This is a genomic window from Litoreibacter roseus (genome assembly GCF_009811795.1).
Taxonomy (GTDB): domain Bacteria; phylum Pseudomonadota; class Alphaproteobacteria; order Rhodobacterales; family Rhodobacteraceae; genus Litoreibacter; species Litoreibacter roseus.
The window spans coordinates 394,232-434,629 of record NZ_BLJE01000003.1 but is presented as its reverse complement, the minus strand read 5'-3'; the positions used below and the strand labels follow the sequence as shown (position 1 = coordinate 434,629).

At 58.1% G+C, this 40,398-nt stretch carries 47 protein-coding genes (1 of these 47 running past the window's edge); 21 read left to right on the top strand and 26 right to left on the bottom strand.

Annotation, left to right across the window (positions count from 1 at the left end; translation table 11 throughout):
• The first annotated feature begins 307 nt into the window (after positions 1–307).
• The 4 genes from KIN_RS16030 (at position 308) to aat (ending at position 3,677) form a co-directional block, all read left to right on the top strand.
• Positions 308–988: a hypothetical protein gene (locus KIN_RS16030; RefSeq protein ID WP_159808890.1), complete on the top strand. Its 681-nt coding sequence runs from the start codon at positions 308–310 to the stop codon at positions 986–988.
• A gap of 153 nt (positions 989–1,141) precedes the next feature.
• A complete protein-coding gene (accB, locus tag KIN_RS16025; RefSeq protein ID WP_159808888.1) occupies positions 1,142–1,642 on the top strand; it encodes an acetyl-CoA carboxylase biotin carboxyl carrier protein in 501 nt (166 codons plus the stop codon).
• A gap of 4 nt (positions 1,643–1,646) precedes the next feature.
• Positions 1,647–2,990, top strand: coding sequence for an acetyl-CoA carboxylase biotin carboxylase subunit (accC, locus tag KIN_RS16020; RefSeq protein WP_159808886.1), 1,344 nt, complete (start codon positions 1,647–1,649; stop codon positions 2,988–2,990).
• Positions 2,991–3,050: 60 nt separating this feature from the next.
• Positions 3,051–3,677: a leucyl/phenylalanyl-tRNA--protein transferase gene (aat, locus tag KIN_RS16015; protein ID WP_159808884.1), complete on the top strand. Its 627-nt coding sequence runs from the start codon at positions 3,051–3,053 to the stop codon at positions 3,675–3,677.
• On the opposite strand, the gene KIN_RS16010 is transcribed toward aat, so the two are convergent.
• The 5 genes from KIN_RS16010 to KIN_RS15990 all read right to left on the bottom strand — a co-directional run bounded on the left by KIN_RS16010 (position 3,598) and on the right by KIN_RS15990 (position 7,135).
• Positions 3,598–4,134, bottom strand: coding sequence for a DUF2155 domain-containing protein (locus tag KIN_RS16010; protein ID WP_159808882.1), 537 nt, complete (start codon positions 4,132–4,134; stop codon positions 3,598–3,600). The genes aat and KIN_RS16010 overlap by 80 nt on opposite strands.
• Complete coding sequence (gene mlaD, locus KIN_RS16005; RefSeq protein WP_159808880.1) at positions 4,131–4,583, bottom strand: outer membrane lipid asymmetry maintenance protein MlaD; 453 nt, start codon at positions 4,581–4,583, stop codon at positions 4,131–4,133. The genes KIN_RS16010 and mlaD overlap by 4 nt, the downstream gene beginning before the upstream one ends.
• Positions 4,584–4,601: 18 nt before the next feature.
• Positions 4,602–4,985: an NADH:ubiquinone oxidoreductase subunit NDUFA12 gene (locus KIN_RS16000; RefSeq protein WP_159808877.1), complete on the bottom strand. Its 384-nt coding sequence runs from the start codon at positions 4,983–4,985 to the stop codon at positions 4,602–4,604.
• A gap of 78 nt (positions 4,986–5,063) precedes the next feature.
• Positions 5,064–6,326 carry an ATP-dependent Clp protease ATP-binding subunit ClpX gene (gene clpX / locus KIN_RS15995; protein ID WP_279285276.1) on the bottom strand — a complete coding sequence of 421 codons (1,263 nt, stop codon included), beginning with the start codon at positions 6,324–6,326 and terminating at the stop codon, positions 5,064–5,066.
• Between the two features lie 185 nt (positions 6,327–6,511).
• A complete protein-coding gene (locus KIN_RS15990; protein ID WP_159808960.1) occupies positions 6,512–7,135 on the bottom strand; it encodes an ATP-dependent Clp protease proteolytic subunit in 624 nt (207 codons plus the stop codon).
• Between the two features lie 153 nt (positions 7,136–7,288).
• On the opposite strand from KIN_RS15990, the gene KIN_RS15985 reads away from it, so the two are divergent.
• Together KIN_RS15985 and KIN_RS15980 are read left to right on the top strand one after the other, a co-directional pair.
• Positions 7,289–8,509, top strand: coding sequence for an FAD-binding domain-containing protein (locus tag KIN_RS15985; RefSeq protein WP_306439012.1), 1,221 nt, complete (start codon positions 7,289–7,291; stop codon positions 8,507–8,509).
• A gap of 54 nt (positions 8,510–8,563) precedes the next feature.
• Entirely contained in the window at positions 8,564–9,859 is a 1,296-nt protein-coding gene (locus KIN_RS15980; protein ID WP_159808871.1) for a cytochrome-c peroxidase, read from the top strand.
• Here the strand turns inward: KIN_RS15980 and KIN_RS15975 are convergent.
• Entirely contained in the window at positions 9,856–11,343 is a 1,488-nt protein-coding gene (locus tag KIN_RS15975) for a CRTAC1 family protein (RefSeq protein ID WP_159808869.1), read from the bottom strand. The genes KIN_RS15980 and KIN_RS15975 overlap by 4 nt on opposite strands.
• Positions 11,340–12,608, bottom strand: a complete 1,269-nt coding sequence (locus tag KIN_RS15970; RefSeq protein ID WP_159808867.1) for an ROK family transcriptional regulator — start codon at positions 12,606–12,608, stop codon at positions 11,340–11,342. Before KIN_RS15970 ends, KIN_RS15975 begins: the two co-directional genes overlap by 4 nt.
• 207 nt (positions 12,609–12,815) lie before the next feature.
• Between KIN_RS15970 and xylF the strand changes: the two genes are divergently transcribed.
• The 5 genes from xylF (at position 12,816) to xylA (ending at position 18,747) form a co-directional block, all read left to right on the top strand.
• Entirely contained in the window at positions 12,816–13,847 is a 1,032-nt protein-coding gene (gene xylF / locus KIN_RS15965; RefSeq protein WP_159808865.1) for a D-xylose ABC transporter substrate-binding protein, read from the top strand.
• 126 nt (positions 13,848–13,973) lie between these two features.
• The gene (locus tag KIN_RS15960) at positions 13,974–15,266 is read left to right on the top strand and encodes a sugar ABC transporter permease (protein WP_159808863.1); all 1,293 of its coding nucleotides are present in this window, start codon (positions 13,974–13,976) and stop codon (positions 15,264–15,266) included.
• Positions 15,266–16,015: an ATP-binding cassette domain-containing protein gene (locus KIN_RS15955; protein ID WP_159808861.1), complete on the top strand. Its 750-nt coding sequence runs from the start codon at positions 15,266–15,268 to the stop codon at positions 16,013–16,015. Before KIN_RS15960 ends, KIN_RS15955 begins: the two co-directional genes overlap by 1 nt.
• Positions 16,016–17,452 carry a xylulokinase gene (gene xylB, locus KIN_RS15950; RefSeq protein ID WP_159808859.1) on the top strand — a complete coding sequence of 479 codons (1,437 nt, stop codon included), beginning with the start codon at positions 16,016–16,018 and terminating at the stop codon, positions 17,450–17,452.
• Positions 17,449–18,747, top strand: a complete 1,299-nt coding sequence (xylA, locus tag KIN_RS15945; protein WP_159808857.1) for a xylose isomerase — start codon at positions 17,449–17,451, stop codon at positions 18,745–18,747. Before xylB ends, xylA begins: the two co-directional genes overlap by 4 nt.
• Here xylA and KIN_RS15940 read toward each other — a convergent pair.
• Positions 18,744–19,889 (bottom strand): alpha-D-ribose 1-methylphosphonate 5-triphosphate diphosphatase, encoded by a 1,146-nt coding sequence (locus KIN_RS15940; protein WP_159808855.1) that lies wholly within the window; start codon positions 19,887–19,889, stop codon positions 18,744–18,746. The two genes, xylA and KIN_RS15940, sit on opposite strands and share 4 nt — an antisense overlap.
• 50 nt (positions 19,890–19,939) lie before the next feature.
• On the opposite strand from KIN_RS15940, the gene KIN_RS15935 reads away from it, so the two are divergent.
• A complete protein-coding gene (locus tag KIN_RS15935; protein WP_159808853.1) occupies positions 19,940–20,626 on the top strand; it encodes a DUF1045 domain-containing protein in 687 nt (228 codons plus the stop codon).
• On the opposite strand, the gene phnN is transcribed toward KIN_RS15935, so the two are convergent.
• From phnN to phnG, 7 genes are read right to left on the bottom strand one after another with little or no spacing between them, the layout of a single operon-like run.
• Positions 20,602–21,147, bottom strand: a complete 546-nt coding sequence (gene phnN / locus KIN_RS15930; protein ID WP_159808851.1) for a phosphonate metabolism protein/1,5-bisphosphokinase (PRPP-forming) PhnN — start codon at positions 21,145–21,147, stop codon at positions 20,602–20,604. The genes KIN_RS15935 and phnN overlap by 25 nt on opposite strands.
• Positions 21,144–21,827 (bottom strand): phosphonate C-P lyase system protein PhnL, encoded by a 684-nt coding sequence (gene phnL, locus KIN_RS15925; protein ID WP_159808849.1) that lies wholly within the window; start codon positions 21,825–21,827, stop codon positions 21,144–21,146. Before phnL ends, phnN begins: the two co-directional genes overlap by 4 nt.
• A gap of 17 nt (positions 21,828–21,844) precedes the next feature.
• On the bottom strand, positions 21,845–22,615 hold the full coding sequence (phnK, locus tag KIN_RS15920; protein WP_159808847.1) for a phosphonate C-P lyase system protein PhnK: 771 nt from the start codon (positions 22,613–22,615) through the stop codon (positions 21,845–21,847).
• Positions 22,612–23,442 carry an alpha-D-ribose 1-methylphosphonate 5-phosphate C-P-lyase PhnJ gene (locus KIN_RS15915; protein WP_159808845.1) on the bottom strand — a complete coding sequence of 277 codons (831 nt, stop codon included), beginning with the start codon at positions 23,440–23,442 and terminating at the stop codon, positions 22,612–22,614. Before KIN_RS15915 ends, phnK begins: the two co-directional genes overlap by 4 nt.
• A complete protein-coding gene (locus KIN_RS15910; RefSeq protein ID WP_159808843.1) occupies positions 23,439–24,527 on the bottom strand; it encodes a carbon-phosphorus lyase complex subunit in 1,089 nt (362 codons plus the stop codon). The genes KIN_RS15915 and KIN_RS15910 overlap by 4 nt, the downstream gene beginning before the upstream one ends.
• Positions 24,527–25,099 carry a phosphonate C-P lyase system protein PhnH gene (gene phnH, locus KIN_RS15905; protein WP_159808841.1) on the bottom strand — a complete coding sequence of 191 codons (573 nt, stop codon included), beginning with the start codon at positions 25,097–25,099 and terminating at the stop codon, positions 24,527–24,529. Before phnH ends, KIN_RS15910 begins: the two co-directional genes overlap by 1 nt.
• Complete coding sequence (gene phnG / locus KIN_RS15900; protein WP_159808839.1) at positions 25,099–25,554, bottom strand: phosphonate C-P lyase system protein PhnG; 456 nt, start codon at positions 25,552–25,554, stop codon at positions 25,099–25,101. The genes phnH and phnG overlap by 1 nt, the downstream gene beginning before the upstream one ends.
• 94 nt (positions 25,555–25,648) lie before the next feature.
• Between phnG and phnF the strand changes: the two genes are divergently transcribed.
• The 3 genes from phnF (at position 25,649) to KIN_RS15885 (ending at position 28,538) form a co-directional block, all read left to right on the top strand.
• Positions 25,649–26,365 carry a phosphonate metabolism transcriptional regulator PhnF gene (gene phnF, locus KIN_RS15895; RefSeq protein WP_159808837.1) on the top strand — a complete coding sequence of 239 codons (717 nt, stop codon included), beginning with the start codon at positions 25,649–25,651 and terminating at the stop codon, positions 26,363–26,365.
• 81 nt (positions 26,366–26,446) lie between these two features.
• The gene (locus KIN_RS15890; protein WP_159808835.1) at positions 26,447–27,628 is read left to right on the top strand and encodes an alpha-D-ribose 1-methylphosphonate 5-triphosphate diphosphatase; all 1,182 of its coding nucleotides are present in this window, start codon (positions 26,447–26,449) and stop codon (positions 27,626–27,628) included.
• Between the two features lie 46 nt (positions 27,629–27,674).
• The gene (locus KIN_RS15885) at positions 27,675–28,538 is read left to right on the top strand and encodes a lysophospholipid acyltransferase family protein (RefSeq protein ID WP_243144945.1); all 864 of its coding nucleotides are present in this window, start codon (positions 27,675–27,677) and stop codon (positions 28,536–28,538) included.
• Here KIN_RS15885 and KIN_RS15880 read toward each other — a convergent pair.
• The 5 genes from KIN_RS15880 to phnC form a co-directional block, all read right to left on the bottom strand.
• Positions 28,535–29,152, bottom strand: a complete 618-nt coding sequence (locus KIN_RS15880) for an LbetaH domain-containing protein (protein WP_159808831.1) — start codon at positions 29,150–29,152, stop codon at positions 28,535–28,537. The genes KIN_RS15885 and KIN_RS15880 overlap by 4 nt on opposite strands.
• Positions 29,153–29,155: 3 nt before the next feature.
• Positions 29,156–30,457: a phosphonate ABC transporter, permease protein PhnE gene (gene phnE / locus KIN_RS15875; protein WP_159808829.1), complete on the bottom strand. Its 1,302-nt coding sequence runs from the start codon at positions 30,455–30,457 to the stop codon at positions 29,156–29,158.
• Positions 30,454–31,320: a phosphonate ABC transporter, permease protein PhnE gene (phnE, locus tag KIN_RS15870; RefSeq protein WP_159808827.1), complete on the bottom strand. Its 867-nt coding sequence runs from the start codon at positions 31,318–31,320 to the stop codon at positions 30,454–30,456. The genes phnE (KIN_RS15875) and phnE (KIN_RS15870) overlap by 4 nt, the downstream gene beginning before the upstream one ends.
• A 90-nt stretch (positions 31,321–31,410) precedes the next feature.
• The gene (phnD, locus tag KIN_RS15865) at positions 31,411–32,316 is read right to left on the bottom strand and encodes a phosphonate ABC transporter substrate-binding protein (RefSeq protein ID WP_159808825.1); all 906 of its coding nucleotides are present in this window, start codon (positions 32,314–32,316) and stop codon (positions 31,411–31,413) included.
• Between the two features lie 57 nt (positions 32,317–32,373).
• On the bottom strand, positions 32,374–33,198 hold the full coding sequence (gene phnC, locus KIN_RS15860; protein WP_159808823.1) for a phosphonate ABC transporter ATP-binding protein: 825 nt from the start codon (positions 33,196–33,198) through the stop codon (positions 32,374–32,376).
• A gap of 177 nt (positions 33,199–33,375) precedes the next feature.
• Between phnC and KIN_RS15855 the strand changes: the two genes are divergently transcribed.
• The gene (locus KIN_RS15855) at positions 33,376–33,579 is read left to right on the top strand and encodes a hypothetical protein (RefSeq protein ID WP_159808821.1); all 204 of its coding nucleotides are present in this window, start codon (positions 33,376–33,378) and stop codon (positions 33,577–33,579) included.
• Between the two features lie 85 nt (positions 33,580–33,664).
• Positions 33,665–34,744, top strand: coding sequence for an AI-2E family transporter (locus KIN_RS15850; RefSeq protein WP_159808819.1), 1,080 nt, complete (start codon positions 33,665–33,667; stop codon positions 34,742–34,744).
• On the opposite strand, the gene KIN_RS15845 is transcribed toward KIN_RS15850, so the two are convergent.
• The 3 genes from KIN_RS15845 to KIN_RS15835 are packed head-to-tail and all read right to left on the bottom strand — an operon-like array spanning position 34,684 to position 37,141.
• On the bottom strand, positions 34,684–36,411 hold the full coding sequence (locus KIN_RS15845) for a sensor histidine kinase (protein WP_159808817.1): 1,728 nt from the start codon (positions 36,409–36,411) through the stop codon (positions 34,684–34,686). The genes KIN_RS15850 and KIN_RS15845 overlap by 61 nt on opposite strands.
• Positions 36,411–36,968 (bottom strand): RNA polymerase sigma factor, encoded by a 558-nt coding sequence (locus tag KIN_RS15840; RefSeq protein ID WP_159808815.1) that lies wholly within the window; start codon positions 36,966–36,968, stop codon positions 36,411–36,413. Before KIN_RS15840 ends, KIN_RS15845 begins: the two co-directional genes overlap by 1 nt.
• Positions 36,965–37,141 (bottom strand): NepR family anti-sigma factor, encoded by a 177-nt coding sequence (locus KIN_RS15835; RefSeq protein ID WP_159808812.1) that lies wholly within the window; start codon positions 37,139–37,141, stop codon positions 36,965–36,967. The genes KIN_RS15840 and KIN_RS15835 overlap by 4 nt, the downstream gene beginning before the upstream one ends.
• Positions 37,142–37,262: 121 nt before the next feature.
• On the opposite strand from KIN_RS15835, the gene KIN_RS15830 reads away from it, so the two are divergent.
• A complete protein-coding gene (locus KIN_RS15830) occupies positions 37,263–38,075 on the top strand; it encodes a response regulator (RefSeq protein ID WP_159808810.1) in 813 nt (270 codons plus the stop codon).
• A 49-nt stretch (positions 38,076–38,124) separates the two neighbouring features.
• Here the strand turns inward: KIN_RS15830 and KIN_RS15825 are convergent, their stop codons facing one another.
• Both KIN_RS15825 and KIN_RS15820 read right to left on the bottom strand, forming a co-directional pair.
• Positions 38,125–38,622, bottom strand: a complete 498-nt coding sequence (locus KIN_RS15825; protein WP_159808808.1) for a Dps family protein — start codon at positions 38,620–38,622, stop codon at positions 38,125–38,127.
• Between the two features lie 22 nt (positions 38,623–38,644).
• Complete coding sequence (locus KIN_RS15820; protein WP_159808806.1) at positions 38,645–38,806, bottom strand: DUF1328 domain-containing protein; 162 nt, start codon at positions 38,804–38,806, stop codon at positions 38,645–38,647.
• A 178-nt stretch (positions 38,807–38,984) separates the two neighbouring features.
• Between KIN_RS15820 and KIN_RS15815 the strand changes: the two genes are divergently transcribed.
• Complete coding sequence (locus tag KIN_RS15815) at positions 38,985–39,317, top strand: ElaB/YgaM/YqjD family protein (protein WP_159808804.1); 333 nt, start codon at positions 38,985–38,987, stop codon at positions 39,315–39,317.
• Positions 39,318–39,324: 7 nt separating this feature from the next.
• Complete coding sequence (locus tag KIN_RS15810; protein WP_159808802.1) at positions 39,325–39,690, top strand: phage holin family protein; 366 nt, start codon at positions 39,325–39,327, stop codon at positions 39,688–39,690.
• Here KIN_RS15810 and KIN_RS15805 read toward each other — a convergent pair.
• Positions 39,662–40,042: a hypothetical protein gene (locus KIN_RS15805; protein WP_159808800.1), complete on the bottom strand. Its 381-nt coding sequence runs from the start codon at positions 40,040–40,042 to the stop codon at positions 39,662–39,664. The genes KIN_RS15810 and KIN_RS15805 overlap by 29 nt on opposite strands.
• 82 nt (positions 40,043–40,124) lie before the next feature.
• Between KIN_RS15805 and KIN_RS15800 the strand changes: the two genes are divergently transcribed.
• Positions 40,125–40,398: the 5' portion of a Crp/Fnr family transcriptional regulator gene (locus KIN_RS15800; protein ID WP_159808798.1), read on the top strand. 455 nt of this gene lie beyond the right edge of the window; only the first 274 of its 729 coding nucleotides appear in the window; its start codon is at positions 40,125–40,127; its stop codon lies beyond the right edge, outside the window.

The window sequence follows — 40,398 nt, the reverse complement described above, 5'->3', positions numbered from 1 at the left end:
TCCGGCAAAATCATGCGCCGCATCCTGCGCAAAGTCGCCGAAAACGACTACAAAGCACTCGGAGACACATCAACGCTCGCTGACCCAGACGTCGTCGACGACCTCATCAATAACAGAATGAATAGGGCCTGAGCGCCCGCCGCGGGGCGGGTGGGCGCGAGATGTCCACCTGCCCGCGCACACCAAACTTCCTTCAATTTGAGACAAAACCGCTGGAACAGGGGCGTATGCTTTAAGCCAGCGTTAAGGCCTTTAGCGCACTGATCAACGCAGGTGGGGGCTCCTAAATTGAAAGAAGGAGTCTGGGATGTCTTTAATAGGTGGAATACTTGGTGGCGGTGGAACGACCCAACCGCCCCCAGATACGTCCGGCGGGTCAGGTACGACCGGCGGGACCGATCAAGGCACCGGTAATACCGGTGGAACACCCGAAACTGGTGGCTCTGACGGTGCTGGCAACAACGGCAACGGAAATGCCAATGGCGCCGGCAACGGAAATGGGACGGGCGGCAACACCACAGGCAGTGGTGACAACACGTCCGAAACAGGTTCGACCGGCGGTACAGGATCAACGACAGGTGCCGGCACCACCGAAACATCCGGTGGTACGTCAGGCCAGACATCGGGTGATACCGGCACAACAGCAGGGTCCAACACCACAACATCGCCCTCTGTCGACAATCTGTCCAATGCAACCGCACAAAGCCGGGTCGAGGCAAATCTGACCGAAACCGATCGCCGTGTCGCGGCATTCAAAGCGGATGTCGCCCTGGAAGATCTGAAAGCCAGCATCCAGAGCGAAGCGGACAGTGAACTGTCCCAGGCCCGCGCGCAGGCTGAAAACTACCGCGAAAGCCAAGCGCTCAATCAGGTGTTGGACGGGATCACCGCATTGCAGCCGAAAGAGGCTTTGGGCGATGATCTGGACATCGTGGTTCCAGTACGTGACCGCATTCCGGACGAGATCCCACCGGGAAGCCCGTTCTGATGGCGCACTAGAAAAGCGGAGATGTCCCATGCGGGGCTGCACGTTGCAGCCTCCGCACGCAATTCCCCGCTTTTCACCCCCTCTCCCTTGACCTATAAGCGGCCAAAGAAAAATCTCCGACTTAAGTCGACAAACGGGGTGAGGACTTCACTAATGGCAAAGAACTCCCATGCGGGTGATGTTGCTTTCGTGCAGGCATTGGCCGAGCTGCTGCGCGACAACGATCTGACGGAACTGGAAGTTAAACGTGACTACGCAGAGGACGACAGCCTGACTGTCCGCGTGTCACGCCAAACAGCGCTGATGGTTTCAAGCGCGCCAGCACCACAAGCGGCGGCACCTCAGCCCGCACCTGCTGCGTCACCTGTGGCGCCGGCGCCGTCCACCCCTGCCGAAGCGCCAAGCGATCCATCGCAACTGCCGGGCGCAGTGACGTCGCCGATGGTTGGTACCTGCTATCTGCAGGCGGAACCCGGCGCGCCGTCCTTTGCGACCGTAGGCGACAAGGTTTCCGAAGGTCAGACGATCATGATCATCGAAGCGATGAAAACGATGAACCACATCCCCGCCCCCCATGGCGGCACCGTGAAGCGCATCCTTGTCGAAGACGGCTCACCGGTCGAATTCGGCGCACCTTTGATGATCATCGAATAAGCCCATGTTTAAAAAGATACTCGTTGCCAACCGGGGGGAAATCGCGCTGCGGGTGATCCGTGCTGCGCGGGAAATGGGCATTGCAAGCGTTGCCGTACACTCCACAGCGGATGCCGATGCGATGCATGTGCGCATGGCGGATGAAGCGGTCTGCATTGGACCACCGCCCGGAACTGACAGCTATCTGTCGATGCCCGCGATCATCTCTGCCTGTGAAATCACGGGCGCGGAGGCAATCCACCCGGGCTATGGCTTTCTGTCGGAAAACGCCAATTTTGTTCAGATCGTCGAGGATCATGATCTGAAATTCATCGGCCCGACCGCCGAGCATATTCGCGTCATGGGCGACAAGATCACTGCCAAGGAAACCATGAAGAAGCTGGACGTCCCGTGCGTGCCCGGCTCTGACGGGGGGGTGCCCGATCTTGACGCGGCCTACGAGGTGGGTGACGCCATCGGCTATCCAGTGATCATCAAGGCCACGGCAGGCGGCGGCGGACGCGGTATGAAGCTGGCCAAATCCCGGGACGAGATGGCAGACGCCTTCCGCACAGCGCGATCCGAAGGAAAATCCGTCTTCGGGAATGACGAAGTCTATATCGAAAAATATCTCGGCACGCCGCGCCATATCGAGATTCAGGTCTTTGGTGACGGCAAAGGCAATGCCGTTCATTTGGGAGAGCGGGACTGTTCCTTGCAGCGCCGCCACCAGAAAGTGTTTGAAGAGGCCCCCGGCCCCACCATTGACGCCGAAACCCGCGCGCAGATCGGCAAGGTCTGTTCCGATGCAGTGGCCTCCATCAATTACGCGGGTGCGGGCACGATTGAATTTCTCTATGAAAACGGGGAGTTCTACTTCATCGAGATGAACACCCGTCTTCAAGTGGAACATCCGGTGACGGAAGCCGTGTTCGGGGTCGATCTGGTCCGTGAGCAAATCCGGGTGGCTGCGGGCTACGAAATGTCGTTTCGGCAGGAGGATTTGCAGGTCAACGGCCACGCCATCGAAGTCCGGATCAATGCGGAGAAGCTGCCAGACTTTCGACCCTGCCCCGGCAAAATCACGCAGTACCACGCGCCCGGCGGGCTGGGTGTCCGAATGGATTCCGCGCTGTATGATGGCTACAGCATCCCCCCCTATTACGACAGTTTGATCGCGAAGCTGATCGTGCACGGCCCGGATCGTCCGGCTGCCCTCGCTCGCCTTGACCGTGCCCTGGGGGAGTTGATCGTAGACGGCATCGACACGACGACACCCCTTTTTGCGGCACTGCTTGCTGAAAAGGCTGTTCAGACGGGCGATTACAACATTCATTGGCTGGAGCATTGGCTGGACGCGCAGAACTAGATACGCTTCGTCTTTGATGTCTTGATCCAATTTTTCAGGCGCGCTGCCCAAATCTCTTTTATGTCGTATGACCTGACCCCATCGCTTGTCCTTAATGCCTATGCCCGGGGCATTTTCCCCATGGCCGAAAGCCGCGATGACGACGATATCTATTGGCTGGAGCCTGAGCAGCGCGGCATTCTCCCGCTGGATGGTTTTCATATCTCGCGGTCCTTGCGTAAGACGCTGCAACGCGAGCCCTACCAGATCAAGATCGACACGAACTTCGTTGGTGTGGTGGAGGGGTGCGCTGATCGCTCGGAAACATGGATCAATGACACCATCTTCGCGATCTACATGGATTTGTTCCGCGCGGGCCATGCCCATTGCATAGAGGTTTGGGACAAGGAAGATCTGGTGGGTGGGGTGTATGGTGTTTGTCTCAGAGCCGCGTTTTTCGGCGAAAGCATGTTTTCAAGACGTCGCGATGCGTCAAAAATCGCGCTTGCTTACTTGGTGTCTCGCCTGCGGTTTGGTGGTTTTCAGCTGTTCGACATGCAATTTCTGACAAGCCATCTTGCGTCTTTGGGGGGCATAGAGGTCAGCCGGGACGCATACCGCAAAAAGCTCAAGGCCGCATTACAGGCCGACGGGAACTTTCTTCGTCAGCCACAAGCGGTGTCTGCTCATCAAGTTTGCAACGAATAGCCCAGACGTCATAGCGAGGGTGATCCAGCGCCATCAACGCCGGGCTCGACGCAACCATCCATCCATCGAACACCGGTTCCTGAACGTCACGGGCGTAGATACGCATCTGAACATAAGCGTCACCGTTTGGATTGCCGATAGGATAGCGGCATTCGCCCATCTCAAGCGTCAGAGTTCCAAACCGTTGCGGTTCCTGTGAGACCAATTGCAGATCGCTGCTTTCGCCGGACATTTTATCGAGCCCGCGTAACAGCGCGACGGGTGCAGAAGACACGGACTCCTGAACCTCCCGACTGACCGAACGACCAAGACGCGGGTTGTTCACACCGCGTGCCGGTCCAATACGAAACGTCGAATTGTCGCCCTGAATGGTCTCGGGCGAGGTGTCACCCTCGATGACCTGCCCGGCAGCGCTTTGAGTGAGAAGAAGCGCTGCAGTAAAGGCAGCGCGGATCATTCCCCGTCATCCGATCCTGTGACAAATCTCAGAAGCAACGTGATCAGGCTGACCGAGCTTTGCGTGTCCTCGATCTCTCCACCGGCTTCGAGGTTGAAAGGTGAGCCGCCGGGGATCACCTCGACGAAATTGCCACCCAACAGGCCTTCGGAACTGATCGCAATTGCACTGTCGTCTGGGATTTCGATGTCATCCTGCATTGAGAATTCAGCAACCGCGCGGAACGTTGCCGGGTCGAGTTCAAGATTGGTCACGCTGCCGACCTTAACGCCCGCCATCCGAACATCGGTGCCAACGCTCACGCCTTCGATGGACCTAAAACTGGCGGTCAATGGGTAACTGCCCCCGCCCGTGCTGAGGTTTGCAAACCCCATTGCGTAAACAGCGAATGCCACAGCAATGGCCAGAACGCCTGTGCCAGTCAGAATTTCGGTTACATTTTCGCGCATGGTGATCTCTCAGATCGGTTATTCGGGGGACCAGGCTTCGTAATCCGCCCGTGGCTCAGGGTCGGCGCGGCGGATGGAGCCTGCGGGCGCATAAGCCTGCGGTGTGCCTGTCAGATTTTCTTGGTGCGGTTTTTCCCAGGTTTTCCGGGGCAACGGTTTTTTCGTAGGCGGCTCGTCCCATGTGTGATGCAACCATCCATGCCAATCCGGGCTCACGCGGGACGCTTCAGCCTCGCCATTATAAATCACCCAACGGCGAGTCTCATCCTTGTTGGTGTAGAATATGTTGCCAGCGTCATCTTCGCCAACCTTCACACCCCTGCGCCACGTAAACAACTGCGTGTTCAGCGTCTGGCCGTTCCACCATGTGACGGCGCGCAGCAAGGAATTCAGGATGCCCATCGGTGTCCCCCGGTGTTGTTTTGTGCTCTATGCCTCAGCGACTGCACAAGGTCCAGTCGCAAGGAGGCTCGGCAGGCGTTAGCTGGCCGACGCGCCTGCGCCCTTTGCTTCGGCGTAGATCATAAGCGGCTTTGCCTCACGGCTCACAGCTTCCACGTTCACAACAACTTCGTCGACATTTTCAAGTGCTGGAAGATCGAACATCGTATCCAACAAAATGTCTTCAAGGATAGACCGAAGTCCACGTGCACCTGTTTTCCGCTCGATCGCCCGTTTCGCAATGGCCGCGAGTGCGTCGTCGGTGAATGTCAGCTTGGCGTCTTCTAGTTCAAACAGCCGCTGATATTGCTTGACCAACGCGTTCTTCGGCTTGGTGAGGATCGTCACCAGCGCGTCCTCGTCCAGATCCTCAAGCGTCGCAATCACCGGCAAACGACCGACAAATTCCGGGATAAGACCGAATTTCAACAGATCTTCCGGCTCAAGTTCCTTGAAGAGATCACCGACACCCTTGTCATTTTCGTCGCGTACATCGGCGCCAAAGCCCATCGCGGACCCCTTGCCACGTTGCGCAATGATCTTGTCCAGACCGGCGAATGCACCGCCGCAGATGAAGAGAATATTTGTCGTGTCCACCTGCAGGAATTCCTGCTGCGGATGTTTGCGACCACCTTGCGGGGGAACGGAGGCCACCGTACCTTCCATAATTTTCAGCAGTGCCTGCTGAACGCCCTCACCCGATACGTCCCGCGTGATGGACGGATTGTCGGACTTGCGTGTGATCTTGTCGACCTCGTCGATGTACACGATGCCGCGCTGCGCGCGCTCAACGTTGTACTCGGATGCCTGAAGCAGCTTGAGAATGATATTCTCGACATCCTCGCCCACATAACCCGCTTCAGTCAGCGTCGTGGCATCAGCCATCGTAAATGGCACATCCAGAATGCGTGCGAGCGTCTGAGCCAGAAGCGTTTTACCACAGCCGGTCGGACCGATCAGCATGATATTGGATTTCGCCAGCTCAATATCACCGGACTTGGACGCGTGGTTGAGCCGCTTATAGTGGTTGTGCACGGCAACGGACAGCACCCGCTTGGCATGGGCCTGCCCGATCACGTAATCGTCCAGGACCTCGCAAATCTCCTGCGGGGTCGGAACACCGTCGGCAGCTTTCAGGCCAGCCGTCTTGGTTTCCTCGCGAATGATGTCCATGCAAAGCTCGACGCATTCGTCACAGATGAAAACGGTCGGGCCAGCAATAAGCTTCCGCACTTCATGCTGAGACTTGCCGCAGAACGAGCAATACAAGGTATTTTTACTGTCGCCGGAATTGCTTGCCATCACACGCCCTTTTTCAAATCCTTCAGCGGTGGCTTCCTGTCATCAGCTACCGCCCCGCGACTTCTGCCGCACTTTCCGTGTAGGTTAGGCCAGCCCCGCAAGAGGCACAACGCCAAAATAGTCTTATGTGGCAGGGGGTCGCTAAGTCAGCCACCTGCCACACAAAGCCTTAGAATGCCTAAATATTAAGCATCATCACCCTTTGGGCGGCTTTCCACGATCTCGTCAATGTGACCCCATTCCTTTGCCTCTTCCGGAGACATGAAGTTGTCACGATCCAAGGCCTTCTCGACCGACTTTTTGGTCTGCCCTGTGTGTTTGACGTAGATGTCGTAGAGCCTGTCTTTCAGCTTTTGCGTCTCAGCCGCATGGATCATGATATCGGAGGCTTGCCCCTGATATCCACCGGAGGGCTGGTGGACCATGATGCGGCTGTTGGGCAGTGAGAAGCGCATACCAGGCTCACCACCAGCCAGAAGAACTGACCCCATCGACGCCGCCTGCCCAATGCAAAGCGTCGATACCTTGGGCTTGATGTACTGCATGGTGTCGTAAATCGACAGACCGCTCGTCACCACGCCGCCGGGTGAGTTGATGTAAATGCTGATCTCTTTCGACGGGTTTTCCGCCTCAAGGTGCAAAAGCTGTGCCACAATCAGGTGAGACATGCCGTCGTGGATCGGGCCGTTGATGAAAATGATCCGCTCTTTCAAGAGGCGGGAGAAAATGTCGTAGGCGCGTTCGCCGCGGCTGGTCTGTTCGACCACCATCGGCACAAGGTTCATATAAGTTTCGACGGGGTCGTTCATGTAGCCTGCCTTTTCGGATTGTAGCGGTGCGTAGCGCTGAAATGTGAACATCAGGTTAGTGTTGGAAAAAAACGGGTGCAAGCGCATCCCGGGTCAGCCCTTGAAGTTGGGCGTCGGGGCCATACCGTCAACCCCCCGATAAGGATGACCTTGATGCTGTTTGATCCCACCCGCGCCGCTGGCCTGTCTCGGCTGAATGATTTTGCGCCCAAGGCAGGACGCGCCTATGCAGCGAACCGCAACGCAGATATTCCCGGCCACCCGCATGTCTCGATGTTGTCGCCATATCTGCGCCATCGGTTGATCACCGAAGACGAGGTGCTCGGCCATGTGCTGTCTGAACATACGCCGGATGCAGCTCAAAAATTCATTCAGGAGGTCTATTGGCGGACCTATTGGAAGGGCTGGCTGGAGATGCGCCCCAGTGTGTGGACGACCTACCGTGCGGGTGTCAATCAGGCTTGGAACAGGGTCCAGACCGAGTCCGGATTGCGGTCGGAGTTCGAGGCCGCCTGCCGTGGGGAAACAGAAATAGAGTGCTTCAACCATTGGGCGCAAGAGCTTGTATCTAAAGGGTATATTCACAATCACGCGCGTATGTGGTTTGCGTCTATCTGGATTTTCACCCTGCGGCTCCCGTGGGAGCTCGGGGCCGATTTTTTCCTCCGTCACCTCTTGGACGGCGACCCTGCCTCAAACACCCTGGGCTGGCGGTGGGTGGCGGGCCTGCAGACACCCGGCAAGACCTATCTCGCCCGGCACTCGAATATCGCGAAATTCACGGAAGGTCGGTTCCGACCGGATCCCTCCGATCTTGCAGCCCATGCGCCCCCAGTAGACGGCATGCCCAACCCGGATCGGACCGATCTGCCGGGTGGAGACGATTGGGACAAAAACGCCCGGTCCGGATTGCTTTTGACCGAGGATGATCTTGCGCCGGAATTTCTTTTCGACGATGGCTTCTCCCCCTTGGTGATGGCCGCGATGACATGTGCCAGCGCGCGATCTCAACTTGCCGTTGCCGACCCCGTGCTGTCCTTCACGGAGGGTGCCATCACGTCGACACTTGAGCGCCTGCAGGATCGTCTGGCTGATATTCGCGAGACACCCTTCACGCCAGAAGACACCGCGGGAATTGTTGACTGGGCTGTTGAACATGATCTGACGCATCTCGTCACGCCTTATGCGCCCGTTGGCCCTGCGGCAGAGGCGCTGGATGTGCTAGAATCCAAACTGAAGGATGTCGGGATTGCACTGAAACGCCCCCAACGTTCCTATGATCGGCGCGCATGGCCAAATGCAACCGCAGGCTTTTTCAAGTTTAAGGACAAAATTCCAAAATTTCTGAGGGATATCAATTCGGTAGAAACATAGCCTTACGCAATCTGCGGGTCTTGCGTCTTAGCGGACTGGCGCTACTCTGCGCCCATGAAATACGTTTTGACAGCCTTGGCCATCACGTCTGCAAGCATAGCGCATGCGATCGATCTACCCGCCCCCGTGACTGATGCGGACTACGCGCCTGTGCGCCTGGACGAGGCCAGATTGGGGCAGTTGCTGTTCTACGATCCCATCCTGTCGGGCAACCGCAACATCTCGTGCGGAACGTGCCACCATCCAAAGTTTTCCACGGGTGACGGGGTGTCGCTGTCCCTTGGTGAAGGCGGCATCGGCCTTGGCCCTGACCGCCGGGCGGACCCTGAGAATATGCCCGAACAGCGCATCCCCCGCCATGCGCAAGCGTTATTCAATCTTGGTGCTCAAGAATTTACGGTGCTCTTCCATGACGGGCGGATCGAGGACCAAGACGGCACGCTCCGCACGCCCTTGGGGGATGACATGACCGAAGGCTTCGCGTCGATCCTGTCAGCCCAAACTATGTTTCCGGTCCTCAGTCCCGACGAGATGGCGGGGCACTACAGCGAAAATGATGTATCGAAAGCGGTCAGAACCGGGCGGATCACCGGCCCCGGTGGGGCATGGGATGTGCTGTCGCGCCGCGTCTCGGACCTGCCGGACTATGTCAGCGCTTTTGAGGCGGTCTATCCACATATCGCGGCGGGGGCACCGATCGCGTTCACCGACATTTCCAACGCAATCGCTGCCTTTGTGTCCTATGAATGGCGGTCCGATGACAGCCTGTTCGATCAGGTTCTGCGGGGCGAAGCGACCCTTGACGGAGCAGCGATCCGCGGCGCAGAGCTCTTTTACGGCGAGGCCAAATGCGCTACCTGCCACAGTGGAGTGTTTCATACGGACCACGACTTTCACGTCATGGGCGAACCGCAATTCGGCCCCGGCAAGGCAGCGCGCTTCGAAGACCATGCAAACGATGTGGGGCGCATGAGGGTAACCGGGCAAGATATTGATAAATACGCGTTTCGCACGCCGTCCTTACGCAATGTGACAAGAACGGCACCCTACGGTCATACGGGATCCTACAGCGACCTTTCAGTGTTCCTGCGCGCCCATACCTCAAGCCAGCCCTACGACCGTGAGAACGCAATACTACCAGAGTTGGCGGTGTCGGACTGGCGCATTCTAGATGATCCGACAGCGCTTCGGGATATCGCAGAACGGCGTGTTGCCTTTGATGCCGAGTTGTCGGACGCAGCCATCGCCGACCTGATCGCGTTTCTCACCACGCTTGAGGACAAAACCGCCCTCGGCGGGCGCCTTGGCCTGCCCGACCGGGTGCCGAGCGGCCTTCCTATTGATCGTTAGCGCGCCACCTGTATCGCCTGGTTCGCATCCGTTTTCTGCCACGGCGACGCGGCGCCATCCGGCCAGAGAATGCGGAACTCGGCGGATTCGGCATTCCCAAGACCAAAGTGGATCGGACCGGATGCCCCGCTGACATGGCCACCGCCTGCAGTGATTTCTTTCGTCCAGCTTTTCCGCCCCGCGCGAACTTCGACCCACGCACCGATTGCATGCCGATTGGGACCTGACTGTTGAGGCAGAACCGCAATCCAATTCCCCGTGTCAGGTGTCACGTTCTGATACAACTCCAGCGGGGCACGTCGGTTCACAACCACCAGATCAAGCCGTCCATCCAAATTGAAATCGGTCAATCCTGCACCACGACTGCGGGCCACGCTTGCAATCCCGGCCACGCCACCCCGTTCGAAAAACCTTCCCGATGTGTCCTGCATCAACAGGTTGTTGGGATCGGCCATGGCATTGCCCGGCATCTGATCCACATTGCCTTTCGCGATGAAGAGATCCACCAGACCGTCATTGTTCACATCGCCAAATTCCGCGTGCCAGCCCGTGGACGGCCTGCCATCGTCGCCAATGTAGGGACGCTGCGCGAAAGTGCCGATCTCAAACGGGGCTGTCTGGTAGCCCTCAGGTGTTGCAAATTGCAGCAACTGATCCCCCATGGAGGTCAGCATCACCTCGGGGCGCCCATCGCCCGTTAGATCCTGACTGGCAATCCCCATACCCCAGATACTGATGGGCTCCCATCCTGCGCCATTTCTCAGGGTCAGATTGGGCATCGCCCACATCTGTTCAGACCCGCCGCGTACGTAGTAATGCCGGTCGTTGGAGATCCTGAGATCCGCGACCCCGCTGCGGTCCCAGTCAGAAAATAGCATCGACAACGCACAGAACCCCGGCGCCAGAACCTGCTTTTCAAAGGCACCTTCCACCGGGCGATGTAGTTCGTTCTCGTCACAGGCTTCGAATGGACCGTCCGGGTCACTGCGGTTAACGTAGTTGCCAATGGCCAAGGTCGGGCGGTCCCTACCCGCCTCCCACGTGGCGGAGAATGCCGTAGACCATGCGTCACCGCCCTCAAAGCCCCATTGCTGGGTGCGGTCTTCGAACCTGCACCCCGGTCCGCCCTTCAGCAAAACATTCGCGCCGACGCGCAGAACGACGAGATCCTGCCAACCATCATTATCGATATCGAGCGGATAGGACCCGGTCACACCTGTCAGCTTGGGAAAGTCGCCGATCTCGACCGCCAGATCGGCCCCGGCGGAAGTCGTCCTGTTGCGAAACAAACGCATGGGGTTTTCGCCCCCCGCCACAACGAAATCGGGAAACCCGTTCTGATCGCAGTCAAGAATGGCAACGCCACCGCCCACGAAATGCTCCCACCCACCAGCGTAGACGTGATCTGCGGGCAGTGGACTGGGGATGAAGGCCGGATCAGCGAAGGCCGGACTGCACCACAGAAGCAGCGTCAAGCATATCATGCCTCCGCCGCCTCCCCGAACATCGTGTCCGTCACAGCGGACAGCGCAAGCGCTGCCCCGCCCCGCGCCCAGACGTACCCGCCCCAGACATGGATATCAATCTGCGGGGCCACACGCCCGTTGTCGAGCGTGAGGCTTTTCATCTCGGCCAGAACGTCCTCTGCATAGAGGTAGTCGTACCGCATACGCTCGCCCGACAGGATAATCAGTTCGGGATCAAAGAGGTGAACGACATTTGACAATCCCAGCGATAGGTAGCGCCCCGCCCGGCGAAAGATCGTTCGGGCCTGCTCATTGCCCGCTTTGGCCTGATCGTACAGCGTTTCGAGCAACGCGCCCACATGGCCCGCCTTGTCCGGCGGCATGTCGAGCGCCACGCGAGCCTCACGCACAAGAGCATAATCGGCGACATACGCCTCAAGGCATCCGCGGTTTCCGCACCGACACAACGCGCCATCCAATTGAACCTTGGTGTGACCCAGTTCCATCCCCAAGCCCAACGCGCCCCGGTAGAGACGGTTGTCAAGCACCAGCCCCATGCCCACACCGTATTCGATGGTCACAACGGCAAATGCGCTTTTTCCACGCCCTGCCCCGAACCAAAGTTCGGCCAGGGTCAACATGTTGGCGTCATTGTCGATATGAACCGGCACACCAAGCCGCGCACTGGCAAGCGCACGCAGATCGACACCGCGTTCCCGCAAAAGCGGCGACCACGGCACTGTGCCTGCGTCATGATCCACCATACCGGCAAGGCCCAACCCGACGGCGGCGACCTGCTTCGGAAGAACCGCTGATTTGTCGAGGATCGCCCGCCACAACGCTTCGGCCTCGTCGATCAGGGCATCGGCCTCCATCTTTCGCGCGGCACTGGGGCAATCGAGCTCGGCAATTTGCATGCCGGCGAAATCGACGATCACCGCAGAATGTGAAAAATCCCCGAGTTTGAGGCCTACGACATAGCCCGCACCGACCTTTACACTGAGGGCAACGGGCGGCCTTCCGCGCAAGTGCTGGGACGGCGTCTCGACCTCTTCCACCAAGCCCATCGAGATCAGCTCGGCGGTCATCTGCGTGACAGATCCCGGGCTGACCCCAAGGTTCTTGGCGACATCAATGCGTGAAATCTGCCCCGCTGCGCGGACGCTTTCGAAAACCTGCTGGCGCAGAGGTTTCATGTTCGCGTGGACAGGCAACGTGGGACCACATCCCGCCGGTTCCGGTGCATTGCTCGCGGAAATGCTGCGCTGCAGCTTTTCTTTCATTCCCAAAACTAATTTACCGCCATTTGAAGGGTCCCACCTCGGAATTCGGCGAAATTCGCCATCAGAGCGCAGTTCAACCGTCGCCGAAACGATACGCTACGTCAATTTAATTTTGACAGCTGAAATAAATATGCAATGGTGAGTTCGCCGCGAGTCGCGCTTGCGGTGGTCACACCAAAGTGGGCCGCAATAAACTGGGAGGATCTCATGCGTAAAGCATTGACCGCAGCCGCGATTGCCGTCGCGGGTTTTACTACTTTTGCGATGGCTGACGGCCACGCACCGACCGTCGGCGTAAGCTGGTCGAATTTCCAAGAAGAGCGCTGGAAGACAGACGAAGCCGCCATCAAGGCTGCACTGGACGCCGCCGGAGCCACATATGTGTCCGCCGATGCACAGTCATCCTCGGCCAAGCAATTGTCCGACGTTGAGAGCCTGATCGCCCAAGGCGTAGACGCGCTGATCATTCTGGCTCAGGACGCACAAGCCATCGGCCCGGCCGTTACGGCTGCCGCTGACGAAGGTATTCCTGTTGTAGGTTATGACCGCCTGATCGAAGACCCCCGCGCCTTCTACCTGACATTCGACAACGTCGAAGTCGGTCGGATGCAGGCCCGCGCTGTCCTCGAAGCACAGCCGACCGGCAACTACGTCATGATCAAAGGCTCGCCAACTGACCCCAACGCCGATTTCCTGCGTGGCGGTCAGCAAGAGGTTCTGCAAGCCGCGATCGATGCAGGTGACATCACCATCGTGGGCGAAGCTTACACCGATGGCTGGTTGCCAGCGAATGCACAGCGCAACATGGAGCAGATCCTGACCGCGCAAGACAACAATGTAGATGCCGTTGTCGCCTCCAATGACGGGACCGCTGGTGGCGCAGTTGCTGCGTTGACTGCGCAAGGCATGGAAGGCACGCCCGTATCCGGACAGGACGGCGATCACGCCGCGCTGAACCGCGTTGCCAAGGGTACGCAGACCGTATCCGTGTGGAAAGACGCACGCGAGCTGGGGAAAGCGGCCGCTGAGATCGCAGTTGCCCTGTCCGGTGGCACAGCGATGGCTGATATCGAGAATGCGCAAAGCTGGACATCCCCTGGCGGCACAGACATGACAGCCGTCTTCCTTGCCCCGGTACCAGTCACCAAAGACAACCTGACAGTCGTCACAGACGCTGGCTGGATTGATCAGGACAAACTGTGCCAAGGCGTTACGGGCGGCCCTGCCCCTTGTAACTAAGTGACATGCGTCCCGGCCCGCTGTGGTCGGGGCGCGCACCTTGCTCTCTCGTGCGCAGCCCGTCTGCGCCCCGCAGGTCCGCTATGATTGGACCGCGTGATCCCCGCATTCCGGAGCCCGACGCCCATGTCAGATGCAACCCAATCCACACCTGCGCCCAAACGATCCGCGCTGCAGGCGCTTGAGATCGACACCCGCCTTCTGGGCATGGTCGGCGCATTCATCGTTGTCTGTTTGGTCTTCAACGTCCTGACAGACGGGCGCTTCCTGACGCCGCGCAACATCTTCAACCTGACGATCCAGACCGTTTCCGTGGCAATCATGGCCACCGGGATGGTGTTCATCATCGTCACCCGCCACATCGATCTGGCCTGCGGGGCGCTGCTGGCCACCTGCTCTGCAATTATGGCGATGACGCAGACGGCCTATCTGCCACAATTGGTGGGCTTGCCGCTGGGCCACCCCGCCATCCCGTGGATCGCAATTGCCGTCGGCATGTCCGCAGGCGCGCTGATCGGCGCCTTTCAGGGCTGGATGGTCGGCTATCTGGCAATCCCTGCCTTTATCGTAACGCTGGGCGGCCTGCTGATCTGGCGGAATGTGGGCTGGTATCTTACGAACGGCCAGACCATTGGTCCGCTCGACCCAACCTTCATGCAGTTTGGCGGTATCAACGGCACCCTCGGCACAACATGGAGCTGGATCATAGGGATCCTCGCGGTGGTTGCTGCGATCTGGGCGCTCTTCAGTGCGCGTCGCAACAAGATTGCCCATGACTTCCCAGTCAAACCTATGTGGGCCGAGCTTGTGAATGCAGGCATAATCGCCACCGCCGTTCTGGGGTTCATCGCGATCCTGAACTCCTACGAAATTCCGCGCGGTCGCCTGCGGCGTCTGTTCGAAGCCCGAGGTGAGACACTGCCTGACGATTTTACCGCCGCGTACGGCTTGCCCATCTCGGTGCTGCTCTTGATTGCCATTGCCATCGGCATGACCGTGATTGCCAAGAAGACCCGATTGGGGCGCTACATCTTCGCCACAGGCGGGAACCCCGACGCCGCAGAGCTGTCCGGCGTGAACACACGCCTGCTGACGGTCAAGGTATTCGCCTTGATGGGCGCACTCTGTGCCATCTCGGCAGTTGTGGCCTCGGCTCGGCTGACCAATCATTCCAACGACATCGGCACGCTGGACGAACTGCGCGTGATCGCGGCAGCCGTCATCGGCGGAACCGCCCTGTCAGGGGGTATCGGAACGATCCACGGGGCTATTTTGGGTGCGCTGATCATGCAATCCCTGCAATCGGGCATGGCGATGGTGGGCGTTGATGCACCGCTGCAAAACATCGTCGTGGGCACCGTTCTGGTGGTCGCCGTTCTTGTCGATATCATCTACCGTAAACGTCTGGGGGCGAAGTAATGGCCACTCCTCTCGTAGATCTTAAGGATATCTCGATCTCGTTCGGCGGCGTACGCGCCGTGGATAATGTTTCGATCAATCTGATGCCGGGCGAGGTTGTGGGCCTTCTGGGCCATAACGGCGCGGGCAAGTCTACCCTCATCAAGATCCTGTCCGGGGCCTACCAGAAAGACAGTGGGGAAATTTGGATCGACGGCGAAAAGGCTGAAATCAACAGCCCCCGCGACGCCCGCCGCTACAATATCGAGACAATCTATCAAACGCTGGCCTTGGCCGATAACCTCGATGCGGCCTCAAACCTTTTTCTGGGTCGCGAGCTTACGACGGCTTTCGGATTTGTCGATGAAGCAAAGATGGAATCCGAGACCAAGAAGATCATGGCCCGGCTCAACCCCAACTTCAAAAAACTGGGCGAACCCGTGTCGGCCCTGTCCGGCGGGCAGCGGCAGTCCGTGGCCATCGCGCGTGCGGTCTATTTCAACGCCAAGATCCTGATCATGGATGAGCCGACCGCCGCTTTGGGTGTCCACGAAACTCAGATGGTCGCCGACCTGATCAAGGAGTTGAAGGCGCAGGGTCTGGGTATTTTCCTGATCTCCCACGATACGCGCGAGATGCTGGATCTCTGCGACCGGGTGTCCGTGATGAAAAACGGCGCTTTGGTCGGCACAGAGCGGGTGGAAGATGTAACAGAGGATGACATTCTGTCCATGATCATCCTTGGCAAAAACCCCAAGGAAGCCGCTTAGATGTATCTTGGGCTGGATCTCGGCACGTCAGGCATCAAGGGAGTGGTCATTGACGACGCCCAACAGCTTGTGGCCGAGGCCCGCGCGCCCCTGACCGTCGCCCGTCCACATCCGGGCTGGTCCGAGCAATCGCCTGCGGAATGGCTGAGCGCGACCAGCGACGTGATGGCCGCGCTTGGCAGCCAGATTGACATGTCCGCGGTCAAAGCCATCGGACTTTCCGGCCAAATGCATGGGGCCACGCTGATCGACGCCAAGGGCGACGTCTTGCGCCCATGCATCCTGTGGAACGACACCCGCAGCCATGCGGAAGCTGCCCGAATGGATGCCGATCCTCAGTTTAGGCACGTCAGCGGCAACATCGTATTCCCGGGTTTTACCGCCCCCAAGCTCGCTTGGGTCAAGAACAACGAGACTAATGTCTTTGCCGCGACGGACAAGGTCTTGCTGCCCAAGGACTACCTGCGGCTCTGGCTGACAGGTGTGGCTGTGTCCGAGATGTCAGATGCGGCGGGTACAAGCTGGCTCGACGTGGGTGCACGCGACTGGTCCGACGATCTTCTGGCAGCCACCGGACTGGAGCGCGCCCATATGCCATCGCTTGTCGAAGGCTCGGCGGTTTCGGGGACCTTGCGACCGGAACTTGCGTCAAACTGGGGTTTGCCCGCAGGTATTCCCGTGGCAGGCGGCGGCGGGGACAACGCGGCCACTGCAATCGGCGTGGGCGTGACGAAACCGGGTCAGGCTTTCTTATCGCTGGGAACCTCCGGCGTGATCTTCGCGGCGACGGAACGCTACGCTCCTGCCCCCGACACAGCAGTGCACACCTTCTGTCACGCGCTGCCAGACACATGGCACCAGATGGGGGTTATCCTGTCCGCCGCAGACGCATTGGAATGGTATGGCAGGCTGGTGAGACAGACCCCCGCCGCGCTCACCGGTGCACTGGAGGGCGTTGCCGCACCGGGACGCGCGCTGTTTCTGCCCTATCTCGGCGGGGAGCGGACGCCCCACAACGATGCGCGCATTCGCGGCGCCCTGATCGGACTGCAAAACGAGACGGACACAGCCGCAGGCACCCGCGCGGTTTTGGAAGGCGTCAGTTTCGCCCTGAAGGACAACCTTGATGCCCTTGCCGCAACAGGCACGCAGATCAATAACCTGATCGCCGTGGGCGGTGGGTCAGCCTCACGGGTCTGGCTTAGGACATTGGCGACTTGTCTTGGCGTGCCCATTGCTGTCCCGGTGTCAGGCGACTTCGGAGCAGCCTTCGGGGCAGCCCGCCTTGGTATGATGGCCGTGTCCAACGACCTGACGATTGCCACGCCCCCCAAAATCGCGGAAACATTGGAGCCAGAGGCGCAGCACAAAGATGCGTTCGCCGAAGCCCATATCCGCTACAGATCGACCTATTCAGCGCTCAGGACCCTCTCATGACTGATTTCTTCAAAGGCATCGCCCCGGCTCAGTTCGAAGGGCTCGACAGCACAAATCCAATGGCGTTCCGGCATTACAATCCGGACGAGGTCGTCATGGGCAAGCGGCTCGAAGACCACCTGCGCTTTGCATGTGCGTGGTGGCATTCCTTCGCGTGGCCCGGTGGTGATCCCTTTGGTGGCCAGACTTTTGAGCGGCCGTGGTTCGGCGACGGTATGGACCTTGCCAGGCTGAAGGCAGATGTGGCCTTCGAGATGTTCGCGCTGCTGGGTGTGCCATATTATTGCTTCCACGACGCCGATATCCGGCCAGAAGGTGCCGATTTTCAGGAGAACACCAAAAACCTCGAAGAGATGGTGGACTATCTTGGCCAGAAAATGGAGGCTGGTGGCCCGAAACTTCTCTGGGGAACGGCAAATCTCTTCTCTCACCGCCGCTACATGTCCGGCGCCGCGACCAACCCCGATCCGGAGGTTTTTGCCTTTGCTGCGGCGACCGTCAAAACCTGTATTGATGCGACCCACGCGCTTGGGGGCGAAAACTACGTCCTGTGGGGTGGGCGCGAAGGATACGAGACCCTTTTGAACACCGACCTCGCGCGGGAACGCAATCAGGCAGGACACTTCCTGCAGATGGTTGTGGAATACAAACACAAGATCGGCTTCGAAGGCACCATCCTGATCGAGCCCAAGCCACAGGAACCCACTAAGCACCAATACGACTATGACGTCGCGACCGTTTACGGCTTCCTCAAGGATTTCGGGCTTGAGGATGAGGTCAAGGTTAACATCGAACAGGGTCATGCCATTCTGGCGGGCCACAGCTTTGAGCATGAGCTGGCCATGGCGGCGGCGCTTGGTATTTTCGGCTCCATCGACATGAACCGCAATGATTACCAATCCGGCTGGGATACCGACCAGTTCCCCAACAACGTCCCGGAGGTCGCTGTTGCCTATTACGAGGTTCTGAAGGCGGGCGGGTTTACAACCGGGGGCACGAATTTCGACGCCAAGCTCCGCCGCCAATCCCTTGATCCTGAAGATCTGATCGCGGCCCATATCGGCGCCATGGATGTCTGCGCAGCGGGACTGAAAGCCGCCGCTAAAATGCTGGAGGAAGGCGTTCTAGAGAAAGCGCGCGTCGCTCGCTACGCCGGATGGGATGACGACGACGTCCTCGACGGCATGGATCTGGACGATATCGCGACCCGCGTGATCGAGGACAATATCAATCCTCAACCTCGCTCAGGCCAGCAGGAACGGCTCGAAAATCTGGTCAATCGGTACCTGACCTAGGCGACACGCCGGCCCTCGACCCATACACCACGTACGACGGGCGCGTCACCGACCACACGAAAGCGAGTGAGGTCCGCCCGCATTTCTTCAGCGATCCGTCCCCGGTCACTCAGCCCCACATACCTCGCCGGTGCCGCGGTGACGGTGGCCAACCCGCGCGCCATATTGCCCCAAAGTTCGCCGAGCCTTACGGCCCCCAGCAACAAAGCGGCGGGCACATAGTCTGACGACAGAATGTCCAGCAGGTCGGACTGCGCGAGGTCCTGCGCCGCCACGTTCCCAGAATGAGACCCACCCCGTACCAGATTAGGTGCACCCATGATGATGCCGATGCCACTGTCCCGGCTTGCTACGGCCGCCTCTTCAGTCGTCGGGAACTCAGCGATGGAAACACCATGCCCAGCAGAAACGGCGACCTGTTCCGCCGTTGTGTCATCGTGGCTGGCCAAGGTCGCGCCATAGCGCGCAGCGGCTTTCACCGCACCGGCTTCGTGGCGCGCGCCGAGCCGTTCTTGAAGGCCATAGAGAAACTCGATATATTCGCCGAACCCCTCTTTCGACAGACCGTGTTTGCCACAAACGTAATCCTCGAACTTAACGAGATCCCGAAACTGACGCTGGCCCGGCGTGTGATCCATGAGCGAGACAATCCCGACCCGATCCGCGTCGCCGAACTCCTCCATCTCCTCCAGCAGCGTCTCGGAGCAGATTTCGGCGCGCAGATGCAAATGATGCGAAATCCTGAGCGCCCCGGCCGCGCGCATCGCAAGAATTTCATCCGCCATTTGCCGGGCATATTTGCTGTATCTCGCGTTGTGATCTGACACGATAGAGCCAACGCGGATCGCATCGAAAACGGTGGTGATGCCGGTTCCCGCAAGTTCTGCGTCATGGGCAATGATCGCGGCCTTGTGAGGCCAATCGACCCTCGGGCGCGGCGTGATATGACGTTCCAGATTGTCCGTGTGTAACTCTATGAGGCCGGGCGCGATGTAATCGCCGTCGCAATCAATCGCATCATCCGCGTGTGTCGTACCCGTGTCGATCTGGACAATACGCCCATCCTCGACGGAAACCGCGCCTTGCACGACCTCGTCCGGCAATACAAGTTGCGCATTGGCGAGGATCACTCTGTTTGTCATGCCGCGGTCACAGTCTTATGAGAAGTGTTTGTAAAAGAAAGGCTTGCGCGATGTCCTTCGAACGATACGCAATTTACGTCACGCCGGAACCGGGGCCCCTGGCCGACTTCGGCGCCGCATGGCTGGGGTGGGATATGGCGCGGGGCTGCCACGTGGCGCACCCGGATCTGGAGGGGCTTCCACGCCCTGTGAGCGAAATCACCGCGACGCCGCGCAAATACGGTCTGCATGGAACAATCAAACCCCCTTTTTATCTGGCCAACGGCACCACGATGGGTGACCTCCAAGCGAACATCGCAACCTTTTGCGCCACACAAGCCCCGGTGGAACTGGCTGGGTTGAAAGTCGCCGAGCTTGGCCACTTCGTCGCCCTGGTCCCCGAGGGCGACACCGCCAATCTGGGCCGCTTGGCGGGGACCTGTGTGAAGAAGCTCGACAACCACCGCGCCCCACCCTCTGCCGATGAGTTGGCGCGCCGTCGGGCCGCCGGACTGACGTCCGCGCAAAACCGACATCTTGAACGTTGGGGGTATCCCTATGTCATGGAAGAATTCCGCTTTCACATCACGCTGACTGGACGTCTGCTCGAAGAAGACAACGCGGCGGTGCGGTTGGCTCTGGAGGCGGCAATAGCGCCCATTTTGCCAAAGCCCTTCGCGGTCAAAAGCCTCACCTTGGCGGGATCCGACACCACCGGGATGTTTCATGAAATTCATCGATATACGCTCTCGGGATAAAGCGCGCTGATCGCGTGCGATACCGTGTTTTCCAACGGACCGGAATTGTCGATGGTGATGACCTCGATATCCGACGGAAGTGCGCAACCCGCGCGGTCGAGGCGTTTCGCAATATCAGGCGCACTTTCCCGGCCACGAGCGGCCAGTCGCCTTGCCAGAACTTCCCGATCGGCCGTCAGAGCCAAGACTAAGACGTCGTCAAATCGCATCCGCGCCTGGTCCAGAACGCCACGCGACAGGTTCGCCAGCGCGTCGTTTTCCCTAAGCAAATCATCGACGGATGCGGGGATACCATAATTCAAATCGTGAGCGCCCCAATGTAAGGCAAACGCGTCGTCGGCAACCATCCGGTTAAATTCCTCGACAGTCGCGGCGTCAAACTCTTCCCCTCCGGCCTCGGGATCGCGGGTGATGACACGGCGTACGATGTGCAGGCGCGGATCCGCCTTCGCCAAGGCGGCCATAACCGTATCCTTGCCAACGCCCGAGGGCCCGACAACCGCGATAAACCGCCCGGTCATGCGGCAAGATGGGGCGTGAACGCCGTCACATCGACGATCCGGTCACACACCGTGTTCCGTGCAGCTTCATCATGAAAAATGCCGAGGATCGCGGCGCCTTTTTCCTTGGCTTCCTCGATCAATTTCAACACCACTTCCCTGTTTGCGGCGTCCAGACTTGCGGTCGGCTCATCCAGCAAAAGAGCTGGATAGTGATGGGCGAAACCACGTGCTATGTTGACCCGCTGTTGCTCGCCGCCCGAAAACGTCGTCGGGCTGAGCGCCCAGAGGGCCTTGGGAATGTTCAACGTTGCCAATAGCCCCTCCGCGCGCGCGAACGCATCCTCTTTCCCGACGCCAAGCGCCAACAGGGGTTCTGCAACCACCTCCCGTGTGGGTACGCGCGGGACAACGCGCAGGAATTGCGAGACATAGCCCAAGCCCGCCCGGCGCAGTTGCAGAATTTCGCGAGGCGCGGCGGTCGCGACGTCCAGATCGCCCACAAAAATATGGCCGTGATCTGTGAGGTAGTTTCCGTAAACCATTCGCATTAATGTAGATTTTCCGGAGCCGGACGCGCCGGTCAAGGCCACGCATTCACCGGGCTCAACCGTCAGCGAAGCGCGCGCCATCACGGCGACCTCGGTCGCCGCCTGATTGTGCAGAACAAACCGCTTGTGAACATCTTGAACACGGATCATCGGATCACCCTCCCATTTCATACCTGCAAAACGGAGCTGACGAGCAGTTGCGTGTAGCCATGTTGTGGATCATCCAGCACCTGATCTGTCAGCCCTGCTTCCACCACATGGCCGTCTTTCATCACCATCAATCGGTCCGCAAGCAGCCGGACGACCGCAAGATCGTGGGTCACAATGATCGCACTCAACTCCATCTCCCGCACAAGACCACGCAGAAGGTCGAGAAGCCGGGCCTGAACGCTGACGTCAAGCCCACCGGTCGGCTCGTCCATGAACACCAACCGCGGGCCTGTCACGAGGTTGCGCGCGATTTGAAGCCGTTGCTGCATCCCACCTGAGAACGCAGCGGGACGATCATCAATCCGGTCCACCTGAATTTCGACGCGGTCAAGCCAATCGGTCGCCTTGGCCCGGATCTGGCCGTAGTTGCGAGCGCCGACCGCCATCAACCGCTCCCCTACGTTGCCCCCCGCACTGACGCCCATTCGCAGCCCATCGCGCGCGTGCTGGTGGACAAAGGCCCAATCTGTGCGGGACAGCATCCGACGCGCCGGTTCCGACATTTTAACCGTATCTTGCATCCCATCCGCGCGAGTGTCGAACAAGACCGCACCGGTGTCAGGTTTAAGATGACCGGCGAGACAGTTGAGAAGCGTGGTCTTGCCGGATCCACTCTCCCCGACGATGCCCATCACCTCACCGGGATAAAGATCAAACGACACATTCTGGCATCCAACCCGAGATCCATAGAACTTTGATATATCAGTGGCTTGCAGAAGCGGGCTCATGTAATATTCCCCTGACGGGTACGGCAGTAATCCGTGTCAGAGCACACGAACATCCGCCCGCCTTCGTCATCGGTGATTAACTCATCCAGGTAGCTGTCCTCGGCGCCGCACACCCCACAGACCTGATCGGCTTTCGAGGCCTCAAAAGGGAAATCCTCGAAGTCGAGGCTGACGACTTTCGTGTATGGCGGCAACGCATAGATTCGCTGCTCCCGCCCCGCCCCAAACAACTGGATCGCGGCCATTTCCATCTTCGGATTGTCGAACTTCGGGATAGGCGAAGGATCCATGACATAGCGGCCTTCGATCTTGACCGGATACGCATAGGCGGTCGCGATGGCGCCGTGCTGGCTGATGTCCTCGTAAAGCTTCACATGCATCAAGCCGTATTCCTCGAGCGCATGCATCTTGCGGGTTTCGACCTCAGACGGCTCGAGAAACCGTAAGGGTTCCGGGATCGGCACCTGATAAACGAGGATCTGGTCCTCGGTCAGGACCTGTTCCGGGATGCGGTGGCGGGTCTGGATCACACTTGCCTCACCCGTCTCTTCGGTTACGGCAACGTTGGCCGTCTTCTCGAAGAATTTACGGATCGACACGGCGTTGGTCGTGTCATCTGCACCCTGATCAATTACCTTGAACGTGTCTTCGGGCGTCAGCACCGCTGCAGAGACCTGAACGCCACCGGTGCCCCAACCGTAGGGCATCGGCATCTCGCGGCTCGCAAACGGCACCTGATAACCGGGAATGGCAAGCCCTTTGAGGATGGCGCGCCGGATCATCCGTTTGGTTTGCTCATCAAGATAGGCGAAGTTGTACTCGTTCATTCCGCCGCCTCCGTCATATGGGTCTCAGGGGTCCGCCGCAGTTTGCGGATCAGTTCAAGCTCGGACTGAAAATCGACGTAATGGGGCAGCTTGATGTGCTCCAGAAAGCCTGTCGCCTGAATATTGTCGGAGTGGTAAAGGACGAATTCCTCATCCTGCGCCGGGGCGCCCACGTTGTCTTCGCCCAACTCCGCCCAACGCAGGGCGCGATCCACCAACGCCATGGAAATGGCCTTGCGTTCCGTCTGCCCGAACACCAGCCCGTAGCCGCGTGTGAATTGCGGTGGTTCGGTCTTCGACCCCTGAAACTGATTGACCGTCTCACATTCGGTCACCTCAACTTCCCCTATTTCGATGGCAAACCCCAATTCAGGGATTTCCATTTCCACACAGCAGGTTCCGACGCGAAGCTCAGCTACGAATGCGTGGTTCCGGGCGTAGCCGCGCTGAGTGGAATACGCCATGCCAAGAATGAAGCCCTCGTCGGCACGGGTCAGGGATTGCAGACGCAGCGAGCGGTCAGCGGGCAGCTCCAGCGGCTCCCGCGTCAGGTCAGGGGGCGTGGCGCCGTCCGTCGCAACATCGTCCTCAATCAGACCTTCCTTATTCAGAAAGGACATGATGTGGGGCGTCGTTTCCGTCTCGACCGCGCGCTCGTCGGCTGGGTCGACAGCGCCATCCGCGACCAGTTTGAAATCCAGAAGTCGGTGGGTGTAGTCGAAGGTCGGCCCCAAAACCTGCCCGCCGGGGGCGTCCTTAAATGTCGCACTGATCCGGCGGTCGCAGCTCATCTCGCCTGTATCAACCGGGTTCGACCCACCGAACCGTTGGAGCGTTGTGCGATAGGCCCGGATCAAGAAAATCGCCTCGATCAGGTCCCCCCGCGCTTGCTTGATCGCGAGAGCCGCAAGATCCGGATCATAGAGCGAGCCTTCTGCCATCACCCTGTTGACGGCCAAAGACATCTGTTCGCGTATTTGCGCCACGGACAGCTCTGGAACCGACAGATCACCGCGTCGTTCTTCTGCCAGCCACGCATGTGCGGCATCAATCGCTTTTTCCCCTCCCTTTACAGCAACATACATCAGGACACTCCTGCAATCTTGGTGGTCCGCGGAAGAGCCGCAAGCCGGTCGCCTGCCGTCAGGAAAAAATCGAGCCCCAAGGGATAGAGCGTCGCGTTTTGTTGGAATCTCTGCCTGTCAGGAAGGGACAGATTGGTCGCCGTCTCAATGCCAGGTCCGGACAGAGTTTCACCCGCGTTCGACAACTCATCCATCTCTACGATCACCGTTGCCGATCTGTCGGGATACCGCGGCGTACCGATGCGGTACTGATCGAGGGGCACCAAATCCGACCACTTCCCAAGTGCGAAGATCGCGTCAGCGGGACCAGTCATTGGCGCGCCCGTATGGAACGTGATCCAGTCGCGGACCTGCGTACAATTGTGATCGCCAGCAAGGTATATCGGTGTCTCGGGATCGCAGAGGGTCAGGATCACAACGCCCGCCGAGACGGACAGAGGACCCGGCGGCTGAGCGCCTGCCACGGTCTCGATCTGTCCCGGTCGTGCCATTGCGTTCATCGCGGCCCGAAACGCATAGGCCGCGTCAATCGGCGCGTTGCAGAACCCGCCCTCCAAGACGTCTGGCTCCATCAGCCTTCCCCCCGGACGAGCGTGAAGAAATCAACTTTTGTGGCAGCAGCCTTCCGGGCCCTTTTGTCTTTGGTCGCCTGCATATGCACACGCAGCGGATCCAGTACCGTTTTCTGAATGTGGTCAGCCTGATCGGTCTGCATCAGCGCATCGATCTGGGCTGCCACCAGCGCCTTATCTTTGTCGCGCCCTTGCACATAACCATGCCCGACAGCGCCGCCTGCCAGCCTGACCGAGGCCCGCGTGACGGTCATCTCGCCCAGATTGAACTGGGCACCGACGGCCCCTGCCCGGCCGCGCACCATCACGGCGCCAATCTCAGGCGCACGCAACACCTTGTAGTCTGAAATAGCATCCACCGCGGCCCAAAGCTCAGCCAGTTTTGCTGCGGGGGATTTGGCAAGAAGACCCAGCCAAGCTTTGCGGTCATCTTGATCAGTTTGGCCGGGCTTCATCTAGACACCTCACGGGCTTGTCTATACAACTAGACAAATATATACCGATCCGCGCACCTGATCTCAACCGTTAGTTTGATGAAACTTCCATGACATGACCGCCCCTCGCACCCCGATCTGGAAATCCATTGCGGATACGCTGACGCGAGAGATTGCGTCGCGCCAGTACGTGCCTGGTGATAAGTTACCCACTGAGGCTGCGCTGTCCGCACGCTTTGGCGTCAATCGACATACGGTCCGGCGGGGTCTCAGCGATCTGGCAGAGCAAGGTCTGATCCATACGCGGCGCGGTGCTGGTGCCTTCGTAGCGTCGACGCCCACGGATTATCCCATCGGCCGTCGGGTGCGGTTTCACCAGAACCTGCGCGCGGCGGGCCGCGACCCCGCCAAGGAGGTGTTGCGGATTGAGACCCGAGCCGCGTCCGAACATGAAGCGGATAGGCTGGATATCCCCACAACATCAGTCGTCCACATCTATGAGGGATTGTCCTACGCCGACGAACAGCCCATTGCCCTGTTCGAGAGTATATTTCCTGCGGACCGCTTCCCGGATCTGCCTGCGCTTCTGAAAGACAGCGGGTCAGTCACAGCGGCGCTGTCCGCGCAAGGCGTCGCCGATTACACCCGTGCCTCGACCCGGATCACTGCGACGCGGGCCACCGCAACACAGGCGCTTCATCTCCGGCTCAGCGAAGGCGCGCCGATTTTGCGCAGCGTTGGGATAAATGTTGATGCCCATAGCAGGCCGGTGGAGTTTGGCCGCACGTGGTTTGCCGGGGACCGGGTGACGCTGACGATCTCTGACCTTTGACCGCCGCATCTTCTGTCACGCCCGGGTCATATCTGAGCGGTACGCGGTAAAGTGAGTAAAAACAAAAGGCGGAGCGGATTTATGACAAACCCTTTTCCCCACCTGCGATTTACCGGCGCAGAAATTTTACGCGACGCCGTCTTGAGTGATCACGAGTTAAACGTAGCTGACGGAAAAATCACTGATACCCGCGGCACCGAGATCAACTTGAGCGGCTACTTCGTCCTGCCCGGTATCATCGATCTTCACGGGGATGCGTTCGAGCGTCATCTCGCCCCGCGTCCAACAGCCCACTTTCCGTTCCAAACCGGTCTCGTTTCAACCGACCGTGACGCCGCCGCCTGTGGCGTGACAACGGCGTGGATGGCGCAGAGCTGGTCTTGGGAAGGGGGCGCGCGCAGCCCTGACTACGCCGAGACGTTTCTGACGGCGCATCAGGCCTACCGCCCCCATCAACTGACGGATCTACGCGTCCAGATCAGGTGCGAGACACATACGGTCGAGACCGAGGAACGCCTGATCGCAGCCCTGCGGGCGTTCGATGTGGGCTACGTCATTTTCAACAATCATCTCGATGAAGCGATTGAAACAGCAAAAGACACGCCCCACCGGATCGAGGCATGGGCGGTACGCGCGCAACGGTCCGTCAAACAGCATATGGCGCTGGTCCACGCCAGCAAAGCGATGGAACCGCGGGTCCCCCGCTATCTGTGCAACCTCGCGACGGCGTTCGAAAACCTCGGGATCAAGTATGGCTCCCATGATGACGGCGATGGTCAGGCGCGGGAGTGCTATTCGATGATCGGGGCGAAAATCTGCGAGTTTCCCACCTCCGGCACTGCGGCCAGCGTGGCCCATTCCAATGGTGACCCGGTTCTCATGGGTGCTCCCAATGTCGTGCGCGGCGGATCGCAGGCGGGCAATATCGCCGCCATCTCTCTGATCCGCGACGGCCTTTGCGATGCGCTCGTGTCCGATTACTACTACCCAGCCCTCGGCGCGGCAGCGTTCCAGCTCGCCGATGAAGGGGTGATGTCCCTGGCGCAGGCGTGGAGCATGATTTCTGCCACGCCTGCACAGATTATGGGACTGTCGGACCGAGGAACGCTCGAGACTGGAAAACGCGCAGATCTGACCATAATTAACAAGGAAAGCAGGATCGTGGAGGCGACAATGGCGGGTGGACGCTGGACGCATCTATCAGGTGAAATCGCATCGCGGGTCGGTCGCTCAAACCCCGCGATATCCATGGCGGCGGAATGATGCCGGTGCCGGCAGAACTTCTTTCAACTGTGCTATGTTGCCAGACATGAGAGATCGCATTGATCCCCTGATCGCGGAACGCGCCCCGTGGCTCTTCGGGTCGTCGCTGCGTGCCAAGCTGGCGCGCCCTCTGATCGAGCGTGTCCTGTCCTATGACCGGACGCTTGAGATCGCCGAGGTTTGCAAGCATTTGCCCACGGATCAGATCATGGGCGCGATGGGGGATATGCTGGCCTGTAATGTCGCCGCGCAAGGTCTGGACAGGATCCCGCGAAGCGGTCCTGCGATGGTGATCTGCAACCACCCGACCGGGATTGCGGATGGCATCATTTTGCACCACTTGCTGGCTCCTCTGCGGCCTGATCTGTTCATTTATGCGAATTCCGACATCCTGAAGGTTCTGCCCCAAATGGAGAGCCTGATTTTGCCGGTCGAGTGGCGCCACGACAAGCGCAGCCATGCCAAGACCCGCGAAACGATGGAACAAACTGAAGCAGCCTTGAAAGCTGGCCGACTTGGCGTGATTTTCCCGGCTGGGCGTCTCGCGAAACGGCGTGGATTGCGCCTGTTCGAGCGGGACTGGATGGCGTCGGCCGCCATGATTGCGCGCAAGTTCGATGTGCCCCTTATTCCCATGCACATTCAGGCGCGCAACTCGGCACTCTTCTACATGCTGGACCTCATACATCCAACCTTGCGCGACATCACGCTGTTCCATGAGACCCTGAACAAGGACCGACAGCCGTTCCAGATAACTGTAGGTGAAGCGATTTCACCCAAAGCGCTGCCGCTCAAATCCGCCGACGCAATCCACGTGCTGCGCCGCGCAACGCTGGCTTTGAACGACGCAAAGGATCCAAGCGTGTCGCTTGTCAAAACCTCTGCTCTTGTGAAAAAACTCGCGTCCTAAGCCTCGTATTTGTCGAGAAACGCAGCGGCCGTCATGGACCGGAAATCCTTGAGCCGTGACCGCAGCGTGTCATGATCCCAATTCCACCAAGCAAGCTTCGTCATTCGATCTGCCGTTTCTGCATCCAGCCGATCCCGAACCGGGCGTGCAGGGATGCCCGCGACGATGGTGTAAGGCGCCACGTCCGTCGTCACGACAGCACCTGAGGCCACCACGGCCCCATGACCGAGTGTGACCTCTGGCTTGATCTGCGCATTGTGGCCAATCCACGTGTCATGACCGAACTCGGCCAACCGACTGGCGCGGTGCGCGAACCAATCCAAATCTGCCGCAACATCATCCCAATAGTCATCGGAGCGATAGTGGAAATGATGCAGGCTCGCTTTTTCCATCGGGTGATCGGTGGCTCCGATCCTCACAAAGCTGGCAATGTTTGAGAACTTGCCAATCCGGGCATTCGCTATGTCGCAATATCGGTCACAGTACGAATAATCGCCCATCACAACGTTGGACATCCGCGTGCCCCGCCCGATCTCAACGAAACCGCCATACGTGACGTCATGAACTGTGACGTCCTCATGCAGAAAGGGCTTATCTGCCGTCAGCCGCGCCATATCCTAGTGACCGCCCTCATCGCCCTTGATCAAACGGCGCCGCAGCCAACCTGACACCCAATCCATAACCATCACCATGATGATAATCAGCACGATGTAGTAGGTGACCTCTTCCCAATCCTTCTGGGTGATGATGGCTTGCGTCAGAAGAAGACCGATGCCACCGCCTGTGATCGCCCCGATGATGGTAGCGGACCGGGTGTTGGATTCCAGATAGTATAAGACCTGACTCAGCAGGATGGGTGTGACCTGCGGGATCACCCCGAACCTGTACCGCTGTAACGGCTTTGCACCGGTTGATTGGACACCCTCAATTTGTTTGCCGTCGACGTTCTCAAGCGCCTCGAAGAACATCTTTCCGAAGGACCCGGTGTCCGTCAGCAGGATCGCCAGCGTGCCCGTCAGCGGTCCGGGACCGAACGCGCGGGACAGAACGATCGTCCAGATCAGACCGTCAACGCCCCGTAAGAAATCAAAGAGCCTGCGCGCGGCAAACCGCAGACCACCGAGGGGCGTGAAGTTCTTTGCCGCCAAGAACCCAAGAGGCAATGCAATCAACGCCGCGCCCATGGTGCCGAGAAAGGCCATCAGAATCGTTTCGAAAATGGCCCAGGCGACATCGTTGTGCCGCCACATGGTGTTGGTCCAGATCGCGTTGAGGATCTCGCTGAGCTCCCCGGCGCTGGCCCGATAGGCCAGTTCCGACACCGGCATACCGTGATAAGGGCTGTCGAGCGTAAAGAAAAAGAGCTCCCACCCGAGGAAATAGCGAAACACCTCGGCGCGATTACGCGTAACAGTCAGCCGACCCGCATCGGTCGTCACCGCCAAGCGGTTCTTCGAGACACTGATCCAGTCCGGAACATCCTCGGTTGGCAGGATCGCATTGACGCCGCCGCGTCCGGGATCTGCACGGATGACCCCGTAGTCAGGTATTTCGTAACGAACGGCTGTTTCGCCGAAGGTTATGACATGCCCGCCGCCCAGATCAATGCGAGTGCTGTCGCCCAGTTCCACCCAGGACGGCGCTGTGCCGGACGGATATTCGCCTTTCCGCTCCCCCTCGATGGCGATCTTGATCTCGCCGGATCGATTGTCCCGTTCCACGTGGGTTTTATAGCTGTAGCTGTCAGCAACCAGTGTTTGCGCATTTTTCAGACTGGCCCGCTCGGCCAGTCCGGCGATGTCGAAGCTGAAAAAGATGTAGGTCAGGTATGCGATCATCAGGGCGGGAACGCCGAACGCCACAAGCCGCTTGCGAGAGAAGCTCCGCTCGGCCTCGAATTTGAGTGTCTGGGCGGTCATGATGCAGCCCTCCCGTGGGTCAAGCGGTCCCGCGCCACGCTGGAGATCTGATCCACTACGATGATCGTGACGAAGAGGAGCAGGAAAATGGCGGCCGCTTCGTCGAACTTACCCTGGCCCCACGTCATGGTATTGCGCAGGTCATAGCCAATCCCACCGGCCCCAACAAACCCGAGGATGGCAGAGGCGCGGATGTTGATCTCAAGCCGCAGAAGGGCGTAGCTGAGCAGGTTCGGCGCCACCTGCGGGATCACGCCGAGCCACATGCGCTGACCCCAGCGAGCCCCCACGGACTGAAGCCCTTCGACCGGTTTGAGCGATGCGTTCTCGTTGACCTCGGAAAATAGCTTTCCCAAGGCGCCCATCGTGTGCAGCGCAATGGCGATCATGGCCGGTACAGGGCCGCCACCCAGAAGGAAGATCAAAACCAACGCGACGACGATCTCGGGCACGGCCCGCAAGATGTCCATGAACCGCCGGATGATCGGAATGGCCCAGCCCGCCGGGGCCAGACCACGCGTGGACAGAAGCGACAGGACAATACCGAACACAGCGCCAATCAGAGTTGCGGCGGCTGCGATGTTCACGGTTTCGATCAGAGATGGAAGATATTTGATCAGGTAGCCCGGCAGAAGATGCGCACGCTCCCACGCCTCGCCCAGCACATCGCTTGGAAAATCCAGAACGTTTGGAAGGCCGTTCAGAAAGCCGCCCGCGTTGCGGCTGTTCGCGGTCAGAAAGCCCGAGACCATAAGAACGACGAATAGGATCAACAGGATACCGCTCCACAACCGCTTTTGACGCACATGCGCCATGTAGACCTGTCGGATGTCTCTGGGGATATGTGCTGTCAGCTCTGCCATTGTCGTCTTTCAACTGGTCGCAGGAAAAGGATCGAAGATGAAAAGGCAGCGCCCGCAGGCCCTGCCCTTCCTGTGTCTAAACGTCCGGGATCAGTTGGATTTTGCCTTGCGGGCTTCCACGATGGAAACGTAGGCCTCATGGGTGATCGGATCGAAACCAAGGCTATCACCCGCAGCGACGCCGTACGCGCAATCGGCATCGGCCTCGTGTAGACCATCAACCAACGCGGTCATCTTCTCTTTCACGTCCGCTGGCAGCGCTGTGCGCAGAACGACGGGGCCTTCCGGGATCGGGTTGGACCGCCAGATTTCAACCAGATCGTTCATGTCCACGAGACCTGCATCAACCGCCTTGCGCAGCGCGCCAGAGTTGTAGCCGTCTTCCCAATTGCCCTGACCGTCGGCCCATGTCACGCCACCGTCGACATCGCCATTGTTGACCGCAACGATGGTCTGCTCATGGCCGCCTGTGAATTTCACTTCACCAAAGTAATCACCGCTGTCCATGGTGGCACCGGTTGTCTGCGGGATCTCGATGGACGGGATCAGGTAGCCGGAGGTGGAGTTCGGATCGCCAAACCCGAAGACCTTGCCCTGCATGTCTTCCAGATTTCCGATACCTGCGTCTTTGCGCGCGAACCCGATGGAATGATAGCCGTAGGATCCATCAAGGTTAATCTTGACCAAAACAGGCTCAACCGCATCGGGATCTTGCAGATACACAGCCGCGTAAGCTGACGCGCCCAGCCACGCCATGTCGAGCGTGCCACCCACAAGACCTTGGATCACGCCATTATAGTCCGCAGGCGCGAAGAGTTTAGTTGGAACGCCCAGAGCCTCTTCCGTGTAGGCCCGCAGGCATTCGTTTGAGTTCAGGCGGTCTTGTGCATTTTCACCGCCGAGGATCCCGATACGAAACTCGGTAATCACGTCATCGGCAAATGCAGCGCCAACGAGGGCTGTTGTCGCAACAGCAGCAGCAAGGATATGTTTCATGTCCAGTTTCTTTCTCAGTTGAAGTGCAAGGGATTGTGCGGGCCTGTGGCAAAGGGGTCAGACTGCGGCCTTGACCTCGTGCCTCTGGGGGGCAGCGGTCTGCTCCAGCGTTTCGATTTCAGTAGAGGTCGCGGCTTCGGAAAACTCTTCCCCGGCGCCGTAGATTTCGCGGGCCATGCCCGTGGTCAGCTGCTCGGGCGTGCCATCGAACACAACTTTTCCGTCGCGCATCCCGATCACCCGGTCGCAGTAGCGTCGCGCTGTATCGAGTGTATGAAGATTGGCGATGACCATGCGCCCGTCTTCTTCGTGGATGCGCCGCAAGGACTGCATCACCACCTGCGCGTTCATCGGATCGAGGGAGGCGATAGGCTCATCGGCAAGAATGATCTTTGGTTCTTGCATTAGCGCCCGCGCGATAGCGACCCGCTGCTGCTGCCCCCCGGACAGGGCCTCGGCGCGTTTGGGCGCGTGGTCGGCGATCCCCAGACGATCCAGAATATCAATGGCCCGGTGAATGTCAGCGGTCGGATAGAGGTTGAACAGCGTCGCAAGGGTCGAGCGGCGGTTCAGGGTTCCGTGCAACACGTTGGAGACGACATCCATGCGTGGAACCAGATTGAATTGCTGAAAGATCATGGCGCATTGGGACTGCCAGTGGCGCTTGGCTTTGCCCGACAGCTTGGTGATGTCATGACCCTCAAATGTGATCGTCCCGGACGTGACATCCGCCAATCTGTTCAACATGCGAAGAAGGGTAGACTTGCCCGCACCTGATCGACCGATGATGCCGATCATTGCGGGTCTGTCGAAATTCAGGGTTGCCCGGTCGACAGCAACATTCTGCCCGAACGATTTGGTCAGACTGGTTAACGTAAGCATTAATCCCCCAACTCCTTTTGGGGGACGCTTCTCATTTCAGGCCTTCAGAATTGTCTCAGTTTTGCGAATTAATTGTAACGCGCCTGACCGCCTCCTGTGGATATCTATTTTCGGGACTCACCACGCGAACCGCGCTAGGTTTTTAGTGGGAATCGAAAGCTTGCGGGGATCAAGTGTATGTCGAACTACGGGGTTCAAAACGTTTCACCAGATACAATATTGGGGTTTAGCGAAGACGAAGCGGCTGGGTTTATATCTGAAAAGGTTGAGGCCCGCGCGCTGTCTGCAACCGTCAGGCAATTGAATGAAGACGTTCTGTCCGGCGACCCCACAAGGCGCGACAAAGCCTTGCGGGCGTTAGGCCGGCTGGGTTTCGTCTGACGCCGCGAGTGGCGCTCTTTGACAAAAGCTGCGCTCCCTTGGGAACTTTAATGATGCCGAAAAGGTTAAGGCGTGGGGGATTCTCATGCTTCAACGCCACACTGTCTCGACCTGCGTCGTCATTCTCACTGGCATTCTGGTCTTCATTGCACTCAGGGAGGCGGTTGCGATCTTCGCCCCGATGATGCTGGCCTTGGTCTTTGGCATCATCCTGTCCCCGCTGAGTGATTTCTTTTGCAGGCTGCGCCTGCCCACCGCCCTTGCTGCACTTCTGACCTGCATCCTTGGCCTCGCTGTTGTCGGCGTAGTGGCGATTTTGCTTGAACCTGCGGTATCGAAAGCCATTGATCAGGCCCCCCTCATCTGGACCGAGATAAAAGGTCTCGTTTCGGAATTACAACGCATGCTGCGCGGGCTTGAAGAGATCACCGAAGAGATCGCAGCAACAACTGGCAATGGCGACACCGGGTCAACTGAGGGCGATGTTCCGCTGCCCTCTGCGTCCAACGCCTTGTTTCTCGCGCCGGATTACCTTGGACGCATGTTCATCTTCATCGGGACGCTCTATTTCTTCCTGCTGGGCCGCGAGGATATCTACAGATGGGCCGGTAAAAGCTTCAACCGGCTCGGAGATCGGGAGCTGCGGTGGGCTGAAAAGCGTGTCGCAAAATATTTCATTACCATTACTGCTATCAATGCGAGTTTTGGGACGGTTATTTTCGTCGTGATGACCATACTGGGGATGCCGACACCCATATTCTGGGGGGTGCTCGCCTTTTTGGTGAACTTCATCCTCTATCTTGGGCCGATCTGCTTGGCGGTGACCCTCTTACTGGTCGGCAGCATCACCTTCGTGGGGCCCTACGGTTTCTTGCCAGCACTGACATATCTTGTTTTGAATGCAACCGAGGGTCAGTTCGTTACGCCGGGCCTTGTCGGAAAATCGATGCGGGTCAATCCGTTGCTGGTCTTTCTGTCGCTTGTCGTATGGATTTGGCTCTGGGGTCCGGTCGGCGGCTTCATCGCAATTCCCGTCCTGATCTGGAGCCTTGCAGTCGCCAACTGCATTCTGAACCCGGTCGAAGAACGTCCCGCCGGTGACGATCAGAAGTCGACGTCAGGTGGTGAGTTATCGATCAAGTCGAAAGAGATGGCGACTTCATAAACGCCATCCTTGCTTTCGATCTTTTCCTGAGCATCAAGCTGAATGACGAAAGCGCGGATAAGCTGAGCGCCGATCCCTGCGTCTGTTTCGTGAATATCTTTACTGACGGAATTCTTAACAGCCAGTTTGCATTTACCGCTCTTGGCGGCCTCGAATGAAATCTTCGCCCACGGCCCTGCATCACCATCCGTCGAAGCGTAGGTCAGGGCGTTGGTCAGGATTTCGGCAAGCAGAAGCGAGAACGGCACAGCCTGATCTGGATAGAAGGAAACCCCGTTCTGAGCATCCACTGAAATGGACGGTGCGCCGGGACCGGTCATTGGCATGTTGGCGGTCACATTCGCCACGACCTCGCGGATCAGATCAGCTGCATCAATCGCGCCTGCAGAGTCCGCTTGGTAAAGATTGCGATGGATGGTTGCAAGATTCAGGACTCGTTCCTGCAGACGTTTGAGCATCATGCGAACGTCCGGCTCCGACACTTTTCGGATCTGCATGTTCAGGATCGAGGAAATCAGCTGCAGGTTGTTTTTGACCCGATGGTGCACTTCTTTGAGATAGATATTTTTCTCCCGGACGGCATCGACCAAGCGCGCCTCATCCTCGAGAATGCCATAGGCCATCTCGGTGAAGTTTTCCTGCATCACAAGAATTTCTGCGGGCATCTCCTTTTTCTCTTGGCTGCCCGGCAATGCCCGATCTCGCGCGAAACGGCGCATCTGACCGCCCAGAGTGACGATGTGACGAATGATCAGTCGATGGACCGCAAAAAGAGCCACGGCCAAGCTGGTCAACCACATGACGATTGGAAACAGGCTTGCTGTCGTAAGGAGGCTGCCAGTTTTCAAGACCCCCGGTGGGGCCTGCCACACACCCAACACGTAAATAGATTTCTCAACTATGGGGGCGACGGTAAAGATGCGCTCTTGTCCGGCTTGCGTGGTCCCGACGAACGCCCGAGGCCCCCCCGCAGACAAGGTCTCCAGAGACCGCGCCTGTGGCAACCGATCTGACGCGTCCTCATATTGACCGGTCGACGTCAAAATACGACCAGCCGTGTCAAAGGTGATCACAGTGTTGAGCGTGTTGAACTGCACCTTGTCCCGCTCGGGCGTCAGTGCCTTGGGCGGGATGTAAATCGAAACGAAACCACCAAAGCTGTTGTTGCGGTAAAATGGCTCTGACACCACGATCAAGGGCGTGCCGTCGCCTGTCGCGTCGGCGCCGGACCAGATGTGCGTTTTGGGATCTTTCAACAGGTCCTTGAACGTCTCCTGTTCACTAAGGTCCAGCTGTGCACCGGACGATGCACAGGACGTCACACCAATTGGCGTCGTCACGCCGACAAAAATATAGTTTTCCTGCGTTTCAATGTACCGGTCGAGCCGATCTGCACATGTCCGCGGATCTTGCTCATCAATACCCGCGACATCACCCAATGCCGCCGCCGCGCCGACCGCACGCTGTATAACCAAACGCTCTTGATAAGCGGCCTGCGATGTCAGCGCCAAGAGCGCCTGTTCGGCATTGTCGAGAACCTGAACGCTGGCGCGATGACTTTGGCCAACCGCAATAAGGCCAAGTGGCAAAAGCGCAAGGGACATCATGAAAGCGACCTGAAAGCCGATCCTGCGATACCAAAGCGGCTTTTGAAGTTTGGGCGTCATCAGACCGGTGATCGTCTTCCGCCTGAAACCACCGCCATTGTCGCACTGTCCGTGAGTTCCATGCTTTCACCTTCGCCCAGCCCCATCAGCTCTGTCAGTTTTGCACGACCCCGATTGGCACGGCTCTTGATCGTGCCGATCGCCACGCCGCACATTTCCGCTGCGTCCTCGTAACTGAAGCCGGACGCGCCGACCAAGATCAGCGCCTCACGTTGCTCATCCGGCAATTTGGCAAAAGCCGTTTTGAAGTCCTGCATATGCAGGTGACCATCATGAGCCGGCTTTTCCGACAGCGTCTCAGTGAACACGCCATCGACATCCGCAACCTCGCGGTTCAGCTTCCGTCGACTTGAGTAATAGGTGTTGCGAAGAATGGTGAAAAGCCAGGCTCGCATATTGGTGCCAGGCTGAAATTTATTGATGTTCGACCAAGCTTTGACAACCGTGTCCTGAACCATGTCATCGGCAGTTGAACTGTTACGGGTCAGGCTCATAGCGAATGCGCGAAGTGCAGGAAGATGATCCAGCATTTCATCGCGTGGGTCCACGGCGCTCACTTACCGGCCTCGCCGCTGCCATCTTCGGAGTTTTCGCTTGCGCGCAACTGTGCGAGCAGATTGGTAAGTCGATCTGGCAATTCCTCGTTCAACACGTCATCAAAAACCTTTTTCAGGTTTTGATCGATGAGATTGCCGCTCTGATTTTTGCCTGCGTCTTCGTCTTGGGACATTCAATCTCTCGCCACATTAACTTTTTTCTCGACCACCAACGGAACCCAACAACGTCTGCTTGCGTTTGGTTCCGAAAAAACCTCTCATAATCCTAAAATAATGGCCCAAGGGACCTTATAAATGTCTGACACCGCGAACTCCCCAAAACTCTCTGCTCAGATTGCAGAACATCTCCCGTTTTTGCGACGCTATGCACGCGCGCTGACAGGATCCCAGCGAAGCGGTGACAATTATGCCGCAGCGACCCTTGAAGCCATCCTTCAGGACACCTCAATTTTTGATGCGGGGCAATCTGTACGTGTCACGCTGTTCCGCTGCTTTCATACCATTTGGCGCAGTGCCGGTGCCGTCGTTTCCGAAGAAGAAAGTGGTCTTGCAGCGCGTGCACAAAAACACCTTGCAACTCTGACGACCAACGCGCGAGAGGCACTTTTGTTGCGCACTGTCGAAGAATTTTCGGTCGAAGAGATCGCTCAGATCATGGAGACAGACACAAACGAGGTGGAGCTTTTGCTTTCAGCGGCCGAGACGGAGATGCAAGACAACGTCTCTGGCCGGATCCTTATCATTGAGGATGAAGCCGTCATTGCGATGGATCTGGAAGCCATGGTCAGTGATGTCGGCCACCGCGTCACCGGTGTCGCGCGCACCCATGAAAACGCGGTTGCGATCGGCAAAGCCGAGCGTCCGGACCTGATCCTTGCGGATATCCAACTGGCGGATAACTCCTCTGGCATTGATGCGGTGCAGGACCTTCTAGCACATTTTGGCGATATTCCGGTGATCTTCATCACTGCATTCCCGGAACGGTTGCTGACCGGTGAAAAGCCCGAACCGGCGTTTTTGATCTCGAAGCCGTTTAAGGACTACCAAGTTCGGTCGGCTATAAGTCAGGCCATGTTCTTTTCATCAACGGAAACGCTGACCGCATAAAAAAGACCCCGCACGTCAGATGCGGGGCCTCTTTTTCAAGAATACAATACTACTGTGCGCCGATAGCTTTCAGCATCCACGCGGCTTGTTCATGGAACGCTGACCGTTCGGTCGCCAGGTCCTCGGTAACCGCATCTTTGTGTTCGTCAGCAAGCTCGATGAGCGCGTGCAGGCGATGGGCAATCCGCTCGTGATCTGCGGCAAGGTCTGCACACATTTTACCTGCTGAGGGTACTTCGTCCAAATCTTCGATCACAGAAGCATCCATGATCCCCTTCATGGTCATGGGTGCCAGCTTGCCCAAGGCGCGAATACGCTCTGCCAGTTCATCTGCAGCCTCGAACATGTTCTCGTATTGCTCTTCTGTAAGGTTGTGGAGCGAATAGAAAAGTGGGCCTTCGACATTCCAATGATAGGCATGTGATTTAAACAGGAGGCGGTAGGTGTCCGCCAACACATCCGCCAGCCCCTTAGCCAGCGCATCGACATCTCGCACGCCTGAATTTACTTCTGTCTCGCTTGGTACAACTTTGAGCGCGTCTGTCATAACTTCCTCCGATAATCTAAGATCAATCTTTCGACTTCTGGATCACACCAATGATAAGGGTGGCGATAGAGATGGCTACGAAAATTGAGAAGATCAGTTCTGCGGTTCCGGCCGCCAGGGTGCCAAATCCGAATAGACCTGTAATCAACGCTACAGCCAAGAAAACCATTGCCCAATAGAACATCTTCTACCTCAATTCTCTCGCCGGTTCGTTGCGGCGGCTAAACGGACCCTCTCATTGTCGTGTTCACGGCTCAAACCAGAACAAGCGGCAATTTGTTCCAACTTTCCTAAAACGAATTTAAGGAACCGAAGCATTCCCTGAGCGTTTCGTCACTAATAGGCAAACAACGGAGATACTCATGGCACGCGCCCAGACTGGAAATGGTAAAATGGCAGAACCGACGACAGAAGATCTGGCAGCACAAATAGAGTTGCTGAAAACTGACATCAGCAATCTGACCAGCACGCTCGGTGAGTACGGAAAAGCGAAGGCCGACACTCTTGCGGATGCGGCGCGCGGAAAAGTAGATGACGCTGCGCAAAAGGGCAAAGAACACGCTGATGCGCTCAAAGCGCATGCCGACGACCTACAGAAACAAACCCACGCTTTCGTTCTAAACCAGCCAACAACAGCGCTCGGCATTGCGGCGGGCGTGGGCTTCTTGCTTGGCTTCATGTCTTCGCGTCGCTGAGAACACCATGCTTCAGGCAGTAAAGCGAAAAGCGTCGAACGCGGCGCGCAGAGCAGGCTTCTCGGTTGGGGGCCTGCTTTGTTTGTCTGTTGGTGCTGGTTTTCTGACCGTTGCCGCGTGGGCCGTTCTTCGCAACACCTATTCGGTAGAGGTGTCCGCGCTGATTATGGCGGCGGTATTCTCCGGAGCGGGGTTCATACTTCTGGCATTTGGGTTGGGCGGCGGTGCTGACGAAAGCTTGAATATCAAAGCAAACGTAACGCAAGATCCAAAGACAACGGCCGCCAACAACGCCGATGCGCCACCTCTCGTGCAAGCGTTTCTGTTTGGTCTACAGGCCGGGATCAACGCTGAGAAACGCCAACCTCACTGAGCGCTTTGGTTATCATATCTGAACTGAACGGCCGATGGATCTGCACCACATCGGCCGTCGCTGTTTCGGCATCGGACGGATATGTCGATATCGTCCGACCTCCTTTTTCAGATACAAGTTTGTAGAGACCTGAGGCGTTGTATTCCTCGAACGGAATATTAATGAATGCCACGGCAAGCGCAGGGATCCGCATCAAAATCTCACGCGCTTCTTCGGCGTGGTGCACTACTTCGATAGCGGGATCCTTAACCCAATCAGAGATTATTTCGCTAAGATCCAACGAGACAATTGGATCAGGCTCAACAATTAAAAATTGCTGCACTGTGCCCTGCCTGGCAAACATTTTTTCCACTACGCCCTTCGCGTTAGACCTTCGGGTTATGGAACCATTAACGTCGCTGCGCATTAAACTGTGACATACAGGATGTATAAAAATGGCCACCAAGTGCGAAAACTGCCCCCTGCGCAGGCGCGATCTTTTTGTTCAGTTCACAGAGCCTGAAATCCGCTTCATGCAGAAGTTCAAGGCAGGGGAACTGATCGTAGATCCTGGGACGCCTCTGCTGATGGAAGGGTCCAACAGCCCACAGCTGTTTACAGCACTGCATGGAATGGGTCTGCGCTACAAAACACTGGAAAATGGCAGTAGGCAGGTCATCAACTTTGTATTTCCCGGCGATTTCATCGGCCTCCAGGCCGGCATCATGG

Excerpts from the sequence above, each read along its gene's own strand:
- KIN_RS15810 (WP_159808802.1), top strand. The coding sequence starts at position 39,325 with ATGCTTCAGGCAGTAAAGCGAAAAGCGTCGAACGCGGCGCGCAGAGCA.
- KIN_RS15940 (WP_159808855.1), bottom strand. The coding sequence starts at position 19,889 with ATGACAAACAGAGTGATCCTCGCCAATGCGCAACTTGTATTGCCGGAC.
- KIN_RS15970 (WP_159808867.1), bottom strand. The coding sequence starts at position 12,608 with ATGAAAGAAAAGCTGCAGCGCAGCATTTCCGCGAGCAATGCACCGGAA.
- mlaD (WP_159808880.1), bottom strand. The coding sequence starts at position 4,583 with ATGCGCGAAAATGTAACCGAAATTCTGACTGGCACAGGCGTTCTGGCC.
- phnN (WP_159808851.1), bottom strand. The coding sequence starts at position 21,147 with ATGACCGGGCGGTTTATCGCGGTTGTCGGGCCCTCGGGCGTTGGCAAG.
- KIN_RS15850 (WP_159808819.1), top strand. The coding sequence starts at position 33,665 with ATGCTTCAACGCCACACTGTCTCGACCTGCGTCGTCATTCTCACTGGC.
- accB (WP_159808888.1), top strand. The coding sequence starts at position 1,142 with ATGGCAAAGAACTCCCATGCGGGTGATGTTGCTTTCGTGCAGGCATTG.
- KIN_RS16010 (WP_159808882.1), bottom strand. The coding sequence starts at position 4,134 with ATGATCCGCGCTGCCTTTACTGCAGCGCTTCTTCTCACTCAAAGCGCT.
- KIN_RS15910 (WP_159808843.1), bottom strand. The coding sequence starts at position 24,527 with ATGTATGTTGCTGTAAAGGGAGGGGAAAAAGCGATTGATGCCGCACAT.
- KIN_RS15815 (WP_159808804.1), top strand. The coding sequence starts at position 38,985 with ATGGCACGCGCCCAGACTGGAAATGGTAAAATGGCAGAACCGACGACA.
- phnL (WP_159808849.1), bottom strand. The coding sequence starts at position 21,827 with ATGATCCGTGTTCAAGATGTTCACAAGCGGTTTGTTCTGCACAATCAG.
- phnC (WP_159808823.1), bottom strand. The coding sequence starts at position 33,198 with ATGCTTACGTTAACCAGTCTGACCAAATCGTTCGGGCAGAATGTTGCT.
- phnK (WP_159808847.1), bottom strand. The coding sequence starts at position 22,615 with ATGAGCCCGCTTCTGCAAGCCACTGATATATCAAAGTTCTATGGATCT.
- KIN_RS15830 (WP_159808810.1), top strand. The coding sequence starts at position 37,263 with ATGTCTGACACCGCGAACTCCCCAAAACTCTCTGCTCAGATTGCAGAA.
- clpX (WP_279285276.1), bottom strand. The coding sequence starts at position 6,326 with ATGGCAAGCAATTCCGGCGACAGTAAAAATACCTTGTATTGCTCGTTC.
- KIN_RS15890 (WP_159808835.1), top strand. The coding sequence starts at position 26,447 with ATGACAAACCCTTTTCCCCACCTGCGATTTACCGGCGCAGAAATTTTA.
- phnE (WP_159808829.1), bottom strand. The coding sequence starts at position 30,457 with ATGACCGCCCAGACACTCAAATTCGAGGCCGAGCGGAGCTTCTCTCGC.
- KIN_RS16000 (WP_159808877.1), bottom strand. The coding sequence starts at position 4,985 with ATGGGCATCCTGAATTCCTTGCTGCGCGCCGTCACATGGTGGAACGGC.
- KIN_RS15885 (WP_243144945.1), top strand. The coding sequence starts at position 27,675 with ATGAGAGATCGCATTGATCCCCTGATCGCGGAACGCGCCCCGTGGCTC.
- KIN_RS15835 (WP_159808812.1), bottom strand. The coding sequence starts at position 37,141 with ATGTCCCAAGACGAAGACGCAGGCAAAAATCAGAGCGGCAATCTCATC.
- KIN_RS15935 (WP_159808853.1), top strand. The coding sequence starts at position 19,940 with ATGTCCTTCGAACGATACGCAATTTACGTCACGCCGGAACCGGGGCCC.
- KIN_RS16030 (WP_159808890.1), top strand. The coding sequence starts at position 308 with ATGTCTTTAATAGGTGGAATACTTGGTGGCGGTGGAACGACCCAACCG.
- accC (WP_159808886.1), top strand. The coding sequence starts at position 1,647 with ATGTTTAAAAAGATACTCGTTGCCAACCGGGGGGAAATCGCGCTGCGG.
- xylF (WP_159808865.1), top strand. The coding sequence starts at position 12,816 with ATGCGTAAAGCATTGACCGCAGCCGCGATTGCCGTCGCGGGTTTTACT.
- KIN_RS15825 (WP_159808808.1), bottom strand. The coding sequence starts at position 38,622 with ATGACAGACGCGCTCAAAGTTGTACCAAGCGAGACAGAAGTAAATTCA.
- KIN_RS15880 (WP_159808831.1), bottom strand. The coding sequence starts at position 29,152 with ATGGCGCGGCTGACGGCAGATAAGCCCTTTCTGCATGAGGACGTCACA.
- KIN_RS15915 (WP_159808845.1), bottom strand. The coding sequence starts at position 23,442 with ATGAACGAGTACAACTTCGCCTATCTTGATGAGCAAACCAAACGGATG.
- KIN_RS15975 (WP_159808869.1), bottom strand. The coding sequence starts at position 11,343 with ATGATATGCTTGACGCTGCTTCTGTGGTGCAGTCCGGCCTTCGCTGAT.
- phnD (WP_159808825.1), bottom strand. The coding sequence starts at position 32,316 with ATGAAACATATCCTTGCTGCTGCTGTTGCGACAACAGCCCTCGTTGGC.
- KIN_RS15980 (WP_159808871.1), top strand. The coding sequence starts at position 8,564 with ATGAAATACGTTTTGACAGCCTTGGCCATCACGTCTGCAAGCATAGCG.
- KIN_RS15990 (WP_159808960.1), bottom strand. The coding sequence starts at position 7,135 with ATGAACGACCCCGTCGAAACTTATATGAACCTTGTGCCGATGGTGGTC.
- aat (WP_159808884.1), top strand. The coding sequence starts at position 3,051 with ATGTCGTATGACCTGACCCCATCGCTTGTCCTTAATGCCTATGCCCGG.
- KIN_RS15855 (WP_159808821.1), top strand. The coding sequence starts at position 33,376 with ATGTCGAACTACGGGGTTCAAAACGTTTCACCAGATACAATATTGGGG.
- KIN_RS15985 (WP_306439012.1), top strand. The coding sequence starts at position 7,289 with ATGCTGTTTGATCCCACCCGCGCCGCTGGCCTGTCTCGGCTGAATGAT.
- KIN_RS15845 (WP_159808817.1), bottom strand. The coding sequence starts at position 36,411 with ATGACGCCCAAACTTCAAAAGCCGCTTTGGTATCGCAGGATCGGCTTT.
- phnF (WP_159808837.1), top strand. The coding sequence starts at position 25,649 with ATGACCGCCCCTCGCACCCCGATCTGGAAATCCATTGCGGATACGCTG.
- phnH (WP_159808841.1), bottom strand. The coding sequence starts at position 25,099 with ATGGAGCCAGACGTCTTGGAGGGCGGGTTCTGCAACGCGCCGATTGAC.
- KIN_RS15820 (WP_159808806.1), bottom strand. The coding sequence starts at position 38,806 with ATGTTCTATTGGGCAATGGTTTTCTTGGCTGTAGCGTTGATTACAGGT.
- phnE (WP_159808827.1), bottom strand. The coding sequence starts at position 31,320 with ATGGCAGAGCTGACAGCACATATCCCCAGAGACATCCGACAGGTCTAC.
- xylB (WP_159808859.1), top strand. The coding sequence starts at position 16,016 with ATGTATCTTGGGCTGGATCTCGGCACGTCAGGCATCAAGGGAGTGGTC.
- xylA (WP_159808857.1), top strand. The coding sequence starts at position 17,449 with ATGACTGATTTCTTCAAAGGCATCGCCCCGGCTCAGTTCGAAGGGCTC.
- KIN_RS15960 (WP_159808863.1), top strand. The coding sequence starts at position 13,974 with ATGTCAGATGCAACCCAATCCACACCTGCGCCCAAACGATCCGCGCTG.
- KIN_RS15955 (WP_159808861.1), top strand. The coding sequence starts at position 15,266 with ATGGCCACTCCTCTCGTAGATCTTAAGGATATCTCGATCTCGTTCGGC.
- phnG (WP_159808839.1), bottom strand. The coding sequence starts at position 25,554 with ATGAAGCCCGGCCAAACTGATCAAGATGACCGCAAAGCTTGGCTGGGT.